This window comes from Janthinobacterium sp. GMG1, from assembly GCF_034427795.1.
Classification (GTDB): Bacteria; Pseudomonadota; Gammaproteobacteria; order Burkholderiales; family Burkholderiaceae_D; genus Janthinobacterium.
The window spans coordinates 397,180-450,960 of the sequence record NZ_JAXQNT010000004.1; the positions used below are offsets into that span (position 1 = coordinate 397,180).

Below are 53,781 nucleotides of genomic sequence, written 5' to 3' on the forward strand. Positions count from 1 at the left end.
GGTCGCCGCGCTGCGGGCGACCCGCGCACCGATCTGCACCGTGGAAGCGGAGGTCGCGCTCGGCCGGCTCAGCAGCGCACCGGCCATCGTCATCGTGCTCAGCGGGCTGCGCAGATCGTGGCTGAGTATGGCGAGAAAGGTATTGCGGGTGCGGTCGCTCTGCTGCGAGTAGCGTATGGCCGACTCCTGCAGCGCCTGGTCTATCGCTTCATTGAAGCGCAAGATGTCGTCCGTTGCCGTTTTCGTCGTCACCGACACCTGTGCCATCCACAGTCGCAGAACGCTGGCCCGCATGGCGCGAAATTCCGCCGTCAGTTGCGGCAGCGTGAAGCCGATCTGCTGGCGCAGGGAGCCATGCGTGGCGGCGGCCGTTTCCTTGCCCGTAATTTCCGATACGCCCGTGGTCGATTTCTTTTTTCGCTGCGCCGCGTTCTCGATGACGTCCATGTCGCGCACGATGGTTTCGAGCATCTGCTTCGCATGATCGCGCAATTCCGCTTTTGAGATGGCGGCGCCAGGAATGGGGAGCGACCTGGCGAAGAGTTCCCACTCTTGCAGGATCGGCTCCAGATGGCCGCTAATAAAGCGCGATAGTTTCACGGAGGACCAATGCGTTGATGGAAGAGGAGCCAGTGTACGCTGTTGAGGCGGGGATGGGGGATTGCTTCCCTGTGCTGGGTGTTATCTACGTGTGACCCGGAGCCATGGCGTCAGACATGTCCTTGCCAACGGCCCCTTGACCCTGAAAGAAATCTTGCGTTCATGCGGTGTAGGTGGCTGGAATTGCGGTATCGCAAACAATAGCGAGTTGGAACCGGATTCATCGATGCCATGGCGGTAACTTTTTTATATCGTGTTTGTGACGATGTGTGAGTATGTCGCCACCTATTTGGCGCACACTCTGCGGCATATCAATTCGGGAGTGCCTCCATGCTCAGGTCACGCAGCTTGCCGCCACGATTGCTGGGAGCTGGCTTCCGTGGCTTTTCCCTGCTGCCGCTGGCCATCTCATTTGTCGTGCTGGTGTGCCTGTCGCTGCTGGCGATCCAGTTATGGATGACCTTGCGGGCACGGGAAGTGCAGCTGAATGAAGCGGGCCGTGAAAGCGCCAATCTGGCGCAATCCGTTGCGCAGCATGCCTATGACACCATCAAGGAGGCCGATACGGTGCTGGTCGGACTGGTGGAGCGGGTGGAAACAGACGGTGTTTCCGATCTTGAATTGGCCCGCATGCACAAATTGCTGGTCACCCGTGTCACCGAGCTGCGCCAGTTGCACGGCATTTTCATCTATGCCAGGGATGGCAGCTGGCTCGTGAACTCGCAGAAAACGCTGTTGAGCAATCTGAATAATTCTGATCGGGATTATTTCAACTACCATCGAACGCATGAGGACCGGGGGCCGTATGTCGGACCTCCCGTGCGCAGCAAATCAACGGGGCACTGGATAGTCACTGTGTCGCGGCGAATCAACATGCCTGACGGAAGTTTTGGTGGCGTGGCTCTGGCGACCATCGACATGAATTATTTCCGGCAGTTTTACGAACGCTTTTCGATAGGAAAAAAAGGCGCCATTTTCATTGCGAATGGAAAAGGGATTCTTTTATTGAGACGGCCCTTCGATGAAAGTTTACTGGGGCGCGATCTTTCGCAATTTCCCGTGTTTCATGATTATTTGCCCAAAAGTCCCGTTGGCACGGCAGTGATCAAGTCGCGAGTCGATGGCGTGACGCGTATCAATAGCTATCGAAGAATCGAGGAATACCCACTGGTGGTCTCTGCCGCATTGTCACAGGATGAAGTGCTCGCCGAGTGGCGTCTCGACATGATTTTACAGAACGCGGTGGGGGGCGTGTTGGTACTGCTGATTGCCTTCATCGGATACCGCGTGGTGCGGCAAATCGATTTGCGTGTCAAGAGCGAAGCGGGTTTGCTTGAAGCGCGCAATGAACTGGAATTGATTAATGAAACCCTGGCCCGCCTTGCCAACCAGGATGGCTTGACGGGGCTGGCGAACAGGCGCCACTTCGACCAGTCGCTGCTTGCCGAGTTCAGCCGTGCGCAGCGTGAAAATAGTGCTCTGGCACTCGTGTTGATCGATGTCGATTTCTTCAAGCAATACAACGATATCTATGGCCATGTGGCTGGCGACGAGTGCTTGAGAAAAATCGGCAAAGTGGTCGGCTACAGCATGCGCAGGCCGGGCGACCTTGCGGCGCGCTACGGTGGCGAGGAAATGGTCATTTTATTGCCCGGAACGGATCTGCCGGGTGCCTTGGCGGTGGCGGAAGGCGTCCGCCAGGCCGTGCAATCGCTGGGCGTCGAGCATAGTGGCAATCCCCTTGGCGTAGTGACGGTCAGCGTCGGCGTGGCGGCTTTCATGCCGACGCACCTGGAAAATCAGGCGGTCGAGTTGGTTGAACTCGCTGACAAGGCACTCTACAGGGCAAAGGCATCGGGAAGAAATCAGGTCTGTTATGAATCGTCTTGCGAGCCTGCCGAGCAGGCCGCGACTGCTTTTGCATTTCGATAGCCATTTTTGAAGGTGGAGGAGCGGGCCGTACTCGTCGCTACTGCGCGCCGGCGCACTGAGACATGCCTTCGTTTTATCCGCGGCAGGCAGAGCCCGGTTTAGCAGATCGCTCCATACATCCCTTTTCCCGTACGCAGGTCGAGTCCGAAATAGCATTCGTATGCTGTCCCTTTTGTATGAACGCAGGTAATATCTCCCCTGCGCCGCTCCCGGTAATCCGCTGAGGAGCTGCAGGCCTGTTCCTGCTTCACATCTGGTCCGATCTGAGCAAACAGTTCCCTTGCCAATTCCCCTTTGACCATGATTGCCACTTTCCGGTCGTTTCGCGTGGGCGGTAGCATGTCGGACAGCGTTCCGCCATAGATCTGATAGTCACCACGCAAGGGGCGTGGTTCGCCAGTCCATGCCGGCGGCTTGTCCGCGGCTTGCGACGGCGAGAATAGAGCGAGCGCCATGGTGCAGCATGCAAGCCGAGTATTCATCCATGCTCCCTGATTTCAATATGAAGATGGTCGTCGTGCCCTTGCAGAGAGCGGACGCGCCCACCGGCAATTATTTTTTGCACCTCGCCATCGTTAAAGAAGACCTTGGTGATCATAGGATGCTGCAAAAACAGTCGTATCAATTTGATGGTGGCGTTTCGGTCATACACGTCATCAAAGCGTGACACGCGTGCGGACTGGCCTTCCAGCCTGTCCTTGCGTATGGGGCGTATATCCATTTCAAGGCCTTTCCGATGGCTCACATGTTTGTCGTACCCTAACCCTTCCGCGATACTGATATTCCCGATGCCAAATTTCCGATCATCAATTGCCTGCCATTCACGTTCGATGTAAAAGATCAGGGATAGCAAGCTGGGGTGCGCATATTGGGCCATATGGCCGGAATGCGGCATCCGGTGTAGATTGCCATAGACGTAATACCCGGCACCTTCCGGAGCCTGGGGCAGGATGAAAAACCCGCGCTTGTCTCTGGGCTGAACTTCAAGCATGGTCGACTCCGCCAAGTGCAACGGTTGGGGGAGTTGGCATTGTTTCGTATTCCTTTCCACCGGGAATTGCGGTATCGCAAGCAATGGCGAGCTGGAGCGGGGTTTGCCCGTTGCTCTCGGCGGCGCGTGCGCCAGTCTAATCCATGTACAATCGGCAACATACGGATCGACGTATCCGCCCCTTCACTGCAGAGTACGCTTGAGCGTGACACAAATATTGCAAACCTGGCTGCAGGCTTGGCGGGAAGCCTTTACGTGCGTCGGCCTGGGACTGCGCGATGCGCGTCATGCGGGGCTGTGGTGGCGCTCTGCGCTGTGGTGCATGGCGGTCGTGGCGCTGTGGCTGGGACTGTATAGCTGCTTCGGCCGTTTTTTTGTCGAGCTGAGCGCCATGCTGGCGCTGGTGTCCGTCACCGGCTTGCTGGGCCTGGGCGTGATGGATGGCATCGGGACACTGGCCAACGGGCCTGCCACGCTTTCGCAGATGGGCAATATCGCCGGCGGCTTGGGCAGTGCCGCCAAAGCTCTGTTGTCGATAGGCCAGATCGCCCTGGCCTTGCTGGCGCTGGCTGGCTTTTTCTATGTGATGGTTTTTAGCGTCGGCGCCATCGGCACGGCGCGCTTGCCGTTGCGCTGGCTGTTGCTGGAGCGCGCCAAGGCTGTGGCAGCGCGCCGCTATGCCGCTTGGCAGCCGCCGGCCGGCCTGGATGCATCCTCCGCGCGCCCTGTCTGGCGGCGGCGCCTGTTGCTGCTGTTTTCCCTGCTGATTCCGGTGTGGGCCATGTGCGTGCTGATTTCGTACTTGCTGGCCTGGAATGTCCAGATGGTCTACGGCGCGGCGGCCGACAAGGTGCTCGGCGCGGAACAGCAAGCGGCGTTGCGCCGCGAACAGCGTCCGGCGATTTTTGCCCTCGGATTGCTGTTGTGTTTGCTGATGCTCGTACCAGTCCTCAATTTACTGGTGCCAGCCTTGCTGTGCAGCAGTGTTTGCCATTTGCAGCGCCGCGGCTGGCGCGCAACGGGGTCACCAATCAAGGTGGAGTGAACAAGGAGTGAACAATGAGTGAACACGCAAGACGCGGCACCCTGGAGCGCGCGATTGAAATTGCCGCCGCCATCCATGCGGGCCAGACGGACAAGGGTGGTGCGCCGTACATACTCCACCCCTTGCGCGTCATGCTGCGCGTCGCGCCCGGTGCTCAGCAGATCGTTGCCGTGCTGCATGATGTAGTGGAAGACAGCGATGGAAAAATCACCTTCGACGACCTGGCGCGCGAAGGATTTCCCCGGGAAGTCATCGACGGCGTGCGCGCCGTGACCAAGATCGACGGCGAGTCCTACGAAGCGTTCATCGCCCGCGCGGCCTTGGACCCGGTCGGCAAGGCCGTCAAGCTGGCGGATCTGGCCGAGAATAGCGATTTGTCGAGGATAGATAGGCCGACGCAGAAGGATCTGGAGCGGCTGGAGAAGTATCGGCGGGCGATGGAATATTTAAGGGGTGATGTTTTTTAACTTCGAAATGGCGCAACGCCATCGCTTCAACTGGCAACAAGTCCACCAACGTACGGATCTTTGATCCTTCGCAATGCTCAGAAAATGTATAGCGGTAAGAATTGTCGAGCGCACAGATTTCTTTGCGAGCGTGCAAGGAGTCCTGCCAAGGGGGGCATCCTGCCATTGGTTTGAGCTGAGTTCGGGATTTTACATTCAGGAGTACGCATGCTGGAATTGCAGCCAAAGGATGCACGCGGCTATTTCAATCTTCCGCAACGACCTGAAGGCGCGGGATATTACACCTACGGGACGCCGCCGAATGGCGCCGGCCAATATGCGCATCCCAAGCTGCTTTCGCTCCTGTTTTTGGTTGAGCATCAATGGCAAGGTATCGATAACCGGAAAATTGGTTTTGGAAATATCAGCCTGGCTGATGGCGCTCCCTACAGTGAACATAAAAGTCATCGAAGCGGAAAAGACGTCGACGTCCGATTGCTTCGCAAAGACAAAATGGATAGCCCTGTAACAAGGTTTGACTCTCAGTACGACCGCGATGCCACGGCCCAGTTAATCCGCATATTTTTTGAATTCAGCTTTGTCCACGTTATTTTTTTTAATGATCCCACTATTCCCCGGGTAAGACCCCTCATACGGCACGACGACCATTTTCATGTCACGATCAAGTAGCAAGGCTGATGATATGAAACGCCTTCTCGCTGTTTTTCTTCTTCTTGTTTTGGCTATGGCCATGGCCCAATCCGCTCCCAAATGGCTATTTTCTTACCAGTCATTCAAAGGCCGCTATGCGATTTATGGCGGAAGCCTGAGCGATCCGCAGCCGCCAACCAGGAAAGACAAGCGCATCGCGTTCTGGGTCGACGGCAAGGCGGCGAAACAGCTATTTGATGCGATGGGGCCCGACTTGCGCAACGCGTGCGACGTGGATGGCGAGTATCGATTGCGCCAGCGGGCGGAAGTGAGCTGCTCCTACCATCCCCGTGATGGCCATCATTGCGACTTTGGCTTTGATCTGCTGACGGGGCGCAGCATCGGCGGCTCCATATGCTGAGGCGCGCCAGCCTGCTAGGCATCACGCTACTGTGCCTGCTGTTGGCGCACCAGGCTCGGGCCGTATGGGCGTTTGCAGAGAGGAATTTTTCAGCTTCGTACGCGATCTATGGCGGATATCTTGACGAAGCCGTAGCCCCGATTGCGGGCGATACCAAAGTCGCGTTTCGTTTGACGGGAGCCGTTGCCAGAGATATGTTCGATGCCATGGGGCCGGATTTACCCAATGGCTGTCCCGATGCACAAATACGCGTTCGCCATCGTGACATGCTGCTGTGCCGATATCGGCCAAAGGATGGCCATCACTGCGATTTTGGCTTTGATTTGTCGACGGGGTTGAGTATCGGAGGAGCGGTTGGTGGGGCGGTGTGTGGCGAGTAGTGGGGGCGGCGGTGAACCTTCAAGGGTCACCGGGTACGAGCAAGCGCTTTGCGGATGGCCTGCTCGACGGGGCGGTCTATCAGCGCCAGGACGATCACCACGGCAGCGGTAACAATCAGTCCCTCCAGTAAAGCAGGATCCGGAAAAAGTTGCTGATTGGCGATGGCAGCGGGCACTGTTACACGCTTCCAGAGAAGCAGCAGCAGGGCGGCGCCAGCGGCGAGCAGCATGGCTGGACGACGATGGTGCAAGCGGGCGATTTGCCCCATCAGCAGCAATGCGATACCCCACGCAAAAGGATAGACGCCGTGGTCGAACAGGATCATGCGCTCGTCATAGTAGACGCCGGTGTGCCACGTAAAACGGGAGAAGCCGAAAAGACCATAGACGACGAGGGCCACAGCTAGCACGAGGAAACTGGAGGAAAGCAGGCGCGCAATTTTCATGGTTGGGATTTCTTTGCCAATGCGTGAGATCGCTCCCGGCCAGGTGGCGCTTCTGCGTGGTTACCTTGATGATCTTGCCTTTGCTTGCAACTGGCCAGCCGGCCAAGGCGCCTGTGGCCGATTCTTCCGGTTGCTTCTGTCGCAGTGGAAACTACTGCACTGGACCGCGTGGCGGACAGTACTGTCTGAGCGACAGCGGCGCCAAGAGCTACCGCAGCTAATTCTTGTCTGGCCGGACCGCGTACTGGCTGAGGCATGACAGATGCGAGGATGGCGAGCGAGGCTAATTACGAGGTAATGGACGCGTGATGAGGAAGCGTGTTATTGGAAAGATGGCAGACCATTACCATCATTCCAATTTCTGCCATGTCCGTTTTGAAGGAGATTTCACCGCGTTCTTGAAAACCAAGGCTTGCGTAGAAGCGCCGAGCACTTGAATTGGTCTTGAGTACATCGAGCCATACCAAGCTCTCCCCGCGCTTTATCGCCAGGTCGTAAATGTAGCTTAAAAGCTGTTTTCCATAGCCACGCCCGGCCTCGGATTTGAGGAAGTATATCTTTTGGAGCTCTAATCCCACCTCACCGATTATTGGCACCGGCTTCGACAAGTTGACCTTGGAAAATCCTACGACTTTTCCGCCTTCGTCGGAAGCAACAAGCCAGACTTGGTTTAATGAATTCAGCGAACTTTCAAGCGCGCTGGGCGAAAAATCTTGGTCTAAGAAATCTGATATTCCATCAGAGGACCAAATTTCCGAAAAATGCTCTCGATAGGTCTGACAGCCAATTTCACGTAGAGTACTCAGGTCAGCGGTTCTGGCTTCACGAATATTAATCATATTATTTCGATCTAGTGAGAGGGGATGCAATGTAGGACGACATTGTAAATTCCTTCATTCCATCTATCGACGAAAATCAATTGCTTACTTGCAAATCTTCGTGAGTGAAGGGACATTCCCCTAAGATTTAAATCGTGGCATATACCCGATGATCCGCAATAGTGGCCAACATCCGCTATGGGGACGAAAGCGGACGGAGCCGATTAGCGCTCTGAATCGCCACCAGTAGCTTAAGGCCGCGATTCTCCGCGTGGGAATTTATACCGTACCAGCAGCGTAGGTCCTTTGCCGCCGGGTGGCGTCAGCAGTATCTCGTCACCGGGCTGCATCTCTTCATACATTACCGTGCAACAGGTCGGCATGGAGTGGCCGCGCGCCGGATAAATGCCAACGTCGGTGTGCAGGGTCGCAGCGCGTACGTCCACGCTGGTCTTGCCGGCCTTTCCTTCTTCTTGCAGCAGCTTGCGCAGTGCGGTGACGAAGTCCCCTTTGCTGAGTCTGGCAGGTGCCTGGGTGGCTTGCGGGCGAACGGTTGCGTCGTTTTTCATGGCAGTTTCTTTCAGTGAATACATTCCCGCCACTATATCATTGGCCCCTGATGTTGCATGACAGTCAGCCGGTAGATTTCATCGTTAGAGACCGAACACAATTTCCGCTTTTGATCTGGTCGCCGGATCTGCATCCGCAAGGAGTAAGAGGCAGGTTGAGCTAGTCCGGCATTCGTACACGGCCTGAGCGGCTGATGTTGTTGCTAGGAAAAACCGCCTGCGGCGCAAGAGCCAGCCAGACGAATCGGAGAGGGTTGCGCTTGCAAGCGCAACCCGGTTTTGCGGCGCCGAGCTGCGCTCGCCGAAGTCCCGCAAAACCCCCGCCTCCGTACCGGACGCGACGCCCGCGTTCTGCATGCATGGAATAAATAAAAAGGGCCTCCCCGCCAAAACGGGGAAGCCCTTTTTATTTATTCGGTGGTGGAGACGGCGGGAATCGAACCTACCGTAATGTAAGCACTAGCGCCTTTTTGGTAAGTAAGGCTGTCAAAATTATGTCATTATTGCTTACTAGCTTAATTTTATTAGTGTCATTCATACGGAAATATTTAAAACATGAAATGTCCTCACTGTCAAGTGGAAATCCATGAGAATTTTTTCTCATTACCGATTCGACCACCAAATTCTAATATTGGCTATGTCGGCAAGCATGATGGTGACTTTGCATATTGGGTTGTAGAGGGTATGGCCTGCCCAGCCTGCGGCGAAGCAATACTCAAATTGCGGAGAGGTTTGGGCGCCCTATTTGGCAGTGAAAAGGAATATTTAGTTTATCCAAAGAAAGCAACCCGTGCGAATGCGCCGAAGGAAGTGCCTCAGCTGATTGCAAACGATTTTAATGAAAGTTGCTTAGTGCTTGAAGATAGCCCAAAGGCATCTGCGGCACTCAGCAGGCGCTGCCTTCAGGCGACTTTGAGAGACAAGGGTTACAAACAGCATGATCTGGTAAAGGCAATTCAAGCTGCGATTGACAGTAATCAGCTTCCTACTTCAGTATCTGAGAATCTTGACGCTGTTCGAAATATCGGAAATTTTGCTGCTCATCCGCTTAAAGATACATTGTCGGCGTCCATAGAGGCGGTTGAGCCGCATGAGGCGGAATGGAATTTGGACGTATTAGAAGAGTTGTTTGATTTCTTTTATGTTCAACCAGAGCGATCTAAGCAGAAAAGAGCTTCGCTTGATGCGAAGCTCGCAACAATGGGGAAACCACCAATGCAATAAGCAGGAGGGGGCTGAGCTATTTTACTTTTATTCCAAATATAGCCTCAGCTTTCATTCCTGACATTAAGTCAGCATCTGGCATCCACCGCCCATACACCCGGGCAATCATTGTCCAGTCGGCATGCCCCATCTGCTTCGCCACCCACATGGGGTGTTCACCGGACGACAGCATCATGCTGGCATAGGTGTGTCGTGTCTGATAGGGATTGCGATACCGGACGCCCGCGCTTTGCAGGATGCTCGTCCATAACGTTTTGCGGATCGGCTGGTCACCCTCCCAACGCCGTTCCAGACGCGGATTCTGAAAGACTTCCTCCCCCTTCGCCCAGGTGTATGCTTTTTGCTCCTGCAGCGCATGCATGGCGCGCTCCAGCAGCTTGACTTCTCGGCGGCCGGCGTTTGTCTTGGTGCTCTCCGCCACCCTTGAATGCTGAGTGAGGGCTCGCGTCACCATCACAACGCCCCGCACGAAGTCCACATCGGCCCAGTCCAGGGCCACTAATTCGGAGGTGCGCAAGCCGGTCCAGAAGGCAAACTGCAACAGGTTGCGCCCTTGGCCGGTTGCCTGTGCCAGAATTGCAGCTTGCTCCTCTTTCGTGAACGGGTCGATATCGTCCTTCGACTGTGGCGCCTCGACCTTGGAATAGCACCAGCGCGCCAGCGGATTGACCTCGATCAGCTCGTCCTCAATTGCATCGTCTAGCGCCTTGCGCAGCACGCTCTGGATGTTGGCCATGGTCTTGTTGGTCGCGTTCATGGGTTCCAGCTTTGCCCGCACGTCTTTCTTGCGCAGCGCCGACAGCATGATAGTGCCGAACCAAGGGATTAGCTGGCCAACGACGATCTTGCGATAGCCATTGTACGTGCTGGCCTTGAGGTGCTTTTTCTGCCTGTCCAGCCACTTGTCCAGGAACGCCTCGATGGTCTGCACGTCGCCCACTTGGTCAGCGAATTTGACGGCATTGGACGATTGCGGAAAGGTGGCCGTGTAGTCAAAGCTGTTGGTGGCAATCGCGTGCAGGATCGCCGCTCGATGGTTCTCGGCCCGTTTCAGGTTAGCGGAGGTGGGCTTGAGCGCGATCCTTTCCCGGCACCTGGTGCCGCGATACATGAAGGTGATTTCGATGCTGCTTTCCGATGCAGCTTTAACACCTCGCCCGTCTCTACCCATGATTCATACCCTTTCACGTCAATTAAAATTCGATTGTCTGGCGCTTTGATCCAGACGGCGTCCTTCGGCCAGATCCCGTCCCGGATCTTTGTTCTGATCGCGTCGGGCGTGTAACCCGACTCGGTGGAGAACTTCGGTATGGTCATGTAGCGAAGCATTTCTTTTTCCTATTCTTGGAATTGGTTTGTACCGCCAAAGCAAACGCTTCGGCCTCCGTGTATTGCGGCACCTCAGCGCCTGGCTTGCGGTAATCGCGCAGTCGACAAAATTCCTTGTAATCCGCTTCCTCGGCTGGGGAGGTCAGCGCTGGAGAATTGTTCCTCATACGGGCACTCTGCAGCGTTGAGCCAGGGCCACTAGCCAATGGGCCAGCTCGGGCGGCGTGTGCTCGCGTTCTGCCTTGCCGCATTCCGGCCGCCAGCCCGGATCACCTTTCCGGCGCCGCTCGCCGGCGCGGTTGCGGCCGGATTGGGCGATCACATGCGAGGCGTCGCCCAGGACGATGGGCATGGCCGGTATTTGAGCCGGCGCACAGCCGACGATGTACAGCAAGGTGGCTTTTTCGGCGCGGTGACCAAAGGAGCTTTGGAAAATGGGCAGCGTCCAACCGCCAAATTTGTCCCGCTCGCCGATCACTGGCAATCCGCAGTGTGGCCAGAGGGTCGAGCGCTTGGGGTGCTCGAGCACGCCGTCGAACTTGCGCACCTGGGCGACGGCCCACACCGCGAGTTCCTTTTCACCTGGGCGCGGCTTGGCCAGGGCGCGCAATGTGCCCCAGGAGCGGCACGGTGGATGCGCCACCACCGGCACGCCACCTGGCCAGGCGCGGGCGTCGCGCACCGCATCCCATGCGTCGACAGTCGGCATGGTCTTGTAGATGGAATTGGCGCGCACGAACAAGGCCGCCACGGCAGGTAATGAGCGTTCCGCTGTCATGCTGGGCACCCGACAGGCGCGGTTGCCTTCTTGATCGCCTCGATGGCGGCCAGCGGCACGGCCCGGAACATGCCCGGCCACTGGTGGTCCAGCTCCACCCACGCATGCAGCTCCCCATTACCCACGTCGCGGCGCAGGTCGTTGACGGTGCCGGCCTGGTAGCCTTCATCGGTATCGAATGTCACGCGGTCGCCCAGGGCGATTTGCCGCGGTGAATTGGTCGAGGTGGTCAGCATTGCGGTGCTCCTTTCAGTTTGGCAGAAACGCCGCATACGCCGTAGCGGTCAATGGCGTCTAGGATCACGTCGCCGCAGCAAGCGGCAATCGCGGCATAGTCAAAGCGTTCGGTTTGCGTGCGAACGATCACGGCATAGGTGCTCATGTGCCATTTCCTTCATGGGGTGGGGTGTCGGGGACGATCAGCCGGGGATAGGGGCAGGCGTTGACGGCCGCCCAGGCTGCAATCAGTGCTGTTTTTGCTTCGTCGGGCAGGTCAGGCACGGGCGCCGCTGGCGGCGTGGCCGGGGCAGGGCGGTCGGGGTGCGTACAGTTATTTACACGAGTCCGAGGAACGGCAACCCCAACAGCCACCCCGCGCCCGCCTGTGGCCTGTACCGGCGTCCACGTATGGCGCACGGACTTGAAGACCACGCCTATCAGGTCGCTGCAGCGCACGCCGTAGGGCGTGGTGCGCAGCGTTTCGCCGTAGCGGCCGATGACGGTCTTTTCGTCCTTGGCCAGCGTGACGACGAGCTCCTTGCGCGGCACCAGGGCGCCGCCCTGGGCGCGCAGATACTCGGCCCAGCAGGCGCGCTTTTCGCCGTCGATCTTTTGCACGGCATTCCAGGCGCGGCGCATGGCGGCCGGCGCCTCGTTGACCATGCTTTCTTCGATCCGGCGCAGCTCGCGCCATACGGTGACGGGCGCGCCGCCCCATTGCTGGAATTGACGGATACCCCAGCACGCAGCCCAGGACTCGACCCGCGCCGATGGCGTCAGCTCGACATCGCCTTCGGAGTCGGCCGTAACGACGTAGCCTTCTTTCGTCTTGTGCTCGGCCACGCCATCGATGTTCTTGGCCACGTACTTGGCGATGTAGCCGGCGGCACTACCCTTGGCCCAGTCGATGCGTTTCACGTCCAGGCGCCGCGCGAAGGCGCCCGGTTCGCCACGGTCCACGCGCCAGGCGTAGCGCTTCATGATGCGGATGGCGCGGCCGGCCACGTCCTGCAGGTGGACCGTCTTGTATTTCGCAGTCGGGCGCACGAATAGCAGCAGATGCCAATGCGGGCAGCCGTCGTGGTGCGGCTCGGCGATGCGAAAGCCGTACAGGCCGATGCCACGGCGCGCCAGCGCGGAGCGGCACAGCGATGTCATCTTGCCCAGGTAGGCGTTCGCCTCGCGCGGCGTGGAGCCGTCGAATTTGTCGTTTGGCTTGCCGCTGTGCTGCATGGCGTGAAAGCGCGATGGGCACGTCCAAGTGATGAAAATGCCTTGGTCGCCGCACTCGCGGGCGATCTGTTCAAAGCCGTTGATGCGCAACATCAGCTCGCCGCGCCGGATGGCTTTATTCGCGGTCGTTTTCTCGGCCAGCTCGGCGATACTGAATTGCTGGCCGTTCTCGTTTTGCACCAGGGTGGCCGCCAGCGCTGCCGCGTTGCGGCGGTTTTGCGCCAGGCGCGACAGCACGGCGTCGTTGCTGGCGTAGGGTTCGCCGCGATAGTTCACATAGCCCAGGCGGATATTGCCGGCTTCAAAGGCGCGCTTGACACGCTTGCGCAGTTGGCGGCGCCACCAGCGGGCGTCCACCAGGCGGGCGATGGTGTCGGCCAGCGCGTCGAACTCGGGCAGTTCGATGCCATACGAGGCGCATTCGTCTTCCATGATCTGCAGGGCGTGCGTGTCGGATACGGCCATCCACAGCATTTTGGTGACGCCGGCCGCCGCGCGCTCGGCGGTGGCCACGATGTCCGCATCGCTTTGCGACAGGTCGACGCCGGCCGGTACGTACTGCTCGGCGAACTCGCGCACAAAGCTGGTCGCGACGGACTCATAAATTTTGTACCAGGATGACCAGGCCATCTTGGCCATGGCGGCCGTGATGACGCGGTTGCGCCATTTGAACGGAATGCGGGCCAGCTCGGGCGCGAACTGCGCGGATCGCAAAAAGGCTTCGTGACGCTGCGGGGTAGGCAGCAGGATTTGTTTAGATTGCATTCAACAGTCTTTCGTACACACGGATAGCGGCGGAGGTGGCGGCGCGCAGCTCGATGCGCTCTTCTTCGGTAAATGAGTGGATGGGCGATTCCCAGCGGTCGGCGTCCAGGCCGGCGGCGATCAGCACGGAACGCCGCGCGCCACGCGGCGACAATCCCCAGGCCTGGGCCATGAAGGGCGCCAGGTTGCGCGGCTTGATGCTGCGTAGCTGGGCCTTGGCCTCGGCGATGGCGGCCAGCGCATGCCCGGCGCCCGGTGGCGTCGGCATGTCCTTGTCGCGCGCGGCCAGAATCTCGGCGGCAGGCTGGAAGGACAGGTGATTGTCGATAAGGGACGCCGGCATGGTTCAGTCCTTGATGGCGCCGATAGCCCGCAGCACGCTGGGGGTGATGAGGATCAAGAGCGACAGCAGCCAGATGCCGCATGTTTTGGCCAGGCGCAGCATCAGCGTGCCCCTGCCTTGAGAAAATGTTCTGCCCAGTAGGGGAGCGTGTGCGATGCGCCGCAGCAGTGCCGGGAACCCGCTTCAGTGGCGAAAAGGTAGTTCACCTCGATGGGCAGCTTGCCGACCAGGGCGCGTTGCTTGGCTGGCGCGAAAAAGCCGTCACGCTCCAGTGCCTGCCCATCGCTGACGATGAAGGTCAAATTGACAGCGCCGTAGGCGTGATAGGTCTTGGCGATCTCATGGATGTGGGCGGTCAACGCCGCGATGCCGATGCCCGCGCCAGCTCGCAGCAGAAAACACGTTGGCGCCACGGGGACAATACAATTTTGCAAGGTCGGGCGGGTCGTGCTTGATGCCATGGATTGGCCGGCATGACTGGCGGCGTGCAGCGTGGTTTCCATCAGTTTTCCTTATTTCAGGTTGAACGAATCCCGCACGCTCAAAAGGGAGCGCTGCAGGGCACAGCAAAGGAGGGGGGAGTTACGGCAGCCGGGCTACGGCGGCGCGAGGAGCGGGATAGTCATCAGCAGCCCGCAGTCAGGTCCAGGGCCAGCTGGCTGGTGGCTGCCGCGCGCGCATGCTGGGACATCGGGATGCGGATATCCGGCTTGGGCATGGCAGACAGCGAGAGGGTGCGCAGTACTTCCAGGCCTGCCACGAAGGAGTGCCCGCAGTCGGGGTTCTGGCACATGTAGGTGATTTCCTTGAACATGGCGGACATCGTGCGGCTTTTGACGGCGCGGACGGTGTATTCGCAATGCGGGCAGGGCAGGCCGATGACTCTCATTTCAGCTTTCTTTCCACTTGGTACAGGGCGCGACCGCGACCTGTCATGTTTTTTGACTGCTTGCGTAAGCGCGACTTGACGAGCCATTCAGCCGCCTGATCGATACTTGCCAGCCCCTGGCGTTGGCGCACGAGTTCCAGCACCGCGCGCTCTTCGTCATTGAGGTTAATTTGATGGTCTGGCATTTTTCGTAACTTTAGAGTTGCTCAAAAGTGACTCGGCTTAAACGGTGCGACGCTGTACGCTGTCGATGGTGGCGTCATCCAAGGCGATCACGGCCAGGGCTTCACGCATCACGATCTGGCGCACCAGCACCGCAAGCTCTTCGCCCTGGTAGTTGGCGATCGAGGAAACGAGCTGATGCTCATAGTCATCGAGGCGCAGCATGACGCGGTGGCTGCGGATACGTTTTGCATCGGGGTACATGACGTTGTCCTTAGTGGGTGGATTTGGAAGCGAGTTCACGCTTGTAATCGGCGAGGCCGCGCAGGATCAGGAGGCGAAGGAGCCATGCGCGTGACCGCTGTTGAGCTGCGGCAAGAGATTCGATTTCCTTCACCTCTTCAGGAGCCAGACGAACGCCAAGCGGCTGAGAGGTGACGCCTTTGGCAATGCGTCCGACTTTTGACAAATTATTCATAATGTTATGATCTGTAATCGCTACGGAATGGCGTAAATATATCACTCATTTGAGTGATTTTGAAAGGTATTTGTACTCAAATGAAGTATTTTTTTGATCGTCTCAAGGAAGAACGGAAGCGCCTCGGCCTCAATCAGGACGAGTTTGCTGCCCTTGGTGGGGTAAAAAAGGGGGCCCAGTTCAACTATGAAAACGGCTCCCGTACGCCAGATTCTGACTATTTGGCGGCCGTTGCTGCGGCTGGGGTAGATGTGTTGTATTTGCTGACAGGAGAACATGCACTGTCTGCGTTACCTGCGGACGAGCATGAACTGTTGACAGGCTATCGAAGTATGGACGTTCGCGGGAAAGCAGGCGTCCTTGGGATGATTAGCGGCATGCGCTCGCCAACGCCCCCAGCATCCCAAGCAGGAAATGCCTCACACGTTGAAACCCACGGCAAGATTGGGCAAAATTTCGTGGGCAATATCATTGGGCCGCAGACTTTTAACGTGGCCAGCAGCAGACGAAAAAAGGAAAAATAGTCTGCAAATGATTGATCTTCTTATGCTTATTGTAATTGCTGCTTGTTTGCTCTGCATAATTTCTGTTGAGATGACCCAGCGGAGGCGAGTAGCCGATGGAAGTGATTTTTCCGGCTCGGTTTGGCACCGTATATGTTCAAACATGGTGGGCGAATCGAGAGACGAATGCGTATACCATGGTCTGAATGGGATTTCGCGCAGCCCCCTAGAAAAGAAGACATGAGATTTTCGCTCGTCCGAAAACTGGCCATTACCGTACTTCTGCTGGTCAGTGCGCCATTGTTAGCGGCAAATACCCCATGCTCTGGTCGCAAGGGTGGCATTTCTCACTGCGATGGCGCCACTTTCGTATGCAATGATGGTTCGATCAGCGAGTCGAAGAAAATATGCTCCGCTAATGCCCCACCTCCCAAGCTGCCGATTGCTGGTTCTGATGGCTGTACCTGCCGGAGTGGGAATTACTGCACGGGGCCACGCGGCGGGCAGTATTGTCTAAGCGACAGCGGGGCCAAGAGTTACAGGCGGCGCTGATATAACCAGAACTTTTAACACCCACACTTCCATATGAAAAAAACAGTCGCAATCATCACATTATCTTTGCTTCCATCCTTTGCTTTTGCTGCTGCAAAGACAATAACGTCACCAATCGAAATTAAAAAAATCCTTGCGCAGATTCAAGTTACTGACAAAGACTTCGCCTACAAAAATGTAGGGGAGAGAATCGAGCGAATTGGCCTGAAAATTTCGTCTATCAGAATCGATAAGGTCGGAAAAGAAGATGCAGAACCACCTTTGTATCAGGCTGGTGATGAGTTGATTTATATTTCTACCAGTGAACCATCGGAAGTGGTAAAGGCCATCTGTCCGATTATGGGTTCCCCAATGTTTACTAAACGTCGTGGCAAGTATATTGCTTCTGGAAGGACCGCATACTGGCTTATGCACAATAAATGCGAGACTGGCGAAAAACGCTAATTACACCTCGCTGTAGTCCGGACTATCGCTATTTGCAGGAATCCCAGAGGCCTCGCTGTTTTCCCTGATGTTGTCTCGCACTTCGTTGATGTGCTTCCATGCTATTTTTTGCCGGCCCCTTAGCGCCACTTTTGCTTTAGTTAAGATGCTCCAGCGTTTTGAGCTTGGGCTTTGTGGCTGCTATCTCTTGTCCTGTTTTTTTTCCTCTTCACAGTAACATCCCTCCACCTGTCCAGCACGCCTGTAATACGCTCGTCGGGGTCGGTTGCCACCTGCCGCACGGCCTCGATCGGTTCCGTTTTCGTTTCACGGTTGCGGCGGCAGGTCTGCGATTTGGACACGATCTTAGCCTTGGCTTCTAGACTTACAATAAGTTATGTTGCACTAATTGTAATTTTATCGCACAGAATTTCTCTACATTTCTACACAGCTTGGGCCTAGATGGGGCATTCGTGGGTGCGTGACAATGTGTGAGTCTTTCTGCTTGGCAATCCGCTATGCTCCAGTACCACTATCGGCGTTAGCGGATTGTGTATCCCTTTCCATGCCTAAAATTAACAATATAATAACGGTTAATATGAATGATAAATTAGAAAATCTAAAATTGCATTTTTTTTACTGCGCAGTTATATTAAATCTTATAATAATAGCAATTGCCACTGATCGATGGACACTTCAACCTAAATTTACAGAATTTCTTAGTAATGCAGCTACTATGACGTCCTTGGTTTTGGGGTTGGTTGCGATATTTTACTCATTCATTGCAAATGATGGACTTTCGAAAAGTCTCGGGAGTATTGGCATTGTTTCAGAGGAAATAAAGAGTTCAAAAGAAAAAATAACGCAACAGGTCGCTGCCGGCGCTGAAACAACGAAGGCGGCGGAACGGAGTGCAGTTTTGATCGATGCTGCATCTACATCCATAGGATTAAGCCTCACGTCACTTTCAGCAACACTCGCAGCAATTCAGACGCATACAGAGGTTTTACATGGCTCTTTAGTAGGTTTGCCTACGCGCCTCGATCAACTCGAGACAAAGGTTATAGATGCAACACGCTCTTTGGGACAAAAGCCTGTGCAGCTTCCCATTATCAATGAAGAAAAAGTTATCGATTCGAGTATAGTGGAAAGCTTTTTGAGAAAATCTGCACTCTCTATAAACATACTAACATACGCATGTGTTTTAGCGAAAGAAAACAAAAAAGAATTGAAATTTTCTGAATTTTGTATTGCCATAAATTCAAAATTAGAAAATTATTATTTTGGTGCTTTTTCTTGCATGGATTCAATTAATCTTCTAAATTCTACTATAAATGCAGAGGAGGAGCGAACATATACTATTGATAAAATTCATCCGTATCTGGTTGAAAATACAAAAAGCTACATTATCGGATTCTTGGATCGAAATTTTAAAGAGAAACATGCGAAAACTTATGAGCGATGGATTGGTGCAATGGAGAACGTCGAAAATCTATTAAAATAATCAATGGTGAACTCTCACTAATGAATGTGTCGCATATTAATTCAAGAAAAAAGTTAATAGGACGGTCTGTAAGTGGGGCGTAAGCAATCATTGAGCCGAAGTAAAGGGAAAAAGTTTATGCTCCTTCTGCGCCAGCTACTGCTTGCGAAGGTTTCCAGGTATCCTCGCTATTCTCTTGGATGATGTCCCGCACCTCTTCGATACGCTTCCACACATGCAGCGCCGCCCGCTTCGCGGCCTGCTTGCTCTTGTAAACATGCTCCAACGTCTTGAGCGTGCCTGTGGCCCCGGCCATTTCCTGTCCCGCCTTTTTCTTCTTCGCCGCCACGTCCTTCCACTTGGCCACCACGCCCGTGATGCCCTCGTCCGGGTCTTTCTCTTCCTCGCGCTCCGCCTCGACTGCTTCCGTTTTCGTTTCAAACTCTATGCGCGTGGTAAAGCCATTCCCGCCCAGGGTGTGTGTGACCTTGACCGATAGCCATTCGGTGGCGTCGATCTCGGGCTTGAAGCCTGTCACGGTCACGGGCGATTGCGGGAACACGGCCGGGTTGCCCAGGGCCAGGCTCATTTCGAAGGTGGCCAGGCCGCGCAGGATGCGCTGCCATTCGGCCACGGCCGCCGCGCGTGCGTCGGTTTCGTTGGCGAACGTGGTGCGCAGGCGCTTGCTGTTGCCGGGCACGCCGGCCACCACGCTGCGGCGGCGCGCGTAGCGTTCGTCGTGCCAGAAGGCGCGCACGCCCGTGTAGGCGTCGCTTTCGGCGCTGTGGTAGCGGTGGCCGTCGCCCAGGGCGCGCGTGATGGGGATGACCGGTAGCGCCTTGCCGCTGGCGGTGCGGCTCTGGTTGATGGGGATGAACAGCAAGGTGTCGTTCTTGACGGTGGCCACCGCATCGTATTTCCTGCCCAGCCGACGCAGGAAGGCCGCATCGCTTTCGTGCGTCTGGTCGATGTGCTCGATGGCGGTATCGCGTAGGCGCGCCGACACGCCCGACGCCAGCTCGTTGCGGAAGGCGATGGCCTCGATGATGGCGCCCAGGGTGGTCTTGTGAAAGCTGTGTTCCTGTTGCTGTCTAAATGTGTCGATCAGGTTGGCCGACCTGGCGCGCAGGGTGATGGTGTCGGGCGCGCCGCTGTGCTCCACCTCGTCGACGGTGAACTTGCCCATGTCCACCAGTCCGGACGCTTGCCAGCCCAGCGCCAGGGCGATCTGCGCGCCGCGCGGCGGCAGGGCCAGCTTGCCGTCGCTGTCATCCAGGGAAATGTCGAGCTGGTCGCTCTCGTCGCCACGGCACAGCGTCAAGGTCAGATTGATTAGCCGCGGCGAAACGATGGCCGTCAAATCCTTGTCCTCGATGCTGACCTTGAAGGCGGGGATATGCTCGCTCATTTGAACTTGTCCGCCGCGCTGCCGATGGCGCCGCTGATGCTGCCGCCGATCTTGTCTTTCATCTCGCTGACCACGCCGCCATATTTCGACGTGATGCCGCCCACGACATTGCCGACTACGCTGCCCACGGCATCCTTGGCCGCGCCCGCGATGCTGCTGGTCATGCCATCGATGCTGAGCATGTTTTTCAGATCGCCGATGTCGCCCAGGCCGACCATGGCCAGCACGCCGTCGTCGTCGCGCTTGAGCGCAATCGAGAACTCGACGCGCCGCGCGCCGCCGCTGCCGTCCAGGATGGTGCGCCCTTCCGTCATGCTCGTGATGCGATACGAGCCGAGAATACGGCCCGTGCCCTGGATCAGAATCCACGATTTACCCGTGTCGGCCATCATGCGCAGCGCATCGAGCGAATACAGGGAGCCGGTCAGTTCCGGCGCCACCCAGCCCGACAAGGTAATCGTGTCGTCGCCGGGCCCCACATACTGGTGCGCGTCGCGCAGGCCCACGCGGGCCGTGCTGGCGTGCTTCCACTCCGTTTGCCGCTGCAGCTCGTGATAGGCCAGGGTCGGCAGACTGAACACGAACATTCCTAAAATCATCATCATGGTGGTTGTTCCTTCTTAATCGTGGTCGCGCAGGGAAGAGCGGATGCGTGCCGCCTTTTCGCGGTCGCGCTGATCGAGCGCCGCGCTTACCGCGCGCGCGATGGCCTGGGGATCGGTGCCGGCCTGCACGTGGAAGGTGATTTCGATCTTGTCGCCTTGAATGGTCATGCCGGCGCCGAACCCGCCTTGTGACAGCGGTGCGCGCATGTCAAAGGCGCTGGCCGGCAGGGCGGTTGCCGTGCCGATGGCGATGCCGGCGCCCAGTTGCGTCAGGCGCTGCGCCAGTCCGGAAACCTTGGCAATGGGCGCGCCCTCGCTGCGGTCCAGGCCCACGGCCAGGCCCTGCATGGTGTAGTCGCCGAGCTGGGCAAACACGCGGCTTGGGCTGTGGATGCCCAGCTTTTCCTTGAACCAGGCAATGGTGCTGGAACCGGCATTGCTGATGGCGTCCTTGACGGCGCCCATGGAACCCGTGATGCCGTTGACCAGGCCGCGCAGGATATTGGCGCCGAACTCGGTGAACTGGGCCGGCAGCTTGATGCCGAACCAGCTCAAGACGCCGGCGAATGCGTGGTAAAACACGCCGACGGGAGACCAGTTGATAATCAGGGCAGTGATACCGGCCATGCCGCCGCTGAAGGTGGTTTTCAGCTGCGACCACAGACTGGCAATGAAGCCTGTCAGCGGCGCCAGTCCTTCGACAATGCTGTGCCGGATATTAGCGGCAAAGTCGGTGAACTTCGCCGGCAGCGCGATGCCGAACCAGCCCAGCACGCCTGCGAAGGCGCGATAGAACAGGCCCAGCGGTGACCAGTTGGCGATCAGGCTATTGATGCCGGTAAAGCCGCCGGCAAACGCCGTCTTGACGTCCGACCACAGGCCGCGAAAGAAACCCTTGATCGGCTCCCAGTATTTGTAGATCAGGAAGGCGGCGCCGGCGATGACCGTGATGGCAATGCCAATTGGGTTCATCAGAAGAGCGCGGCCCAGCCATAGCACGGCGCGGCCCGCCCACATGAAGGCGCCACCCAGGCCGCGCAGGATGGGCGTGAGTACGCCGCCCGTCACGCCAATTTTGGCGAACATGACGTGCAGCATGGCATACGGGCCAATCATGGCGGCAATGCCCAGCATCAGCGGACCGAGCACCAGCAGCAGGCCGGCCAGCACGGCAAAGGCGGTAATCATGATCTTGGCCACGGTCGGGTTGCGTTCCATGAAGCCGTTCAGGCGCTGCACGGCGCTGATGGCCATTTCCAGCCCCTGCGCGTAGAGCGGCAGGATTTTTTCGCCCATGGTCAGTTTCAAGTTGGCCAGCTTCGACTGCGCCTCCAGTTCCTTGCCGGCGGCCGAGTCGCGGCCCAGCTTTTCCAGCTTGCCGATATCGGCGGCGCCACGGTTGAGCTTTTCGTTCTTGTGGATCTGCACGCGCTGCAAATACATCTGGGAGTACAGGTTCGACGCGGTGCGGTTGGAAAAGATGCTGCCGATGGCATCGAGCACCTGTTTTTTTTCCGTGATGCCCTTCTTGGCCAGTTGCGGCAACAGCACCTTTTCCAGCCATTCGAACTGGTTTTCGCGGAACAGTTCCGCGCCCAGCAGCGCGCCGGGATCGAGGAACGAGACTTGCCCCGCCTTGTCGTGCTTGACCTTGCTCTTGTCGCCGATCAGGCCGAACTCTTCCAGCTTCCTGGCCGAGCGCTTCGTCGTGCGGCCTTGGTATAAATTCTGGTAGGCGCTCATCAGGGACGTACCGACGCGGTTGCCGCTCATCTCCTGCACCAGCGGTTCCATCTGGTAGTAAAACGCATCATCTTTCAAGCCCTTGGCCGCGATGCCGCCCGTCTTGATCATGTTCAGCCACTCATTCGGGCCGACGCGCCCGCCCGTGGCGGTGATGACCTGCTGCACGATATTGGCCTGGGCTTCGAACTTTTCCTTGCTCTCCAGGCCGCCGCGCAGCTCGATGACCTTGAGCATGTCCATGAACTTGCGTTCGTTGTCGGCGCCCTCGGCCTCGCCAAAGAAGGCGTGATTGGCAAACTTCATCTTGGCCAGGGTAGGGGCGACCATTTCCGCGTGGTGCACATCGGCAAAGGCGCTCATGCCGTCGCGCATGAGCTGCAGGTTGTCGAGCTGGCTGGTGCCGTAGGTCTTCATGTTGCGCGCGAAGGCGACGGCCTCGGCTGACACCTTGTCGCCCAGGCCCAGCGCGTTGACCCTGCCCACTTCCGTTTGATAGTGCTTGGCCTCGTTCAGCCCCTTGACAACAGGCGCGCCAAGCACGGCGCCCGTGGCGGTGGCGCCAGCGCCGGCCATGGCCAGATTGCCCGCCTTGTTGCGCAGCTTGTCGGCATGCTGGGTGGCGTTGGTGACGCGCTGCTGCTTGGCGGCTGACGCGGCCAGGCGCTTTTGTTGCGACGCCAGTTCAACGTTGGTCAACTGGATACTGTTCTTAAGCCACTCCTGGGCCTTGCCTAGTTGGCGCGTGTCGATGCCGGCCTCCTTGAGGCTGGCGCGCAGGGCGCGGAATTGCTGGCTCTGTTCTCGGCCTTTCAGCGTCAAGGCCTGCGTGACCTTCGTCGCCGCCTTCAAATCACGCGTCATGGCGCGTGTGGGAGACTCGGTCTGCTTTATGCTTGCGGCCAGCTCTTTTACTTTTTTTTGAGCTTCTTTCAGCTCAACCCCCGTTGTTCGAATACCGCTATGCAGTTCGCGGAATTTCCCCAGGTTTCTCTGTTGGGTGTTCAGCTCGCGCAAACGGTCGCTGGTCGCTTTCAACGCCTTGGCCGTGTCGCTGGAACCGCCCATGATCTTTTTCAGCGGGCCGGTGATTTTGTCCAGCGCTGCAAACACTACCTGTAACCTCAAATCCCGACCAGCCATCTATTCCGCTCCGCTTCGCTGCCGGGCGCGTTCGCGCCAGGCCATCAGTTCATCAATCGTAAAACCGTCCATCGCTGCCGGCGTCCAGTGAAAGACGCCGGCAATGTCGGCCATGGCGTCTTCTACTTCGCCGGGGATACCGAAAGGCGATCGGCTTTGTTCGCCAAAAAACCGGCAACCTCGACGCCCACGGCCAGCAGGTCGGCCGGGTCCATGTTGGCCACGTCGTGCGCGGTCAAGGTTGGCTCGGTGATGCGCGGCAGCACGATCTGCAAGGCCGACACGTTCAGGTTGGCCAGTTCGATCAGGGAAATGCCGCGCAGGGCGCCCGCCTTGGGCTTGCGCACGGTCAGCGAGGTGATGAAGGTGTCGCCGCGCTTGATCGGCTCGTCCAGTTCGATGACGGCTTGATTGTTGTTTTCGGTGTTCATGGTGTTGTCCTTGTGTGTAGGTGGTGACTAAAAAGGGGATTACAGGCCGCTGGCCTTGCGGATGGCCGCATTGGTATCGACGCCGCCGATGTTCTCGATGCCACTCATGAAGTCCAGTTCGATGACCGTGGCGCCGTCGATCATCAGCTTGTAGTAGCTGCAAGCCATCGTGTATTTATGGGTGGTGTCGTCGCCCATCTTGGCGCCGCCCATGTCGATTTCCTTGTAGCGGCCGCGCACGACAACCTCGACGGCTGCGACGTTGCCGTCCTCGTCGTTCTGGTAAGCACCGGCGAAGCGCAGCATCACGGCACCGTGCGCATGCGCGCCGTATTGCTTCAAGGCTTCGGCGATCAGGCCGCCGCCGCTCCATTCCAGCGACAGTGCCTCGTTGCCGAAGTCCACGGAGACGGGGCCGCTCATGCCGCCGGCGCGGTACTCTTCCATCTTGCGGCTGAGTTTCGGCAAGGTGACTTCGGGCACCATGCCCATGAACAGCACGCCGTTTTGAAATACGTTGAATTGCTTGAGTTTGTGGGGCATGCCCATAGCGTTCTCCAGTGGTCAGTTGCGCCCGCACACGGCGGGCACGGGGTCGGTTAAGCGGCGATGCGCGAGGCGAAGTCGGCCAGGTAGCGGTCGGTAATGCGTTGCTGGAAGCGCAGGTTTTCCAGCGGCGGCACGGGCGTGTAGTCGTAATCGATGGCCAGCTTGCCGTCTTTCAAGCCTGTCTTGTCGTTGTACTGCTCGTCATACCAGGCATGGCCGTCGATGATGTAGCCCTGCAGTTTCAAGTCGCGGAACTTGGCGTTGATGCTTTCCAGCAGATCGCGCACCAGGGAGGGATGCAAGGGCACATCGACATAGGCGAAGTGCGCCTCGGCGATGGTGTCGGCCAGCACCTGGGCCGTGCGCGTGTAGCTTTCGAAATAGAAGAAGCCGCCCGGCGCCTCGCAGGTGCGCGAACCCCAAAAGCGGTAACCGCCCATGTTAATCAGGGTGGTGACTTCCTTGGCATTGAGCACGCCGGCGTCGGTAGCCGGGTCTTGCAGGTCGAAAAACACGTCCTTGCTGATGCCGGTCGGGCCGTTGACGACCACGTTGGAGAGGGTTTTGTGCCAGCCCGTCTCCTCATCGATCTTTGCGCGCAGGCCCATGGCGTAGGCGACGGCCGAAATGCTGGCCTCCGCGTCGATGGTCTTGTCCCAGTTGACAAAATCCGGCCAGATAATCATGACCTCGCGCTGGCCGAACTGGCCGCGATAGGTGGTGGCGGCCACCACGTTGCTGCAGCCATACGCGGAGGCGTACACGAAGCTGCGCAGTTGCTGCGCCACGCTGGCCAGGGCGTTGGTGACGGCCTTGGTGTCCAGGCCCGGCGCGCCCAGGATGCGCGGTTTCACGCCCAGCTTGCTTTGCGCGGCCAACAGCGCCTTGGCGCCCAGGTATTTGCCGTCCGGTGACACGCCGCCCACCACATTGGTGGTGGTTTCCGCTTCCGTTTCGCCTTCTTCCACGCGCACCACGACGGTCAGGGGCTTGGTCTGCGCGGCAATCGCTTCCAGCGCGCGGTACAAGGTGCCCGTCTTGCCGGCCTTGCCCATGGCGGCCAGCACGTTGGTAACGAGCACGGGCGTGTCGAGCGGGAAGGCCGCCGGGTCGGCATCGTCGGCCGTGGCGATCAGGCCCAGCACGGCCGTGGATACGGTGCGGATCGGGCGCGATCCCTCGTTGATTTCAATGACGCGCACGCCATGGTGGTAGTCGGTGGCCATGTGGCTCTCCTGGTGAGTAGGTGAATGGGGCGTTACTGGGCAATGGGTGGCACGAGGGCAATGCCGGCGTCGTCGAAGGCGCGGCGGGCCTCGTCCGGCAAGCTGGCGGCGATGCGGTCGTATTCGCCCTTGATGGCCGCTTGCAGCGCTTGTATATCCTGCGCGGCAACGACTGACGGGCAGATGGTGATGTCGAGCAGCGCCTGGCGCGCATCAATGGCGCCTTCCACGATGTCCGTTTCGCCGTTCATCATCGCCGCGAAGCCGATACCGGCCAGGCGGTTCAAGACGGCTTCACGCGCCGCGCGCACCGCGTTGAGGTAGGCGGCGGCCAATTGCACATACGGCGTGGGCGCGCGTGCCGTCACGATCCACTGGCCATGGGAATCGAGCGAGACGGTGGCGCCTTCGGCCACCGCCGCCTGTATGCTGGCAAGCCGCTCGGCAGGAATCAGCACGGCGTCAGCGGGCCATGAGCCGGCGGCGTCATAGGCCGCGCGCAGGCGTTCGGGGTAGAAGCCTGCCGTTTGCAGGGAGTAGAAAACGGCATCGAGGTTGTCGGGGGCAAGCATATCCATGGGGGGCTTTCTCTTGTTAATAGCCGCGTGCGGTATAGGTGATGGGGTAGGCCAGGTAATCACTGGCGCTGGAATTGACCACCGCCACCGGCACGCCGCTGCGCGTTTTTGCATCCATGTTGAAGTTGACGGAACCGGCCCCCAGGGAACCATGGATGACGTTGGCTTGAATGGACAGCAACCCATTCGGAAAGGCGGACGGAAAGGTCAGGATGCTGTAGCCGGTTTTACTGGCGACAAAGCTTCCTGTCTGGCACATGATGCCGCCGGGCGATGCCTGGCAGGAACTCACGCCCGCGCTGGCAATGGACGTGAGGAAATCAGCGTTACGCCACATTTCTGCAGTCGTGTCGATGACCTGCCATACGCTGTCGGCAATGGCGGCGAGGGTGATGTACTGGCCGGATTTGACATCCATGCCGGTCACGCTGGACACATCGGCATTGAGCGAGGCGCCGGGGCCGGGGGCAAGTCGTCCCGTTTTTCCGGCCAGGCCGAAGAAGTGAATACAGCGGCCGGAATTGGTCGTGATGCCCAGGTCGCTCGGCTTGGGAAGCGTGAACACCACATTGTCGGCAGAAAAATACAGGCATTTGCCGATGTCCTCGCCGGTCAAGCTGCGCGACGCCGATACTGCGCCAGATGCCACGATATTGCCCTGTTCCTGCTGCACAAAAGCAGCATTGACCAACTTTTTTGATGCGTCGAACATTGGCCGTGTCGCCACTTCCTTCATGCTGTACTGGGGATGCGGGTCCAGCGCAGCCAGGTGCAGGGCCAGTTGCTTGTCGGCATAGGCGCGCACTTCGATATCCTGCTGATCGGCATACTGGCGCGTGGCCAGCACCACGGATGGATCAATTTTCAGCTCGATGGCGGCCGTGCTGGCGACGATCAGCACCACGCGCACCACCTGCGTGCGCCCGCTGCCCTCGACCATCAGGGGCTTGTAGCTGGGCGGGCAGTTGGCCACGGCGCACAGGTCGCCCGCCTCGTCGTAGATGCCGATTTCGCGCAGCCACCAGCCGCCCACGTCCTCGGGCAAGACTTGCTCGACGATGATCTGGCTGGCGTTGGCCGGGTCGATGGCTAACTGGTTCAGGTCTGCCCGGCGCACTTCATGCACGAGCGTCTTTTGCAAGCGGTCCGGGATCGGCAGGGCGCCGTTGCCGTCGCCCACGCCCATTTTTTTCAGTTTCAGGGTTTGGCCCAGGGCGATGGCGTTGGCCAGCTTGGCCTCGCCCACCTGCGTCAGAATGGCAAAGTATGTGCTCATGGATAGATGGTCATGGTGTCAATGGTATGGGGGGCGCCGGCCTGCAACAGCGTGCCGCGCACTTCGATTTCTTCGGCGATCCACGGATAGACCGTCATCGCATCGCCGTGATAGGCGGCCAGGCCGATCCGCACCTGGCCACGGGTTTCCAGATACAGCGCCAGGCCCGTCAAATGCCGGCTGACGGGCTTGGCGTCGGCAATCAGGCGTTCCATTTCCTGAAACATGGTGTCCGTGATGCCCGTGTCGAGTACGCCGACGTCGAGGCGGAAGGTGCCAGGCACGCCCGGTGGCGTGGTCTGCCACCATTCGGTGATGCGGATCAAATAGCCCAGGGACTCCACCACGCGGCGCACGGCGGCAATCGTGCCCTTGTGCTTGTGGATGAAATAGGCCGCCTTGATGGCGCCGCGCTTGATCGACTCGGGCCAGGTGTCGTCCCAGCGGTCGACGGAGCAGGCCCAGGCCAGGAACGGCAGCAGATTGACCGGGCAGCGGTCGGCGTTCCACAGGTCGCGCAGCGGCACGGGCACGTTGACCAGCTCGGCGCAGGCCACGGCAATGGCGCGCTCCAGCGCCGTGGTATTGGGCGGCAGGGTGGCCACGAGCTTATTCATCGCGCACCACCACATTGAGCTTGATAGCCGTGCAGCGCGCGGCCTGGGTGGCGTCCAGCTCGATGTCGGCCGCCGGGCTGGTGAGCACGACCTTGCGCACGCCTTCGACGTGCACGGCGGCGCTGCAGGCGGAGCGGTAAATGCTGTGGCCCAGCGGGCGGCGCGGCTGCGACACGCGCGCGGCGTTGGCTTGTGCGGCGGCCAGCAGAATCGGCACTTCCGGCCCGACGCCGATAAACAAGGTGGCCTCGATCTGGTAATCGATGACCTGGGCGGCTTGCACCGTCAGGCGGTCGCCCAGGGGGCGCACTTCCTCGGCGTTGAGCGCTCGCGCCACGGTGGCCAGCAGCTCGGCGCTGGCAATGCCGGTGTCGTTGTTGGCCAGCACGGTGACGGTGACGTGCGCAGGCGCGGGGCTGGTGGCGCTTGCATCCTTGACGCGGCCGTCGCTGCTGCGGGCGTGGAATTCATACGATGCTTTCGGGCCGGCCACGGACAGGCCGTCCGGCGCTTCCTGGATGCGCAGGCGGTAGGCGTCGTTGTCTTCCATGACGGCCGCCACGGGCGGCAGGGCGTTGGGATTGGCCGGCGTGATGGTCAGGCGTTCCACGTTGACGTTGGCGCCCAGCTGGTCCAGGTCGCCATCGAGGGCAAACGCCAGCATGACGGCCTTGCCCGCCTCGTTGACGCGGTTGCGCAGGATGGTTTCCTGATACGCGTTTTCTTCCAGCAGCTTGGTGGCCGGTTCCGATTCCAGCTCCAGCAGGGCCGTGACGGCAGCGCGCTCGGCTTCCGGCAGCAGGCTGACCAGGTGGGCTTTGCGGCTGGCGAGGATGGCTTCGAAGTCCAGCACTTCCACCACACTGGGCGCCGGCAACTGAGTCAGGTCGATAGGCGTGCTCATACGGCGCCCGCTTGCTTGACGGGCACGGACAGCGTGATGCCCTGGCCATTGGCCGTGCCATCGAGTAGCAGGGCGATGGCGCCGTCCGTGTCGCGCGTGAGCTGGACGCTGGCGAGCTGCAGGCGCGGCTCCCAGCGGCGCAGGGCAAAGGCGGTGGCGGCGTAGATGCGCAACTGCGTCGCGCTGTTCAGGGGCTGGTCGATCAGCTCGGGCACTTCGGAGCCATAGCGGCGGCGCCGGATGCGCGAACCGATGGGCGTAGTGAGAATGTCGGTCACGGACTGGCGCAGGTGGCCCAGGCCCGTCAGGCTGCGTCCGGTGGCGACGTGCATGCCCATCATGGTTGCGGCCCGCCCGACCGGTCGCTGCCTGCCTTGACGCCGCCGTGCGCATGCTTGGCCAGGCTGATGGCGCCGGCCAGCACGTCCTCGCTGGCTTTGATCGTGCCTTGCACGGCCATGGCCACGCCGCCATCGGCGCCGGCCTTGGCGTTCACGCCGCCGTTCAGGGTGGTTACGCCTTCCACGGTGGTGGATTGCTTGACGATCAGGTTTTTCATGATGGTCAGGTCGCCCGTGCAGATGGTGCTGGGCGCGTTCGACGTTACCGTGTCGGCCGTGATGGTGGCGGTGCCGCCTGGCAGGGTGGCCGTCAGGGCATGGGCCGCATGGTCGTACTGCACCACAGCGCCATCGGGGTAGTGCGTGGTGTGGATGCTGTCGCTGGTGTCGGGCGCATCAAATTCCTGCGAGTACAGCGCGGGCAGGATGATGCCGCGCGTCAGGTCGCCGCCAGGGGAAAAGACGATCACCTGTTCGCCGACTGTGGGCGCCGACCATGTGCGCGTGCTGCCGGCGCGCGGCGTGGCCCATTTCAGCCACTCGGTGGTGAGCGTCGGCCCGAGCCGCACGCGCGCCTTGGCTCCTTTGACCTCGGCAATGGTGCCCAGGCGGATCAGGTTTTGCAGCAAGCGGGTGAGGTCGGACAGGTCGGCGTTCATGCAGTGCATGTTGCCGAAGTCCGCGCGCGGATGCACGCGGGGGCGGGTTGATAAGCGGCTTAGCGACTATGGCAGTCCGTGAGGCATAAAGTTATATTTGCCAAGTCGGGGGCGATGTGGCGGGCGGCCGCTTTCGCACTCTATGGCGGACCATGGAGCAGCTGAAGTTTGACTTAACGTTGACGTCTAGCGAGGTTGAAAATCATGGGTGTTGTTGCTTGTAGAGAAACCAAGTTAATACTGCCATGATAACTAAAGAGAATAGCGCACTGGTGAGCAATATTCGTTTTGCGTGATGCTCTCCAATCACGATCCCCAAGAGCCCGCCCCATGCCATTGGCAAGATCGCATAGATGACGATTGACACGACTTTTAGTAAGTTGGAGCATGATTCGCGACAAACGTTGGTCTTTGCGACGACCTCAAACGCATGAGGCACCATATCGAAGGCGATGCCAACCAAGAACCCGAGGACAATAAAAGCAATCTTTTTCACCATCATTTGACCTCGAAGAAAAGGATTAATTTCGAGTTCCGAAGATCGGAGTAAACCGGTATCCAAGGGTTATTGATTCCCAGGGTGAACCGTGCAAATGTCTCCAGCGTTCCGGTTAGGCCGTTATTCGTGAGCCGTGACCCGTTCCATAGATCGATGTGCCCACCGCTTGCGCTTGCAGGTGCTTCCCCGCTGCGAGTCCAGTAAGCATGAAACATTATGATGCCAGTGCGCCCCTTGACCTTCGATTCCCAATCCTTGCCGGTGATGTTTTCGGGCTTTTTGGGCAAGCCACAAAACGGCTGTAGCTTGAGCCATTCGCTAAGTTCGTATGCCCGCGCGGCAGCGGGGGAGCCGTTCAACATGACGCGCCCCAATACTTTCGTGCCTGGCATCGGCTTTACGGTTTTTTGCGAGAAGGAAAGCATCTTGATTCCCGCCTTGTGAAAAGTCGCGCTCATGCGTAGGGCGCACTGATTACTATAGTCCCCCTTGTCGCCTTCCCCTGGCTTGTATGGTGCACCACTAACATAGTTTTCCCAAAGGTCGGCGAATTTGACGACGGGCACGTCAATCTTGCACACGGAGTCCTTCGTGGTGTTGGTCTTAATCTTTGCTTGTTGTTTGAGCTCCGCTGCCATCAGCCGACCTCTTCCATTTTAGCCAGGGCAACGTCACCCCAGTAAACGGTGTATTCCTCTTCGTTATATGTTTCCACGCGCGGGAGTATGCCTTCCATCGTTGCGCGGCCAGAGAAGCGACGTCCGTCCTTGGTCTCGACAAAATACGGAATGCCACCGATTTCGCTGGCATGAAGCTGTGGTTGTTCGTCATAGCTTTCGGCGATCTCCGAGGCCGCGGCAGACGAACGTGGAGGCAAAGCCCCCGGCGCCAATTGCGCGGCGGCCGCCGCAGTCGCATTCGAATGCTCAGCGGCTTGCCATGTGCCTGTACTCCATTCCACTGTATCGGTGAATTGGGAAGCGATAAGAACTGCGCCGCACGAGGTTTTCATTCCCGCAACCGCCACACCTCGGCCATAGAACGACGTTGTTGTCACCCCTTCGGCGATTGGAAATATGCCTTTGCACTTTGGACAGTGTACCTTGTGGCCCAAATATGAGATCGGCTTGCCCATGCACAGGTCACGCGGGGATCCTTCCAATACTGTGCCGCCATGACTCGTGGTGTCGCCCTGTCGGATTATCTCAGGCATGTAATGCTTTCTAGAGAGAATGATGTTTATTTCATTATATTAATTTTAACACCAGATTGCCTCTCGTTAAGAATATCCGTATCGCCGCCTGGAATAGCGGGGAGGCCGGAACCGCCAAGAATTTCTTCGGGAAACGTCATAAGTGAGGTTTACGGTTGCATCAGCAATCCGACGTGGTTTGCCTTGCGTATTTCCACTGTCTACACATGCCCGATTGGCTTTTGCCACTATGGCATCGGAAAACCTCTGTTTTCCGAGAGACCGCTCTTGGCTGGTTGCGGTGGGTATCATGCGACTCTAACTCATTTGATAACTAATGTCAGGTGAAGTTTGCATTGATGCATCTTAGTTTTTTCCCATGTGACGCAGCAGCGATTCGCGTATCAACGTCCGATCCGGTTCACTTAACCCCAGCAGGGGCCGCTCCGGGTACTTGTAGACCGGCCCTTTCTTGGTAACTCGCTCTTGCCGGCCAAACTGATGCACATGCGCCACGCGCGCCACCCAGCCAAAGAACCCGACCTCGATCTGGTTGCCGGTCGCCTTCACCTTCAAGTGTTTTGCAGTGCGAATCTTGGCGAACATGGCCGCCTTTTGCCGCTTGATGCGCCCGTTCTTCCCCTTAAATTCCTTGCGCCGCTTGCGTGCCGGATAGGCCGCGCCATCCGGCCCTTGCTGCGCCTTGATCCGCTGTGCCTGGCTTCGGCGCAGGTCGATGGCCACCTTGTGGTTGATGGCGCGGCGCTGGGCCGGCGCCAGCTTGGCCAGCAGGGCACCGACCCACGCTTCCAGCGCGTGCAGGTCGTCGCTCATGGCGTGGCCTCGGGCGTGCGCCATTCGGCCAGCAGGGTGTCGCCGGCGTACAGCTTCCAGAACTCGTCCGCATAGGCGGGCATGTGCTGTATCTCGGCCAGGTGCTTGATGTCGAGGCGTCCCGCCTCGCCGGTCTTGACCGCCACGCGCTCGGTGAGGTCCAGCTTGATGGAAATATCGACCGTTTCATGGTTGTTAAAATCCACCTCGAAGCTGATGCCGCGCTTGCGCTGTTCCTCATTGGCCATCAGTTCGGCCTGGTGGACTTTCAGCCACGCGATCATGGCTACCATGATGGCGTCGGCGTCGCCCGCGTAGTCGGTCACGATCAGGTTCAATTTAAAACGGTATTCGAAGGAGAGGGAGGCGGTGGCGGTGGCCACCACATTGCCTTCGTCGACGAAGACGACGAGGCGGTCGGGATCACGCTGCAGCTCGGGGATGGCGGCGGCCAGGTGCTGGCGCAGGCTATTCGGTTTGTACATGGTAGGTGTCTCGCACTAGGTTGTAGGCATCGATGCAGGCGTTGAGCTGGCGGGTGGCGGCGTCGCCGTCGCTGGCGATGGCGTCAAGAGCTGCCGCAGTCGCGCGGTCAAGTTCGGCACGCGCTTGGTGGCGATCAACGGGGGCAGCGGCGGAATTTGCGGGGCCGGCGCCAGCGCTGGGGCAATTGCCTGCGACGGGGATTGACAGGCGGATAGCGCCGCTGCGCACGTCAGCCATAAAGCGGTCGCGGTCAGTTTGTGCATGGTGGTTGTCCTCGGTGAGTTGATCGGTGCGCGCGGCGAGCTGGCCAGCGGCCGCGCGTTCCAGCTGCAGCACGCGGCCGGTGGCCTGGACCAGTGCGGTAGCGGCCGTTTCCTGGGCGGTGGCCGCGGTGCGGCGCAAGTTGGCCAGGGCGGTGTCCTTGCGCCAGCCCTGCACCGTCCAGCCGAGCACGGCGCCCGCCAGCAGGCCCATGGCCAGCGCGCGCCAGGGCGGCGCCGCGATCACGGGGCCACCCGCGTGCGCAGCCAGCCGAACAGGAAGCGGCGCTGCGTCTTGTTCGCTTCCGTGATGTCCAGGTAGCGCGCCGCCTGCAGGCCGTTCAGGGCGCGCAGCATGACGGTGGCGCCTTCCTGGCCGCGCCAGGCGAGAAAGGCGGCCAGTGCGCCCAGCGACTGTTTGCCCAGGCTGCCATCGACGGTGAGCACGGGATAGCGCGCGCCCGTATCATTAAAACCGTTCAGCCAGCGCTGCAGGAATTCGGCCGCCACGCGCGGCCCCATGTTCACGCCCGTGTCGATCAGTTCCGCGCCAATACCGACGTGCATCGCCAGCACCTGGTCGAATTTCGGGCCCGTGATGTAGCGCGCCAGGTAGATGGCGCGCGCCAGCGCCACGGGCAAGTCGCGCATGGCGCCCTGGTAACCGTTGGCGCGCGCCACGGCCACGGTGATGCCGAAATTGGTTTCGCCGCCCTTGTCGTGCGGGTCGTTCACATAGCCGCCTTCGGTGCGCAGCACGTCATCGATGGCGCGCGCGATCAGCGGATCCTCGGTGGCAGCCATCAGTGTTCCTTTGCGTCTTTGACCAGCTCGGCGATGTCCTTGTCGCTGCGGCGCTGGAACCACAGGGCCACGGCGCGCGATACCCACCAGCCGGGCGCGCCCACGATCAAATCGACGGCGGAGGCGTTGACCATGGCGCCAATGGCGGGCAGTTGCGCGCACAGCAGCTGGTACGCGGTGCCGCCCAGCAGGCACGAGAACACGCCGGCGCAGGCCAGGCGGGCGACGAATTCGCCCTTGTTGAAGGTGCCGTCGCTGTTCAAGGGCGGCAGCACGATATACAGCATGGCGGCGCCGATCATACCCAGCGCAGCCTTGAAGCCGTACAGTTTGACCAAGGCGGCGAAACCACCAAACGATTCTGCGGACATAGCTTGTTTCTCCATGATGAGGATAAGTGAAGGTTGTTAAAAAAGTCAGTCCCATAGCTGCACAACGTCCGCCATGGCGGCCACGCTGGCGGCAGGGTCCGGCAAGGTGACGACCAGACCGGCCGGCAGCACGGCGCCGTGGCGTGCCAGCGCGGGATTCATTTCCAGGGTCTGCTCGACATAGCCGGCGCCGTCGCCCAGGTAGCGCCACACCAGCGCGTCTACCGTGTCGTGCTGCTGCGTGCGCACCTGCATCAGATCAATTCCACCGTCAGGTGCGTGCGCCCGACCATATCGGCGATGGCCCATTGCGCATTTCTCCGCTGCGCGCCGGGCGCTTCGTCCAGCCATTCCATGCTTTTCTTGTCGCTGGCCGACGACGCCGTGGTGTCGTAGTCGCGGTAACGCTCGATCAAGTCGGCCTTGGCCGTGCTGTAGACGGCGCGCCGGTACTGCGCCAGCAAGCGGCTTTCACGGTTGATGCGCGCGGCCGGCACGTCCGCCAGCGCGACGATGCCGGCGGCCGCATGCACGCTTTGCCAGCCGGCCAGCTCGCGGTTGACCTGCAGAATGGCATCGACCACGGCTTGCACCAGGCGCGCATCGGTGACAGTGCCGTCCAGGCGCATGGCGTCGCGCATTTCTGTGAGCAGGATGTCGGGAAACCAGCCATCGTTTTCCACGATGCCGGGCGTGGAGCTGGGTGCCGGCGGCGTGCTAATGCCACCTGGTGCGCGGGGAGGAAGGGCGATAAAGGACATGGTGTCTGCGATGGAGGTGAAAGGGGAGGCGGTGGACGGGGTTCATCAGGCAGGTAAATTCGCCGGAATCCCCCCGTGCCGCCTGTGCGCCGGGGGCTGCTCTTTAGCTGGAATCAGCCGCGCGCTTGATGCGCCGCTCCAGTCGTTCCATGTCTTTCTTGACGCCGACGGACTCGGACAAAGCCCGTGCGCGCTGTAACTGCGCCATGGCCACGCCAGCTTGTTCCAGCAGGGCCGGGGCGATGTCCGTCGCGTCCCGCTGGTCCAACACGGCCACCATGGCCAGGCCGATGGCCTTGTGCAGCTTGGCGCGCGCCTGGTCAGGTGCGTCGCTGGCGGCCGTCATCGCTTCGACGGCGCCCAGCACGACCACGGCATGCTGCGGGTCGCCGCCCAGCTTGCCCTGCAGGTAGGCGGCGGCAAACTCGTCCAGCATCATGGTCGGAATGTCGCGGCTATAGGTTTCCGGCAGGGTGAACTTGTGTTCCATGCAGTAGGCGGCAATCACCAGGGCGCGGTCATATTCTCCCGTGTCGATGTGCCATACGAGCATGGTGGCTACGACATCGTCTTGCGCGCCCTTGCCGCCGGCCAGCACGCCGTCGATCCATTGCGCATAGGTCGCCAGCATGGTGGCCTTGACCTCGATCTTGCGCTCGACTGACTGAATGGATTTCAGGCGGCGGCGGTCGTCGGACAGTTTATAAAGCATCAGTTCATACGCGCTGCCGGTGGTCACGCCCAGCGGCTCGGCGGCGCCGGCCGTGCGCTCGGCCAGCATGCGCGCGCGGTGGCGCAGGGCAGGAGACAGATTGCCCATGGCTTAGCCTTTCAGCTCGATGTGTTCCACCAGGGCGGCGAGGCCCAGGTCTTCGATCACATACGCGTCGTTGGACGACTCGTAGTTTTCGATGCGGTCACGCTTGGCCTCGTCCACCACGCGGCGGCGGCGCGCACCGTCCTGGAAGTAGATCGACAGATTGTCAAAGCGAGTAATCAGGATGGCGTTGTCCGGGAAGTAGGGAACGCGCACGGCTGGCAGGCCGCCAATGCGTTTCTGGCTGATGATAATGTCGGCCGCCAAGGTTTCCGTGGGCGCCTGCTTGGTGTTCACCAGCGGGAAGTATTTATCGCTCAAGAGCTTGCGGCCCACGATGGCGACCAGGCCCGTGTCTTCCTGATACCACGGGTCCAGCAGGTTGACGGCATCGAGCACGGCGGCGTCCAGATTGGCATAGTCATCATCCGCGCCAGCGCCGATGACGACCTTGCCCGGCAGGCCGGCGCCGACCAGGCCCAGCACGCGTTCGGGCGCCTGTTCGCGCAAGTGCTGCAGCCAGCCCTTGTTCACGTCCTGCAGCAGCGGATTGGCGGCCAGGTCGGTATTGGCCATGACTTTCACGCCATTGAAACCGATGACGATGCGGTCCAGCGCCTGGCGAATCACGATGGCATTGGCTACGCGCGATTGAAAATCGGGGAACTTGGCCCAGGCGTCCAGCTTGGCATACGTCAGGTGCGTGTCGAAGTTGGTTTGCTCGCAGCGGTATTTGGTGCTGTCCAGGGTGGACAGGTCGCGTGTCTCGCGTTCCTTGTCCTTGGTGTTGGTGCGGCCGGCAATCGGGCCGGAGACGCCCAGGCCCAGCTTTTCGCCTTCCTGTTCGCCCACGCCCATGATGTTGATCTTCGACAGGAACTCGCTCGATTCCTGCATCTTGTTTTCCAGCTTTTGCTGCACGCTGGGCGCCACGCTGAAGGTCTTGGCCACCGTATCGGTGTCGTTCAACTGGCCCAGGCGAGTTTCATACTGGCTGTAGACCTGGCGGGTTTGCTTTTTCATTGTTTGGTGCTCCGTTGTTGGATGAATGTGGGGGGGAGGGCGCGGGCGCTTAAAACTCGGTCTGCACGGCGCCGTCGTTGCCGGTGGCCGGCGGGCGGCGCGGCGCGTTGCCGGGCGCCGCGTCCATCTGCGCCTTGAAGGCGTCCAGGTCGGCCTGCGTGGCCGTCAAGGCCGTTTCCGCTTTGTCCAGGCGCATCAGGGCGCTGGCGTAGTTGTCATTCGCCGTGACGACGTGGCCGGCCAGGGTTTCCACGGCTTCGCTGATGTCGGCGAATTGGGCCGCGTCGGCGCCGGATTTATTCGAAAAGCGCGACAGCAGGTTTTTGACGGCGTCGGCCAGCTTGACGCCTGCCGGTTCATCGAAGACCAGTTCGACCTCGACGCCAGCGCTAAACAGGTTGCCGCTTTGTTGCTTGCGATTCGCTGAGAATTTCAGGGCATCGGTGCCCAGGCTGGCGGGGCTGTCGGTGACGCCCAGGCCGACCAGATAGGGTTGCGCCGTATCGGCAAAGTCAGGCTGGATTTCCAGACTCGTGTACAGCTTCTGTTTCGCTTTGTTGATGGCGACCAGTTCCGGCGTGGGTTCGATCTGCGCGAACAGGGCCAGTTTCTTGCCGTTGTCCGTGTCCACTTCCTCGGCTTTCACCGCGATCACGTCGCCGTAGGCCTTGAATTGGCTGTCGGGCAGGATGCCGCGAATATGTTCGAGCCAGATGCGCGCGCCGTAGGTTTTCGGGTTGTAGCTGGCGGCAAGCTGCTCGATGGTGGCGCGGTCAATGTTGCGGCCGTCCGTGGTGGCGCCTTCGGTGGCGACGCGGAAGAATTGGGATTTAGGCATGGTGGCGTGTCTCGGTTGATCGGATAACGCCATGGTCAACGTCTTGGCCCGGCGATTCAATGCGGGGCGGGTTGCTATGGCCCATAGCGACTTTTGCCTTTCCCCGTTCCGCGCGCGCGCGGCCTACGCTGGCGGCATGCTGACAATCGAGAAAACAAGCGAACAAACGGCGGACGAAAAAATCGCCGAACTGGCCGTGCCCGAATCCGAGCCGCGCCGTGCCGCGCGCGCCCTGTACTGGAAGGGCTGGCGCATTTCGTCCATCGCCCGCCACCTGGGACTCAAGCGCAGCACGATCAACAGCTGGAAGGCGCGCGACGAGTGGGACAAGGCGCAGGCCATCGAACACGTCGAGGCAGCGGCCGAGCTGCGCCTGGTGAAACTGATCGAAAAAGAGGTCAAGAGCGGCAGCGACTACAAGGAAATCGATCTGTTGATGCGCGCCGTTGTGCAGGCGGCGCGCGTGCGCCGCTACGAGCAACCGGGTGGCAATGAGGTGGACCTCAATCCCAAGCTGGCGAACCGCAATGCCGGGCCGAAGAAGAAACCGACGCGCAACGACTTCAGCGACGAGCAGCGCATTCAATTGCTCGATGCCTTCCAGGATTCGCTGTTCGACTATCAAAAGGTCTGGTATCGCAACGGCGACCAGCGCACGCGCGCCATCCTCAAGTCTCGCCAGATCGGCGCCACCTGGTACTTCGCGCGCGAGGCGCTGGCCGACGCCATGGCCACGGGCCGCAATCAAATCTTCCTGTCCGCTTCAAAAAGCCAGGCCCACGTCTTCAAGCAATACATCGTGCAATTCGCGCGCGAGGCGGCCGGCATCGACCTGACGGGAGATCCCATTGTGCTGCCGAACGGCGCGCACCTGTATTTCCTGGGCACGAACGCGCGCACGGCGCAGGGCTATCACGGCAATTTTTATTTTGACGAATTTTTCTGGACGCAGAATTTCCAGGAGTTGAACAAGGTGGCCTCGGGCATGGCCATCCACAAGAAATGGCGCAAGACGTATTTCTCGACGCCATCCTCGACCACGCATCAGGCCTATCCGTTCTGGACGGGCGAGCTGTTCAACAAGCGCCGCGCCAAGGCCGAGCAATTCAACATCGACGTGAGCCACCAGCGTCTGGCGTCCGGCTACACGGGCGAAGACAAAATCTGGCGCCAGATCGTCACCATTCTGGACGCCGAGCGCGGCGGCTGCAACCTGTTCGACATCGACGAGCTGCGCAACTTCGAATACAGCCCGGACCAGTTCGAAAACCTGTTGATGTGCAATTTCATTGACGATTCGGACAGCGTTTTCCCCTTGAACGAGCTGCAGCGCTGCATGGTCGATTCCTGGGTTGAATGGGACGACTACAAACCCCTGTTGGGCCTGCGCCCCTTCGGCAACCGCGCCGTGTGGATCGGCTATGACCCGGCCTTGAACGGTGACAGCGCCGGTTGCGTGGTGCTGGCGCCGCCCATGACGGCCGGCGGCAAGTTCCGCGTGCTCGAACGCCACCAGTGGCGCGGGCAGAGCTTTGAGGACCACGCTGAAGCCATCCGCCAGATGACCCAGCGCTACAACGTCGAATACATCGGCATCGACACGACCGGCATGGGCATCGGCGTGCTGCCCATCGTGCGCGGCTTCTTCCCGGCCGTCACGCCGCTGAACTACTCGCCCGAAGTCAAAACCCGCATGGTGCTAAAAGCCAAAAACATCATCAGCAAGGGCCGGCTGGAGTTTGACGCCGGCTGGATCGACATCGCGCAATCGTTCATGGCGATCCGCAAGACCCTCACGCCCAGCGGGCGGCACGTCACCTATGTGGCCGGGCGCAGCGACGAGACAGGCCACGCCGACCTGGCGTGGGCCTGCATGCACGCGCTCGACCACGAACCCTTCGAAGGCAGTACCGACAACAACCAATCTTTCATGGAGATTTATTCTTGAGCAAAGCACGACATCAGCGCGCCCGCGCGCGCTCCGCACCTGGCGCAGATACGGCCACAGCCCCGGCGCCGGCCGCCGCCGGCATCCAGGCGTTTTCCTTCGGCGACCCCACGCCCGTGCTCGAGCACGGCGACATTCTCGACTGCTTCGAATGCTGGAAGAACGGCGAATGGTACGAGCCGCCCATCAACCTGGCCGGCCTGGCCAAGTCCTTCAATGCCGGCGTGCATCACTCCAGCGCGATCCACTTCAAGGCCAACGTGCTGGCGTCCACGCTGATGCCCAGTAAATACCTGTCGCGCGACGCTTTTAAACGCCTGGCGCTCGACTTCCTGACGTTTGGCAACTGCTATCTGGAAGACCGGCCCAGCCGCAGCGGGCGCCCGCTGACGTTCGCGCACGCGCTGGCCAAGTACATGCGGCGCGGCATCGACTGGGACACGTATTTTTTCGTGACCAATCACGGCACGGCGCACCAGTTCGAAACGGGCCGTGTGTTCCACCTGATGGAACCGGACGTCAATCAGGAGCTGTACGGTGTGCCGCAGTACCTGAGCGCGCTGCAATCGGCCTGGCTCAACGAGGCGGCCACCCTGTTCCGCCGCAAGTATTACAAGAACGGCTCGCACGCCGGTTTCGTGTTCTACATGACGGACGCCGCCGCCAACACCCAGGACGTGGACAACTTGCGCCAGGCCATGCGCGACAGCAAGGGGCCGGGCAACTTCCGCAACCTGTTCATGTACGCGCCGAACGGCAAGAAGGACGGCATCCAGATTCTGCCCGTGTCCGACGTGGCCGCCAAGGACGAGTTTTTCAACATCAAGAGCGTGACGCGCGACGACCAGCTGGCCGCCCACCGCGTGCCGCCGCAGCTCATGGGCATCCTGCCGAACAATGCCGGCGGCTTCGGCGCCGTCGAGCCTGCCGCGCGCGTCTTCGCGCGCAACGAGCTGGTGCCGCTGCAGTCGCAGTTCATGGCCATCAACGAGTGGGCCGGGGTGGAAGTGGTGAGGTTCGCCCCGTATGACCTGGCCACAGGCGGGGAGGGCGCGGCATGAGCGACCATATCGACAACACCGACAAGATCATCTTTGCCGAGGTGGCGCGCGGCCTGGCCGCCGTGCGCGGACGGCCCGCCCTGGTGGCGCACGGCGCCTGCCACTACTGCGACGAGCCGCTGGCGCCCGGCCTGCCGTTTTGCAACGTCGATTGCCGCGACGACTACGAGAGGGAGCAGGCGGCGAAGGCGCGCGCCGGCCGTCCAGCATGACCGCCACGCCGCGCTGACCGGCAGGGCCGGGCCGCGACAGCCCAGTCGCGCCAGAGCGCCCCAGCCACCGCACAGGCCGCCCATGAGGCGGCTTTTTCACGTCCCGACGATTGGCATTGTCATGGAAGCAAGAAAAAGCCCCATTTTGGCCCGGCGCGCGCAGTTGTCCCCCCTCCACACCTGCCCGCTATATAGGGGTCTTTTGACTCAAATTTGCGCCATGGCCGAAGGCGCATGAGGACTGGCGCGGCGGGCGAAGAGGGGAGCATGCGTTTTGACGCATTTTGACGCACTTTGAGCGGTTTTTGGTGCGGGTGGTGTGCGAACGTGGGAGCGGCGCTATTTTCGCGCTACGCCGCACCCAGGCGCGGTTCTGGCCGCTGTACTGGCGTCCTTGTTCTCAGCATCATTCATCTTCATGCCCCTGCATCATTGCCGGGTATTGCGGCCTCAAGAACTCTTGATATACTGTATGCATGTACAGTATTTTACTCAGGTGTCACAGTGATTGTTAAAATGTTAAAGATGCGCCTTGCTGGCGTAGAGGTGCCCAAGCGACGGCTGAATGATCGTTACAACTTAGCACGGCCCGGAACGTTGGAAGTCGTCGAAACGACAGACCAGGGCTTGCACCGTCTGGTGAGGCTGGCCCGCTTCACTTACGGAGAGAGCGGGAAGTATGTTGACACACTTTTCGATGTGAATTTGCTCTGGTATCGGGACGGGCGCATGGTGTTGTCAGGGTTTGAGCGCAGCAAAGTGGATATGCAATTTTGCGACTATGCGCAGTCCTGGCTGTGTTTTGTCGGGACGGAGCCGCCGCCAATGCCGGAAGGCAGGTAGAATAAATTGCATGTGCGCCGACTATACCCCCAGCCGTAGCGATCAAATCGAACAGCATTTTGCTGTTCGCTCCCCTCAGTTTGACCTGCCGCCGGAAGCTTGGCCAGGCTACATGGCGCCGATTATTCGCGCCTCTCACGAGGTGCCCGGAGAACTGGAAGTCGCGCCGGCATGTTTCGGGATGGTTCCGCATTGGGCCGATATGAAGCTGGCGCGCCAGACCTACAACGCCCGCACCGAAACCGTGGCGCAGAAACCGTCCTTCCGCAATGCCTGGAAGCGCAAACAGTTCTGCATTATCCCCGCGGATAATTTCTTCGAACCTTGCTATGAGACTGGAAAGCCGATCCGCTGGCGCATCGAGCGCGCCGATGGTAAGCCGGCCGCCATCGCCGGGATATGGGAGTTCCGGCCGCAAGACTTGCTGTTGTCGTTCTCGATGCTGACGATAAACGCCGATGACCACCCGCTCATGCAGCGTTTTCACAAGCCGGATGATGAAAAACGGATGGTGATGATCCTCGACCCGGACCAGTATCACGGCTGGCTCGATGGTTCTCTTGTGACTGAAGAGGATTTGTTTCAGCAGTATCCGGCAGAACGCCTCTTTGCAGTAGCTGATCCGCTTCCGTCGCGTGGGAAAAAATGAACACAAGCCCGGATGCTTGGGCGCCAAGTGGCTTAGATGCTAGATACCTTTTCTACGGTTCTGACCTTGGAAGTAGCAGCCTGTTGCCAGGGATTTTATCGGATATTTTCTTGGGTGTTTCAGGGGACAGCAGGGGTAGTGTTAGGCCTTACCATCTTAGGATGGATTGCTCCTATGCCTCTGTTTGTCCAATTAGTTGTCAAAGGCGCCTTCCCGGAATGGGGGCGATTTTTTTCTTATGAAAGAGGCTTCCAATCCTCATAGTTTCTATCATAAATTTTAAGCTATTAAGGGTGAAAATAAATCGACTATTGAAGCTTATTTTTTTTGGTTTGATCGCTATGAGTGCTATTTACTTGGAGTAATAATAAAACCGATGGAGAAATATTTCACATGAAAGTATAAAATGAAAAAAGAAATTAATTTGCGAAAATATTTAAAATCAAATTATCCTGTTGAAAATTATGGGGCTAATAGACATATTTCAATAAAAAAATTTCACGACTTGGGGCAAGGAATTAAACTTGATTCTAATGATGTAGTGAGGTATGTCTATTTAAATGAATTGTGGCATGCCAACGCTTGGATAGAAGGCGGTAGAATCCCAATCGGGATGGCATCTTCTTATATAAGCGATGTGCGTGATGGGACTTTTACTCCTGATGAAAATCTAATACACAATTCCCCAATCGCTCTTGATGGACCTGAGCTTCACGGTGTTTTTAAAGGTGAAATTCGCGGACTTACAATGTTGGGATGCACAAATAATGGAAAAAAAATTCTTGATTTGCATGAAGTAGATAGATACGTTGAGGATGGGGCTATTCTTTCTTTTTGTAAGAAATTTGATGTTGAATTGGGTCGGAGATTTAAAGGTAAAGTTATTTGTTTGAAGATAAAAGACATAAGGGATTTATTTCAAGCTATTGATGATCAGTTGCCAGTTATTGGTAGATTGGAAGACTGTTTGTACACAGAAGACCATCAAAGGAATCACTTTCTTAAATCGATTGATGATTCATGGCAAGAGGAAACAAGAATGTTTTGGAAGATTGCCGAAAAAGTGGAGGTCGAATTACCTCCCGGTTTGGCCGAAGTGGCTGGAATTATAAATTAGCTTATCAAGCGCGATAATGTCTGAACGCGCGCTGTTTGAGAAAGTGACCTGCTGGAACATATCTTTGACCACTTGGAAATGCTATCGCCGTACAGAAGATCGTGATCGACATCAACTTATTCCAGGACGGGTCATGAAAAACAAAAAAAGGCCACGCGAGGATGGCCTTTTTGTTTTCATGCACCTGAGACAAAACGGCGCAACTTTTGGCGTAGCTTTTATAAACTACCGCGCATCGTTCATAGGAGAAATACTCTCTTGGATCAATGGTACCTATGCCAGTTATCAATTAAAAATTGTTTAACTTGTTTCCGACTTCGGATTGTAGGTGGCAAGTAGTCGTGAATAATACGCTCTGCCTTCAACGCATATTGCTTGTTTCCAACTTCAAATTCCAGTGAAAACTCATTGCAAAAATACAAGACCTCATACCATTCATGACGATTAAGTTCGTCGCTGTCTGGGGTTCCTCTCATGGACGGGTCATCACCCTGAGTCGTGCTATTCGGGTATTGGAATTGTAAATCGCCCTTTTTTAGCGGACCGGAAGCGGCGTTGCGGCAAATTGCGGATGACTCTTGAATCTTTTTCATTGAGTGCTCCTTAGGCAGTAGCCTTGAGAAATTACAATGGATCAACTAATAGAGACGAAGGGACCTGACCAGGGAGGGGCGACCAAGGGTAAAAAAAAGGCTGTCATTTTGTTGTCATTTTCAGGCTAAAACAGCCCAAAAACAACCCAAATAATGACAGCCTTCTTCTTGCTAACTACTTGATTCTAAAGAATTCAGTGGTGGAGACGGCGGGAATCGAACCCGCGTCCGCAAGCACTCTACAGACAGTTCTACATACTTAGCACTATCATTTAATTTAACTCAGCCAGCACGGATGTGCACGTTATGGGCAAGCGAGTTACCTATTATTTAGTCGGACGCTAAGTAACCCAGCATACGACGAGTCCCTGTAAATGACTCTAGAGCTTTTGACGGCCCACCCCAGGGACGAGGTGTTCTAGAGCTAACAGCGATTAAGCTGCCAGTGCGTACGAGTTATCGTTTGCAGTTAAGTTTTTTCAGGTTGTATTTACGAGGTAGCCCGCCCTCGGTATGCCCTGCGCTGCTTTGCAACCCACGTCGAAACCAGGTCGTCCCCACAGAACCTTCATTGTAGCGCAATCTGCCCACTCTTGCATGATGCATTCGCTTGCTTGCGTGCCATATCAAGCGGAGGCCGATTTATGCCGCCAACTGCCGCTCCTGCGCTGCCTTCACCACGGCGCTGACCAGTTCGAGCAACGCCAGCGGGGTATCCAGCAGATGGTCCGCGTTCCAGTGCTGCGGTTCGATGGGGCCGCAGTAGCCCCAGGCGCAGGCGACCGTGCGCATGCCGGCGGCGCGGCCGGCCTGGATGTCGCGCAGGTCGTCGCCCACGTACCAGCAGTCTTTCGGCGCCAGGTCCAGGCGGCGCGCCGCTTCCAGTAGCGGGGCGGGGTGCGGCTTCGGGTGCGCCATGGTGTCGCCCGAGATCACGCAGCCGGCGGCGCCCAGGCCGATCTGGCCGACCAGCGGGTCGGTGAAGCGGGCGGCCTTGTTGGTGACCACGCCCCAGGCCAGGCCCAGGGCTTGCAGGCCTTCCAGCATGGCGGGGATGCCGTCGAATAAACGGCTTTCCACGGCCAGGGCCGCTTCGTAATTGTTCAGGAAACCGTCTTTCAGGGCTTCGTAGCCGCTTTCGCCTGGGCCGATGCCATATGACGCGCCTATCATGCCGCGCGCGCCGGCCGATGCCGTGGGGCGCAGGATGTCATACGGGGTCGGTGCCAGGCCGGCGCGTGCGCGCAGCAGGTTGATGGCCGCCGCCAGGTCGGGCGCGGTGTCGGCCAGGGTGCCGTCGAGGTCGAACAGGATGGCGCGCGGGGCTGGCAGAGGGTCAGTGATCATGGCGGGCAAAGTGTGTCAAGTAGGAATGAAAAATGGCGGCCGCAGCCGCCTTGTAATGTGCGTGATGGTTACAGCGGCCGGGTGCAGGCCACCAGATAATTGACGCTGGTATCGCTATTAAGTGAGTAAATCTTGGTCAGCGGATTGTAGCCCATGCCGCGCATGCTGTTGACGTCCAGGCTGGCGCTGCGCAGGTATTGCGACAGTTCGGCCGGGGTGATGAATTTGTCATAGTCGTGCGTGCCTTTCGGCAGCAGGCGCAGCAGGTATTCGGCGCCCAGGATGGCGAACAGATACGCTTTCGGGTTGCGGTTCAGGGTCGACAGGAACACGTGGCCGCCCGGTTTCACCAGGGTGGCGCAAGCCTTGACGATGGCGGCAGGGTCCGGCACGTGCTCGAGCATTTCCATGCAGGTCACGACGTCGTACTGGCCCGGCTCTTCCTCGGCCATGGTTTCGGCGGCGATCAGCTTGTAGCGTACCTTGGCACCCGATTCCAGGCTGTGCAGGTCGGCAACTTTTAGCGCCTTCTCGGACAGGTCGATGCCCGTCACGTCGGCGCCCTTGCGGGCCATCGATTCGGCCAGGATACCGCCGCCGCAGCCGATGTCGATCACGCGCTTGCCGGCCAGCGGCACTTTCGCGTTGATCCATTCCAGGCGCAGGGGGTTAATTTCGTGCAGAGGACGAAACTCGGAAGTGGGGTCCCACCAGCGGTGGGCCAGCTCACTGAATTTTTGGATTTCGAGAGGGTCGGCGTTCATAGGTCGAATAATAGCGGCAATTTTACAATTGGGCAGCCACGGACGAAAAAAAACCCCGCCGTGGCGGGGTTTTTCATGCTGTTCTTGACTTGCGCGATGACTTGCGGCAAGTCCAGGAGTTCAGCTATTACTTGTTGCGGGTACCAACAACTTCGATTTCCACGCGACGGTTTTTCGCACGGCCTTCGGCAGTTTTGTTATCAGCAACAGGTTGTTTCTCGCCTTTGCCTTCGGTGTACACGCGGTTGCTTTCAACGCCTTTGGTGACCAGGTAGGCTTTGACAGCATCAGCACGACGTACCGACAGTTTTTGGTTGTAAGCATCGGTGCCGACGGAGTCGGTGTGACCCACAGCGATGATGACTTCCAGGTTGATGCCGCCCAGTTGTGCGGACAGTTCGTCCAGCTTGGCTTTGCCTTCTGGCTTCAGCGTAGCTTTGTCGAAATCGAAGAATGCATCAGCAGCGAAGCTGACTTTTTCCGAGGTAGGAGCAACAACAACTGGTACTGGTACGACAACGACTGGTGCCGGTGCTGGTACGACTGGTGCTGGAGGAGCCACGCATTTGCCGTCTTGCAGGGTTTCTGGCTCTACGCACAGTGGCACGTCGCAACCTGGCACTGCGTCAGCAGGTGTCCAGTAGCCGGTACGCCAGCACAGGCCGAATGGGTCACGCACGATTACGCCGCGGGCATCTTGCACGTAAGCGCTTTTTGGGCTTGGTGCTTTGATGTCAGTGGTAACTGGCGCGAATGGTGGGGAGGTTGGGGTTTGGGCCGAAGCCGAGCCAGCAATCACTGCGGATGCAGCGAAAAACAGCGTTACAAATTTATTCATTCTTTTTTCCTTTCGGGGGGTGATATCCGCAGAACAACACTGCGCTACTGGTGCTACGTGCCAAGATTTTATCATGTAGACCATATGCGCTCGTTTCAGATTGCGAAACTAGCAATTAACTTCCCAGTCATTTTGCCACACGCATCAGGGGCGCACGACCGTGGTTAAATCAAAGCTTGCCCGATTTTAGACCGTGCGTTGTTTTTGCGCAACGAAAATGCCCATTTGTAACGCGTCTGTAACAATTGATCGCTTTTTTTGCCTCTTTTAAGGGCAGGTGTCTTGAACTGATATTGCCATTGTGCATTATCGACAGGTCAACTTGCACGGCTCCGGTGCAAACTGCCAATCTTGTTGGTATGGCCAATTTGTACAGGTAGCTGGGCGCGCATGCTAAAATCGTGCGCTTGACTGTTAAGAGTGTCGGGCAAATGCCCACGGCGGCACTGCATGGCCAGCACGTACCACTGCGGTACCCGTACTGGCCGCGCCGCCAGCCCGCCGATTTGTTCTGGCACTCTGCGACATGGAAGCCGGGCCGCGCCAGCAGCGCGCGGTGCGGCGTCCACGACGACAGCCACCCAGGATATGCAGTATTGCGTCATACATTGCGTAACAGATAAGTTAACCACAGCCTGAGATCAGTCGAACCGCCAATGGATCAATTCGCAAAAGAAACAATTCCTATTTCCCTCGAAGAAGAGATGCGCAAGAGCTACCTCGATTACGCCATGAGCGTGATCGTCGGTCGCGCCTTGCCCGATGCGCGCGATGGCTTGAAGCCAGTGCACCGCCGCGTCTTGTTCGCGATGCATGAAATGAATAACGTGTGGAACCGCCCTTACGTCAAGTGCGCCCGCGTGGTCGGCGAAACCATGGGTAAATACCATCCCCACGGCGATGCCTCGATCTACGACACACTGGTGCGCATGGCGCAAGATTTCTCGCTGCGCTACATGCTCGTCGATGGCCAGGGCAACTTCGGTTCCGTCGACGGCGATGGCGCCGCGGCGATGCGTTACACCGAGTGTCGCCTGGACAAGATCGCCGGCGAGCTGCTGGCCGATATCGACAAGGATACCGTCGACTTCCAGCCCAACTATGATGGCAAGGAAAAGGAACCGACGGTCTTGCCGACGCGTATCCCGAACCTGCTGATCAATGGCTCGTCCGGTATCGCCGTCGGCATGGCGACGAACATTCCGCCACACAACATCACCGAAGTCATCGACGGCGCGCTGCACGTGCTGCGCAACCCGGAATGCACGATCGATGAATTGATCGAGATCATTCCTGCGCCCGATTTCCCGACGGCCGGCATCATCTACGGCGTATCCGGCGTGCGCGACGGCTACCGCACGGGCCGTGGCCGAGTCGTCATGCGCGCCAAGACCCACTTCGAAGAATACGGCAAGGATGGCGGCCGCATCGCCATCATCGTCGACGAGCTGCCATTCCAGGTCAACAAGAAATCCTTGCTGGAACGCATCGCTGAAAACGTGCGCGACAAGAAGCTCGATGGCATTTCCGACATCCGCGACGAATCCGATAAATCGGGCATGCGCGTGGTGATCGAGCTGAAACGGGGCGAAGTGCCGGAAGTGGTGCTGAACAACCTGTACAAGCAGACCCAGTTGCAAGACACCTTCGGCATGAACATGGTGGCTCTGGTTGATGGCCAGCCGAAGCTGCTGAACCTCAAGCAGATGCTGCAATGCTTCCTGTCGCACCGCCGCGAAGTGGTGACGCGCCGCACCGTGTTCGAACTGCGCAAGGCGCGCGAACGGGGCCACGTGCTCGAAGGCCTGGCTGTCGCGCTGGCCAACATCGATGACTTCATCGCCATCATCAAGGCCGCGCCGACGCCGCCGATCGCCAAGGTCGAGCTGATGGCCAAGGCATGGGATTCGTCCGTCGTGCGCGAAATGCTGGCCCGCACGGGTGACGGCACGACGCCAGGCGGCATCGATGCCTACCGTCCGGAAAACCTGCCGAAGCACTATGGCATGCAAATGGATGGCCTGTACAAGCTGTCGGACGACCAGGCACAGGAAATTCTGCAGATGCGCCTGCAGCGCCTGACCGGTCTGGAGCAGGACAAGATCGTCAACGAGTACAAGGACGTGATGGAACATATCGCCGACTTGCTCGACATCCTGGCCAAGCCGGAACGCGTCACCATCATCATCACCGATGAAATGACGGCGGCGAAGAACGAATACGGCGCTGGCAACAAGGACGTGCGCCGCTCGCAGATCGAGTTGAACGCGACCGACCTGGAAACGGAAGATCTGATCACGCCGCAGGACATGGTCGTGACCCTGTCGCACACCGGCTACATGAAGGCGCAGCCGATCACCGAATACCGCGCGCAAAAACGCGGTGGCCGTGGCAAGCAGGCGATGGCGACGAAAGAGGAAGACTGGATCGACCAGCTGTTCATCGCCAACACGCACGACTACATCCTGTGCTTCTCGGATCGTGGCCGCATGTACTGGCTGAAGGTGTGGGAAGTGCCGCAAGGCTCGCGCAATTCGCGCGGCAAGCCGATCGTCAACATGTTCCCGCTGCAGGACAACGAAAAGATCACAGTGATCCTGCCGCTGTCGGGCGAGAACCGCACGTTCCCGGAAGACCATTACGTGTTCATGTCGACCAGCCTCGGTACCGTCAAGAAGACGCCGCTGAAGGACTTCAGCAATCCACGCAAGGCCGGCATCATCGCGGTCGACCTGGACGACGGCGACTTCCTGATCGGCGCGGCGCTGACCGACGGCCAGCACGACGTGATGCTGTTCTCCGATTCGGGCAAGGCGGTGCGCTTCGACGAAAACGACGTGCGTCCGATGGGCCGTACGGCGCGCGGCGTGCGCGGCATGAACCTGGAAGAAGGCCAGCACGTGATCGCCCTGCTGGTGGCCGAGAACGAGCAGCAGTCGGTGCTGACGGCAACCGAAAACGGTTACGGCAAGCGTACGCCGATCACCGAGTACACGCGCCATGGCCGTGGCACGAAAGGCATGATCGCCATCCAGACCAGCGAGCGCAACGGTAGAGTGGTTGCCGCGACCCTGGTCGATACCAGCGATGAAATCATGCTGATCACCACCGGTGGCGTATTGATCCGCACCCGCGTGTCGGAAATCCGCGAGATGGGCCGCGCGACGCAGGGCGTGACCCTGATCGCCGTGGAAGACGGCACCAAGCTGTCCGGCCTGCAGCGCGTGGTGGAAACGGATATCGACGAAGTCGAGCTGACGACGGAGGCGGGTACGGATGCCGCAGCCGCGCCGGCAGCGGCTGAACCGGCCGATCCGGCAGATCCGGCCCAGCCGGAGTAAGATGATTGGGGCTCTTTCGGGAGCCCCAATTGCTATTGGCGCGCCAGTTGCGGCGCCAGCCTGCGTACCCCAGATAGTTCCCCGCTTTTATAGAGTCCTGTATGCCATGAGAAAAATCGTCGCCACCTTCTTCGCCGCGTTTTCGCTGGCTTTTCTTGCGACCCTGCCGGCCCTGGCCCAGAGCACGCAAGCCACGCCCGCGCGCCAGGCGGCGCCCAGCCCCGCCATGAAAGTGGCCGTGCGGCGCATGCTCGACGCGATGCAATTCCCACAACTGACGCGCAGCATCTTCGACCAGATGCTGCAATCGGTGCCCGCCATGATCCGCCAATCGGCGCAGCAGCAAATCAGCGGCAACCCGAACCTGGACGAGCAGCGCAAGGCGCGCGCGCTGGCCAGCGCCGAGGAAGAAATTCCCCTGGCCATCGGCACCCTGACGCAGGTGCTGGCCGACCCGACCCTGATCGACGAGCTGGCCGCCGAAATGGTGCCCCTGTACGCGCGCTTTTACACGGTGCCCGAAGTCGAGCAGCTGACGGCCTTCTACAAGACGCCGCTGGGCCGCAAGATGCTGGCCACCATGCCGCAACTGTCGGCCGAATCGATGGCCATCAGCCAGCGCGTGCTGATCCCGCGCGTGAATGCGGTGCTTGACCAGGTCATGCGGGCGGCTACGCAGTCGCCCCAATAAGATTCCCATTTTGCCAAGGACCGTATCGTGACCCATATCTACAATTTTTCAGCCGGCCCTGCCGTCCTGCCCAAGGAAGTGCTGGCGCAAGCGGCCTTTGAAATGCAGGACTGGCATGGCAGTGGCATGTCGGTGATGGAAATGAGCCACCGTGGTCCCGAATTCATTTCCATCTACAAGCAGGCAGTAGCCGACCTGCGCGAACTGCTGGCCGTGCCCGACAACTACAAGATCCTGTTCCTGCAGGGCGGTGGTTTGGGCGAGAACGCCATCATTCCGATGAACCTGGTGGGCCTGGCGGCGCAGCAGCCGGCCACCGTGGACTTCGTGCACACAGGCTCGTGGTCCGGCAAGTCGATCCAGGAAGCGGCCAAGTACGCCAACGTCAACGTGGCCGCGTCGTCGAAGGCTGCCCGTTTCACGGGCGTGCCGCCGGTCTCCGAGTGGAAGCTGACGCCAGGCGCCGCCTACCTGCACATCTGCACCAATGAAACCATCGACGGCGTCGAATTCCAGCAGGCGCCGGACGTGCCGGCGGGGACCACCATCGTGGCCGACATGTCGTCGCACATTCTGTCGCGCGTGATCGACGTGTCGCAATATGGCGTCATCTTCGGCGGCGCGCAGAAAAATATCGGCCCGGCCGGCCTGACCCTGGTCATCGTGCGCGAAGACTTGCTGGGCAAGGCGCTGCCGATCTGCCCATCGGCCTTCGACTGGACCATCGTGGCCGAACATGAGTCGATGTACAACACGCCGCCCACCTACGGCATCTATATCGCCGGCCTGGTTTTCCAGTGGCTCAAACGCCAGGGTGGCGTGGCAGCCATGGAACAGCGTAATATTGAGAAAGCGGCGCTGCTGTACGCGGCGCTCGATGCGGACGACTTTTACCAGAATCGGGTCGACCCCGCATACCGCTCGCGCATGACCATCCCGTTCTATCTGCGCGATGAAAGCTTGAACGACGCATTCCTGGCCGGCGCCAAGCAGCGCGGCCTGCTGCAATTGAAGGGCCACAAGTCCGTCGGCGGCATGCGTGCATCGATCTATAACGCGATGCCGATCGAGGGCGTGCAAGCCTTGGTGAATTATCTGAACGAGTTTGCCGGACGCTAGAATGCCTGCCAAAAAGTCCAGGGCGTTGTTGCATTGCCTTGTCGTACATTCGTACTGCCAGCGGCAACGCGCCTAGCCCTGATCATTTTGTCCGGCATTCTCATGAATAAGCGCGCCGGCCCGCCGCCGGCGCAGGCCGCGCGGCCATGATTGAAGTACAGCTGACGAAACAAACCAACCATGACCGATAAATTGAAACCGCTGCGCGAACAGATCGATGCGATCGACGCGCAAATCCTCGAACTGCTGAACCGCCGCGCGCAAATCGCCCAGCAAGTGGGCCACGTGAAAGCGGAAACCCAGGCGCCCGTGTTCCGCCCCGAGCGCGAAGCGCAGGTGCTGCGCGGCGTGGCCGAACGCAATCCTGGCCCCATGGGCGACCGCGAAGTGCAGACCATCTTCCGCGAAATCATGTCGTCCTGCCGCTCGCTGGAAAAGCGTGTCACCGTGGCCTACCTTGGCCCGGCCGGCACCTTCAGTGAACAGGCCGTGTATCAGCAGTTCGGCAGCGCCGTCGAAGGCTTGCCGTGCGCCTCCATCGATGAAGTGTTCCGTTCCGCCGAGGCGGGAACGGCGGACTTCGGCGTGGTGCCGATCGAGAATTCCTCGGAAGGCGCCGTCAACCGCACCCTGGACATGATGCTGCAGACTAGCCTCATCATCAGTGGCGAGGTGGCGATCGCCGTGCACCACAGCCTGATGACGAAGAGCGGCAACATGGATGGCGTCACCGCCATCTGCGCCCATTCGCAGGCGCTGGCGCAGTGCCAGGTGTGGCTGAATCAGAACTACCCGCACATCGCGCGCCATGCCGTCGCATCGAACGCCGAAGCTGCCCGCATGGCAGGCGAAGATGGCACGGTGGCCGCGATTGCCAGCGAACTGGCAGGCGCGCAGTACAAGCTGGGCGTGGTCAAGGGCCATATCCAGGACGACCCGCACAACCGCACGCGCTTTGCCGTCGTGGGCACCTTGCAGACGGCGCCGTCGGGCAAGGACCAGACGTCGCTGGTGCTGGCCGTGCCGAACAAGGCGGGCGCCGTGTACCAGTTGCTGGCGCCCCTGGCCAAGCACGGCGTGTCGATGACGCGCTTCGAGTCGCGCCCGGCGCGCATGGGCAGCTGGGAGTATTATTTCTATGTCGACGTGGAAGGTCATGTGCACGACGCTGCCGTCGCCCAGGCGTTGGCCGAGCTGCAGAGCAACGCGGCAT

66 protein-coding genes and 1 other RNA gene (2 of these 67 cut by a window edge) are annotated in these 53,781 nt (G+C 59.2%); 20 read left to right on the plus strand and 47 right to left on the minus strand.

Annotation, left to right across the window (positions count from 1 at the left end; all coding sequences use genetic code 11):
* On the minus strand, positions 1-600 hold the 5' portion of the coding sequence (locus tag SJI03_RS13675; protein WP_099400910.1) for a sensor histidine kinase. The gene continues 555 nt to the left of window position 1, outside the view; the window shows 600 of its 1,155 coding nt (coding positions 1-600); its start codon is at positions 598-600; its stop codon lies beyond the left edge, outside the window.
* Positions 601-930: 330 nt separating this feature from the next.
* On the opposite strand from SJI03_RS13675, the gene SJI03_RS13680 reads away from it, so the two are divergent.
* Positions 931-2,532, plus strand: coding sequence for a sensor domain-containing diguanylate cyclase (locus tag SJI03_RS13680; protein WP_322427527.1), 1,602 nt, complete (start codon positions 931-933; stop codon positions 2,530-2,532).
* Between the two features lie 478 nt (positions 2,533-3,010).
* On the opposite strand, the gene SJI03_RS13685 is transcribed toward SJI03_RS13680, so the two are convergent.
* A complete protein-coding gene (locus SJI03_RS13685; RefSeq protein ID WP_322427528.1) occupies positions 3,011-3,523 on the minus strand; it encodes a hypothetical protein in 513 nt (170 codons plus the stop codon).
* A 199-nt stretch (positions 3,524-3,722) separates the two neighbouring features.
* On the opposite strand from SJI03_RS13685, the gene SJI03_RS13690 reads away from it, so the two are divergent.
* From SJI03_RS13690 to SJI03_RS13705, 4 genes are all read left to right on the plus strand, one after another.
* Positions 3,723-4,568, plus strand: a complete 846-nt coding sequence (locus SJI03_RS13690) for a hypothetical protein (RefSeq protein WP_322427529.1) — start codon at positions 3,723-3,725, stop codon at positions 4,566-4,568.
* Positions 4,569-4,582: 14 nt separating this feature from the next.
* Positions 4,583-5,035 (plus strand): hypothetical protein, encoded by a 453-nt coding sequence (locus SJI03_RS13695; RefSeq protein WP_322427530.1) that lies wholly within the window; start codon positions 4,583-4,585, stop codon positions 5,033-5,035.
* Between the two features lie 207 nt (positions 5,036-5,242).
* Positions 5,243-5,704, plus strand: a complete 462-nt coding sequence (locus SJI03_RS13700) for a penicillin-insensitive murein endopeptidase (RefSeq protein WP_099378882.1) — start codon at positions 5,243-5,245, stop codon at positions 5,702-5,704.
* 13 nt (positions 5,705-5,717) lie between these two features.
* Positions 5,718-6,086 (plus strand): hypothetical protein, encoded by a 369-nt coding sequence (locus SJI03_RS13705; RefSeq protein ID WP_322427531.1) that lies wholly within the window; start codon positions 5,718-5,720, stop codon positions 6,084-6,086.
* 406 nt (positions 6,087-6,492) lie between these two features.
* Here SJI03_RS13705 and SJI03_RS13710 read toward each other — a convergent pair whose 3' ends face one another.
* The 3 genes from SJI03_RS13710 to SJI03_RS13720 form a co-directional block, all read right to left on the minus strand.
* Positions 6,493-6,912 (minus strand): hypothetical protein, encoded by a 420-nt coding sequence (locus SJI03_RS13710; RefSeq protein ID WP_099378885.1) that lies wholly within the window; start codon positions 6,910-6,912, stop codon positions 6,493-6,495.
* Between the two features lie 287 nt (positions 6,913-7,199).
* Entirely contained in the window at positions 7,200-7,751 is a 552-nt protein-coding gene (locus SJI03_RS13715) for a GNAT family N-acetyltransferase (RefSeq protein ID WP_322427532.1), read from the minus strand.
* Positions 7,752-7,981: 230 nt separating this feature from the next.
* Positions 7,982-8,299, minus strand: coding sequence for an HNH endonuclease (locus tag SJI03_RS13720; protein WP_322427533.1), 318 nt, complete (start codon positions 8,297-8,299; stop codon positions 7,982-7,984).
* Positions 8,300-8,854: 555 nt separating this feature from the next.
* Here SJI03_RS13720 and SJI03_RS13725 point away from each other — a divergent pair.
* Positions 8,855-9,523, plus strand: coding sequence for a DUF4145 domain-containing protein (locus tag SJI03_RS13725; protein WP_322427534.1), 669 nt, complete (start codon positions 8,855-8,857; stop codon positions 9,521-9,523).
* Positions 9,524-9,539: 16 nt separating this feature from the next.
* Here the strand turns inward: SJI03_RS13725 and SJI03_RS13730 are convergent, their stop codons facing one another.
* The 11 genes from SJI03_RS13730 to SJI03_RS13780 form a co-directional block, all read right to left on the minus strand.
* Entirely contained in the window at positions 9,540-10,694 is a 1,155-nt protein-coding gene (locus tag SJI03_RS13730; RefSeq protein WP_322427535.1) for an Arm DNA-binding domain-containing protein, read from the minus strand.
* A 321-nt stretch (positions 10,695-11,015) separates the two neighbouring features.
* Positions 11,016-11,630, minus strand: a complete 615-nt coding sequence (locus tag SJI03_RS13735) for a hypothetical protein (protein WP_322427536.1) — start codon at positions 11,628-11,630, stop codon at positions 11,016-11,018.
* The gene (locus tag SJI03_RS13740) at positions 11,627-11,866 is read right to left on the minus strand and encodes a hypothetical protein (protein ID WP_322427537.1); all 240 of its coding nucleotides are present in this window, start codon (positions 11,864-11,866) and stop codon (positions 11,627-11,629) included. The genes SJI03_RS13735 and SJI03_RS13740 overlap by 4 nt, the downstream gene beginning before the upstream one ends.
* Entirely contained in the window at positions 11,860-12,012 is a 153-nt protein-coding gene (locus tag SJI03_RS13745) for a hypothetical protein (RefSeq protein ID WP_322427538.1), read from the minus strand. The genes SJI03_RS13740 and SJI03_RS13745 overlap by 7 nt, the downstream gene beginning before the upstream one ends.
* The gene (locus tag SJI03_RS13750; protein ID WP_322427539.1) at positions 12,009-13,847 is read right to left on the minus strand and encodes a replication endonuclease; all 1,839 of its coding nucleotides are present in this window, start codon (positions 13,845-13,847) and stop codon (positions 12,009-12,011) included. Before SJI03_RS13750 ends, SJI03_RS13745 begins: the two co-directional genes overlap by 4 nt.
* Positions 13,837-14,190 (minus strand): hypothetical protein, encoded by a 354-nt coding sequence (locus SJI03_RS13755; protein WP_035820917.1) that lies wholly within the window; start codon positions 14,188-14,190, stop codon positions 13,837-13,839. Before SJI03_RS13755 ends, SJI03_RS13750 begins: the two co-directional genes overlap by 11 nt.
* A 101-nt stretch (positions 14,191-14,291) precedes the next feature.
* The gene (locus SJI03_RS13760; RefSeq protein WP_322427540.1) at positions 14,292-14,693 is read right to left on the minus strand and encodes a hypothetical protein; all 402 of its coding nucleotides are present in this window, start codon (positions 14,691-14,693) and stop codon (positions 14,292-14,294) included.
* A gap of 122 nt (positions 14,694-14,815) precedes the next feature.
* On the minus strand, positions 14,816-15,079 hold the full coding sequence (locus SJI03_RS13765) for an ogr/Delta-like zinc finger family protein (RefSeq protein ID WP_046682346.1): 264 nt from the start codon (positions 15,077-15,079) through the stop codon (positions 14,816-14,818).
* Positions 15,076-15,264, minus strand: a complete 189-nt coding sequence (locus SJI03_RS13770) for a hypothetical protein (RefSeq protein ID WP_035820911.1) — start codon at positions 15,262-15,264, stop codon at positions 15,076-15,078. The genes SJI03_RS13765 and SJI03_RS13770 overlap by 4 nt, the downstream gene beginning before the upstream one ends.
* Positions 15,265-15,301: 37 nt before the next feature.
* Positions 15,302-15,505 carry a hypothetical protein gene (locus SJI03_RS13775; protein WP_322427541.1) on the minus strand — a complete coding sequence of 68 codons (204 nt, stop codon included), beginning with the start codon at positions 15,503-15,505 and terminating at the stop codon, positions 15,302-15,304.
* A 10-nt stretch (positions 15,506-15,515) separates the two neighbouring features.
* Positions 15,516-15,719 carry a ribbon-helix-helix protein, CopG family gene (locus SJI03_RS13780; RefSeq protein WP_322427542.1) on the minus strand — a complete coding sequence of 68 codons (204 nt, stop codon included), beginning with the start codon at positions 15,717-15,719 and terminating at the stop codon, positions 15,516-15,518.
* An 80-nt stretch (positions 15,720-15,799) separates the two neighbouring features.
* Here SJI03_RS13780 and SJI03_RS13785 point away from each other — a divergent pair, with 80 nt between their 5' ends.
* The 4 genes from SJI03_RS13785 (at position 15,800) to SJI03_RS13795 (ending at position 18,701) form a co-directional block, all read left to right on the plus strand.
* Positions 15,800-16,243 (plus strand): helix-turn-helix transcriptional regulator, encoded by a 444-nt coding sequence (locus SJI03_RS13785; protein WP_322427543.1) that lies wholly within the window; start codon positions 15,800-15,802, stop codon positions 16,241-16,243.
* Positions 16,244-16,462: 219 nt separating this feature from the next.
* Positions 16,463-16,774, plus strand: a complete 312-nt coding sequence (locus tag SJI03_RS28950) for a hypothetical protein (protein ID WP_416208746.1) — start codon at positions 16,463-16,465, stop codon at positions 16,772-16,774.
* 33 nt (positions 16,775-16,807) lie between these two features.
* Positions 16,808-17,218 (plus strand): hypothetical protein, encoded by a 411-nt coding sequence (locus SJI03_RS13790; protein WP_322427544.1) that lies wholly within the window; start codon positions 16,808-16,810, stop codon positions 17,216-17,218.
* A gap of 544 nt (positions 17,219-17,762) precedes the next feature.
* Positions 17,763-18,701 (plus strand): hypothetical protein, encoded by a 939-nt coding sequence (locus SJI03_RS13795; RefSeq protein WP_322427545.1) that lies wholly within the window; start codon positions 17,763-17,765, stop codon positions 18,699-18,701.
* 115 nt (positions 18,702-18,816) lie between these two features.
* Here SJI03_RS13795 and SJI03_RS13800 read toward each other — a convergent pair whose 3' ends face one another.
* The 26 genes from SJI03_RS13800 to SJI03_RS13925 all read right to left on the minus strand — a co-directional run bounded on the left by SJI03_RS13800 (position 18,817) and on the right by SJI03_RS13925 (position 38,045).
* Complete coding sequence (locus SJI03_RS13800; RefSeq protein ID WP_322427546.1) at positions 18,817-20,088, minus strand: phage late control D family protein; 1,272 nt, start codon at positions 20,086-20,088, stop codon at positions 18,817-18,819.
* Positions 20,085-20,693, minus strand: coding sequence for a phage tail protein (locus tag SJI03_RS13805; RefSeq protein ID WP_322427547.1), 609 nt, complete (start codon positions 20,691-20,693; stop codon positions 20,085-20,087). The genes SJI03_RS13800 and SJI03_RS13805 overlap by 4 nt, the downstream gene beginning before the upstream one ends.
* Positions 20,694-20,708: 15 nt before the next feature.
* A complete protein-coding gene (locus SJI03_RS13810; protein ID WP_416208747.1) occupies positions 20,709-23,579 on the minus strand; it encodes a phage tail tape measure protein in 2,871 nt (956 codons plus the stop codon).
* The gene (locus tag SJI03_RS13815) at positions 23,580-23,693 is read right to left on the minus strand and encodes a GpE family phage tail protein (RefSeq protein ID WP_071650284.1); all 114 of its coding nucleotides are present in this window, start codon (positions 23,691-23,693) and stop codon (positions 23,580-23,582) included. It lies immediately after the preceding gene.
* An 8-nt stretch (positions 23,694-23,701) separates the two neighbouring features.
* The gene (locus tag SJI03_RS13820; protein WP_322427549.1) at positions 23,702-24,010 is read right to left on the minus strand and encodes a phage tail assembly protein; all 309 of its coding nucleotides are present in this window, start codon (positions 24,008-24,010) and stop codon (positions 23,702-23,704) included.
* Between the two features lie 39 nt (positions 24,011-24,049).
* Positions 24,050-24,559, minus strand: a complete 510-nt coding sequence (locus SJI03_RS13825; protein WP_071325087.1) for a phage major tail tube protein — start codon at positions 24,557-24,559, stop codon at positions 24,050-24,052.
* Between the two features lie 50 nt (positions 24,560-24,609).
* Positions 24,610-25,785, minus strand: coding sequence for a phage tail sheath protein (locus SJI03_RS13830; RefSeq protein WP_322427550.1), 1,176 nt, complete (start codon positions 25,783-25,785; stop codon positions 24,610-24,612).
* A 32-nt stretch (positions 25,786-25,817) separates the two neighbouring features.
* Positions 25,818-26,363 carry a hypothetical protein gene (locus SJI03_RS13835; RefSeq protein ID WP_322427551.1) on the minus strand — a complete coding sequence of 182 codons (546 nt, stop codon included), beginning with the start codon at positions 26,361-26,363 and terminating at the stop codon, positions 25,818-25,820.
* Positions 26,364-26,379: 16 nt separating this feature from the next.
* Positions 26,380-27,639, minus strand: coding sequence for a phage tail protein (locus SJI03_RS13840; RefSeq protein ID WP_322427552.1), 1,260 nt, complete (start codon positions 27,637-27,639; stop codon positions 26,380-26,382).
* Positions 27,636-28,256, minus strand: coding sequence for a phage tail protein I (locus SJI03_RS13845; protein ID WP_322427553.1), 621 nt, complete (start codon positions 28,254-28,256; stop codon positions 27,636-27,638). The genes SJI03_RS13840 and SJI03_RS13845 overlap by 4 nt, the downstream gene beginning before the upstream one ends.
* Positions 28,249-29,160 (minus strand): baseplate assembly protein, encoded by a 912-nt coding sequence (locus SJI03_RS13850; RefSeq protein WP_322427554.1) that lies wholly within the window; start codon positions 29,158-29,160, stop codon positions 28,249-28,251. The genes SJI03_RS13845 and SJI03_RS13850 overlap by 8 nt, the downstream gene beginning before the upstream one ends.
* Positions 29,157-29,501: a GPW/gp25 family protein gene (locus SJI03_RS13855; protein WP_322427555.1), complete on the minus strand. Its 345-nt coding sequence runs from the start codon at positions 29,499-29,501 to the stop codon at positions 29,157-29,159. Before SJI03_RS13855 ends, SJI03_RS13850 begins: the two co-directional genes overlap by 4 nt.
* A complete protein-coding gene (locus SJI03_RS13860) occupies positions 29,498-30,169 on the minus strand; it encodes a phage baseplate assembly protein V (protein ID WP_322427556.1) in 672 nt (223 codons plus the stop codon). Before SJI03_RS13860 ends, SJI03_RS13855 begins: the two co-directional genes overlap by 4 nt.
* Before the next feature lie 193 nt (positions 30,170-30,362).
* Positions 30,363-30,662, minus strand: a complete 300-nt coding sequence (locus SJI03_RS13865; RefSeq protein WP_322427557.1) for a hypothetical protein — start codon at positions 30,660-30,662, stop codon at positions 30,363-30,365.
* Positions 30,659-31,297: a T6SS effector amidase Tae4 family protein gene (locus SJI03_RS13870; protein ID WP_322427558.1), complete on the minus strand. Its 639-nt coding sequence runs from the start codon at positions 31,295-31,297 to the stop codon at positions 30,659-30,661. Before SJI03_RS13870 ends, SJI03_RS13865 begins: the two co-directional genes overlap by 4 nt.
* Positions 31,297-31,872: a PAAR domain-containing protein gene (locus SJI03_RS13875; RefSeq protein WP_322427559.1), complete on the minus strand. Its 576-nt coding sequence runs from the start codon at positions 31,870-31,872 to the stop codon at positions 31,297-31,299. The genes SJI03_RS13870 and SJI03_RS13875 overlap by 1 nt, the downstream gene beginning before the upstream one ends.
* 345 nt (positions 31,873-32,217) lie before the next feature.
* Positions 32,218-32,685: a phage virion morphogenesis protein gene (locus SJI03_RS13880; RefSeq protein WP_322427560.1), complete on the minus strand. Its 468-nt coding sequence runs from the start codon at positions 32,683-32,685 to the stop codon at positions 32,218-32,220.
* Positions 32,682-33,170, minus strand: a complete 489-nt coding sequence (locus SJI03_RS13885) for a phage tail protein (protein ID WP_322427561.1) — start codon at positions 33,168-33,170, stop codon at positions 32,682-32,684. The genes SJI03_RS13880 and SJI03_RS13885 overlap by 4 nt, the downstream gene beginning before the upstream one ends.
* A complete protein-coding gene (locus SJI03_RS13890) occupies positions 33,154-33,678 on the minus strand; it encodes a lysis system i-spanin subunit Rz (protein WP_322427562.1) in 525 nt (174 codons plus the stop codon). Before SJI03_RS13890 ends, SJI03_RS13885 begins: the two co-directional genes overlap by 17 nt.
* Positions 33,675-34,235, minus strand: coding sequence for a glycoside hydrolase family 108 protein (locus SJI03_RS13895; RefSeq protein ID WP_322427563.1), 561 nt, complete (start codon positions 34,233-34,235; stop codon positions 33,675-33,677). Before SJI03_RS13895 ends, SJI03_RS13890 begins: the two co-directional genes overlap by 4 nt.
* A complete protein-coding gene (locus tag SJI03_RS13900) occupies positions 34,235-34,606 on the minus strand; it encodes a hypothetical protein (RefSeq protein WP_322427564.1) in 372 nt (123 codons plus the stop codon). The genes SJI03_RS13895 and SJI03_RS13900 overlap by 1 nt, the downstream gene beginning before the upstream one ends.
* Before the next feature lie 45 nt (positions 34,607-34,651).
* Positions 34,652-34,861, minus strand: coding sequence for a tail protein X (locus SJI03_RS13905; RefSeq protein WP_322427565.1), 210 nt, complete (start codon positions 34,859-34,861; stop codon positions 34,652-34,654).
* Positions 34,861-35,367 (minus strand): head completion/stabilization protein, encoded by a 507-nt coding sequence (locus tag SJI03_RS13910; RefSeq protein WP_322427566.1) that lies wholly within the window; start codon positions 35,365-35,367, stop codon positions 34,861-34,863. Before SJI03_RS13910 ends, SJI03_RS13905 begins: the two co-directional genes overlap by 1 nt.
* Positions 35,368-35,470: 103 nt before the next feature.
* Complete coding sequence (gene gpM, locus SJI03_RS13915; protein ID WP_322427567.1) at positions 35,471-36,187, minus strand: phage terminase small subunit; 717 nt, start codon at positions 36,185-36,187, stop codon at positions 35,471-35,473.
* A gap of 3 nt (positions 36,188-36,190) precedes the next feature.
* Positions 36,191-37,207, minus strand: coding sequence for a phage major capsid protein, P2 family (locus SJI03_RS13920; protein ID WP_322427568.1), 1,017 nt, complete (start codon positions 37,205-37,207; stop codon positions 36,191-36,193).
* A 49-nt stretch (positions 37,208-37,256) separates the two neighbouring features.
* Positions 37,257-38,045, minus strand: coding sequence for a GPO family capsid scaffolding protein (locus tag SJI03_RS13925; protein ID WP_322427569.1), 789 nt, complete (start codon positions 38,043-38,045; stop codon positions 37,257-37,259).
* A gap of 136 nt (positions 38,046-38,181) precedes the next feature.
* Between SJI03_RS13925 and SJI03_RS13930 the strand changes: the two genes are divergently transcribed.
* The 6 genes from SJI03_RS13930 to SJI03_RS13955 all read left to right on the plus strand — a co-directional run bounded on the left by SJI03_RS13930 (position 38,182) and on the right by SJI03_RS13955 (position 43,875).
* Positions 38,182-39,993, plus strand: coding sequence for a terminase ATPase subunit family protein (locus SJI03_RS13930; protein ID WP_322427570.1), 1,812 nt, complete (start codon positions 38,182-38,184; stop codon positions 39,991-39,993).
* Positions 39,990-41,054, plus strand: coding sequence for a phage portal protein (locus SJI03_RS13935; protein WP_322427571.1), 1,065 nt, complete (start codon positions 39,990-39,992; stop codon positions 41,052-41,054). The genes SJI03_RS13930 and SJI03_RS13935 overlap by 4 nt, the downstream gene beginning before the upstream one ends.
* Positions 41,051-41,266, plus strand: a complete 216-nt coding sequence (locus SJI03_RS13940) for a hypothetical protein (RefSeq protein WP_322427572.1) — start codon at positions 41,051-41,053, stop codon at positions 41,264-41,266. The genes SJI03_RS13935 and SJI03_RS13940 overlap by 4 nt, the downstream gene beginning before the upstream one ends.
* A 516-nt stretch (positions 41,267-41,782) precedes the next feature.
* Complete coding sequence (locus SJI03_RS13945; RefSeq protein ID WP_322427573.1) at positions 41,783-42,109, plus strand: hypothetical protein; 327 nt, start codon at positions 41,783-41,785, stop codon at positions 42,107-42,109.
* A 10-nt stretch (positions 42,110-42,119) separates the two neighbouring features.
* Complete coding sequence (locus tag SJI03_RS13950) at positions 42,120-42,758, plus strand: SOS response-associated peptidase (protein WP_322427574.1); 639 nt, start codon at positions 42,120-42,122, stop codon at positions 42,756-42,758.
* A gap of 406 nt (positions 42,759-43,164) precedes the next feature.
* The gene (locus SJI03_RS13955) at positions 43,165-43,875 is read left to right on the plus strand and encodes a hypothetical protein (protein ID WP_322427576.1); all 711 of its coding nucleotides are present in this window, start codon (positions 43,165-43,167) and stop codon (positions 43,873-43,875) included.
* Between the two features lie 263 nt (positions 43,876-44,138).
* Here SJI03_RS13955 and SJI03_RS13960 read toward each other — a convergent pair whose 3' ends face one another.
* The 5 genes from SJI03_RS13960 to ompA all read right to left on the minus strand — a co-directional run bounded on the left by SJI03_RS13960 (position 44,139) and on the right by ompA (position 47,417).
* A complete protein-coding gene (locus SJI03_RS13960) occupies positions 44,139-44,468 on the minus strand; it encodes a hypothetical protein (protein WP_322427577.1) in 330 nt (109 codons plus the stop codon).
* A 198-nt stretch (positions 44,469-44,666) separates the two neighbouring features.
* Positions 44,667-45,027, minus strand: a transfer-messenger RNA (tmRNA) gene (gene ssrA, locus SJI03_RS13965).
* Between the two features lie 83 nt (positions 45,028-45,110).
* Positions 45,111-45,815: an HAD-IA family hydrolase gene (locus tag SJI03_RS13970; RefSeq protein WP_322427578.1), complete on the minus strand. Its 705-nt coding sequence runs from the start codon at positions 45,813-45,815 to the stop codon at positions 45,111-45,113.
* A gap of 68 nt (positions 45,816-45,883) precedes the next feature.
* Positions 45,884-46,579, minus strand: coding sequence for a bifunctional 2-polyprenyl-6-hydroxyphenol methylase/3-demethylubiquinol 3-O-methyltransferase UbiG (gene ubiG, locus SJI03_RS13975; RefSeq protein ID WP_322427579.1), 696 nt, complete (start codon positions 46,577-46,579; stop codon positions 45,884-45,886).
* Between the two features lie 127 nt (positions 46,580-46,706).
* Positions 46,707-47,417, minus strand: a complete 711-nt coding sequence (ompA, locus tag SJI03_RS13980; protein WP_034782001.1) for an outer membrane protein OmpA — start codon at positions 47,415-47,417, stop codon at positions 46,707-46,709.
* Positions 47,418-48,073: 656 nt separating this feature from the next.
* Here ompA and gyrA point away from each other — a divergent pair.
* The 4 genes from gyrA to pheA form a co-directional block, all read left to right on the plus strand.
* A complete protein-coding gene (gene gyrA / locus SJI03_RS13985; protein WP_099378888.1) occupies positions 48,074-50,758 on the plus strand; it encodes a DNA gyrase subunit A in 2,685 nt (894 codons plus the stop codon).
* A gap of 106 nt (positions 50,759-50,864) precedes the next feature.
* Positions 50,865-51,449, plus strand: a complete 585-nt coding sequence (locus SJI03_RS13990; protein WP_322427580.1) for a DUF2059 domain-containing protein — start codon at positions 50,865-50,867, stop codon at positions 51,447-51,449.
* A 27-nt stretch (positions 51,450-51,476) separates the two neighbouring features.
* Positions 51,477-52,568, plus strand: a complete 1,092-nt coding sequence (gene serC / locus SJI03_RS13995) for a 3-phosphoserine/phosphohydroxythreonine transaminase (protein ID WP_099378890.1) — start codon at positions 51,477-51,479, stop codon at positions 52,566-52,568.
* Between the two features lie 180 nt (positions 52,569-52,748).
* A protein-coding gene (pheA, locus tag SJI03_RS14000) for a prephenate dehydratase (RefSeq protein ID WP_077400751.1) crosses the window boundary here: on the plus strand, positions 52,749-53,781 show its 5' portion. 38 nt of this gene lie beyond the right edge of the window; the window shows 1,033 of its 1,071 coding nt (coding positions 1-1,033); the start codon lies at positions 52,749-52,751; its stop codon lies beyond the right edge, outside the window.

Coding starts and splice junctions, on each gene's coding strand:
- SJI03_RS28950 (WP_416208746.1), top strand. CDS start 16,463: ATGAGATTTTCGCTCGTCCGAAAACTGGCCATTACCGTACTTCTGCTG.
- SJI03_RS13800 (WP_322427546.1), bottom strand. CDS start 20,088: ATGAGCGAGCATATCCCCGCCTTCAAGGTCAGCATCGAGGACAAGGAT.
- SJI03_RS13855 (WP_322427555.1), bottom strand. CDS start 29,501: ATGATGGGCATGCACGTCGCCACCGGACGCAGCCTGACGGGCCTGGGC.
- SJI03_RS13705 (WP_322427531.1), top strand. CDS start 5,718: ATGAAACGCCTTCTCGCTGTTTTTCTTCTTCTTGTTTTGGCTATGGCC.
- SJI03_RS13685 (WP_322427528.1), bottom strand. CDS start 3,523: ATGCTTGAAGTTCAGCCCAGAGACAAGCGCGGGTTTTTCATCCTGCCC.
- SJI03_RS13725 (WP_322427534.1), top strand. CDS start 8,855: ATGAAATGTCCTCACTGTCAAGTGGAAATCCATGAGAATTTTTTCTCA.
- SJI03_RS13755 (WP_035820917.1), bottom strand. CDS start 14,190: ATGCCGGCGTCCCTTATCGACAATCACCTGTCCTTCCAGCCTGCCGCC.
- SJI03_RS13805 (WP_322427547.1), bottom strand. CDS start 20,693: ATGATGATGATTTTAGGAATGTTCGTGTTCAGTCTGCCGACCCTGGCC.
- SJI03_RS13955 (WP_322427576.1), top strand. CDS start 43,165: ATGAAAAAAGAAATTAATTTGCGAAAATATTTAAAATCAAATTATCCT.
- SJI03_RS13870 (WP_322427558.1), bottom strand. CDS start 31,297: ATGGCAGCGGAGCTCAAACAACAAGCAAAGATTAAGACCAACACCACG.
- SJI03_RS13700 (WP_099378882.1), top strand. CDS start 5,243: ATGCTGGAATTGCAGCCAAAGGATGCACGCGGCTATTTCAATCTTCCG.
- SJI03_RS13920 (WP_322427568.1), bottom strand. CDS start 37,207: ATGAAAAAGCAAACCCGCCAGGTCTACAGCCAGTATGAAACTCGCCTG.
- SJI03_RS13850 (WP_322427554.1), bottom strand. CDS start 29,160: ATGAGCACGCCTATCGACCTGACTCAGTTGCCGGCGCCCAGTGTGGTG.
- SJI03_RS13885 (WP_322427561.1), bottom strand. CDS start 33,170: ATGTACAAACCGAATAGCCTGCGCCAGCACCTGGCCGCCGCCATCCCC.
- SJI03_RS13900 (WP_322427564.1), bottom strand. CDS start 34,606: ATGTCCGCAGAATCGTTTGGTGGTTTCGCCGCCTTGGTCAAACTGTAC.
- SJI03_RS13910 (WP_322427566.1), bottom strand. CDS start 35,367: ATGTCCTTTATCGCCCTTCCTCCCCGCGCACCAGGTGGCATTAGCACG.
- SJI03_RS13840 (WP_322427552.1), bottom strand. CDS start 27,639: ATGAGCACATACTTTGCCATTCTGACGCAGGTGGGCGAGGCCAAGCTG.
- SJI03_RS13745 (WP_322427538.1), bottom strand. CDS start 12,012: ATGAGCACCTATGCCGTGATCGTTCGCACGCAAACCGAACGCTTTGAC.
- SJI03_RS13845 (WP_322427553.1), bottom strand. CDS start 28,256: ATGAATAAGCTCGTGGCCACCCTGCCGCCCAATACCACGGCGCTGGAG.
- SJI03_RS13940 (WP_322427572.1), top strand. CDS start 41,051: ATGAGCGACCATATCGACAACACCGACAAGATCATCTTTGCCGAGGTG.
- SJI03_RS13760 (WP_322427540.1), bottom strand. CDS start 14,693: ATGGAAACCACGCTGCACGCCGCCAGTCATGCCGGCCAATCCATGGCA.
- SJI03_RS13815 (WP_071650284.1), bottom strand. CDS start 23,693: ATGGCCGACATTGCCGGCGTCTTTCACTGGACGCCGGCAGCGATGGAC.
- SJI03_RS13775 (WP_322427541.1), bottom strand. CDS start 15,505: ATGTACCCCGATGCAAAACGTATCCGCAGCCACCGCGTCATGCTGCGC.
- SJI03_RS13925 (WP_322427569.1), bottom strand. CDS start 38,045: ATGCCTAAATCCCAATTCTTCCGCGTCGCCACCGAAGGCGCCACCACG.
- SJI03_RS13715 (WP_322427532.1), bottom strand. CDS start 7,751: ATGATTAATATTCGTGAAGCCAGAACCGCTGACCTGAGTACTCTACGT.
- SJI03_RS13895 (WP_322427563.1), bottom strand. CDS start 34,235: ATGGCTGCCACCGAGGATCCGCTGATCGCGCGCGCCATCGATGACGTG.
- SJI03_RS13790 (WP_322427544.1), top strand. CDS start 16,808: ATGAAAAAAACAGTCGCAATCATCACATTATCTTTGCTTCCATCCTTT.
- SJI03_RS13795 (WP_322427545.1), top strand. CDS start 17,763: ATGCCTAAAATTAACAATATAATAACGGTTAATATGAATGATAAATTA.
- SJI03_RS13765 (WP_046682346.1), bottom strand. CDS start 15,079: ATGAGAGTCATCGGCCTGCCCTGCCCGCATTGCGAATACACCGTCCGC.
- SJI03_RS13680 (WP_322427527.1), top strand. CDS start 931: ATGCTCAGGTCACGCAGCTTGCCGCCACGATTGCTGGGAGCTGGCTTC.
- ubiG (WP_322427579.1), bottom strand. CDS start 46,579: ATGAACGCCGACCCTCTCGAAATCCAAAAATTCAGTGAGCTGGCCCAC.
- SJI03_RS13730 (WP_322427535.1), bottom strand. CDS start 10,694: ATGGGTAGAGACGGGCGAGGTGTTAAAGCTGCATCGGAAAGCAGCATC.
- SJI03_RS13820 (WP_322427549.1), bottom strand. CDS start 24,010: ATGAACACCGAAAACAACAATCAAGCCGTCATCGAACTGGACGAGCCG.
- SJI03_RS13950 (WP_322427574.1), top strand. CDS start 42,120: ATGTGCGCCGACTATACCCCCAGCCGTAGCGATCAAATCGAACAGCAT.
- SJI03_RS13825 (WP_071325087.1), bottom strand. CDS start 24,559: ATGGGCATGCCCCACAAACTCAAGCAATTCAACGTATTTCAAAACGGC.
- SJI03_RS13865 (WP_322427557.1), bottom strand. CDS start 30,662: ATGATGGTGAAAAAGATTGCTTTTATTGTCCTCGGGTTCTTGGTTGGC.
- SJI03_RS13780 (WP_322427542.1), bottom strand. CDS start 15,719: ATGAATAATTTGTCAAAAGTCGGACGCATTGCCAAAGGCGTCACCTCT.
- gpM (WP_322427567.1), bottom strand. CDS start 36,187: ATGGGCAATCTGTCTCCTGCCCTGCGCCACCGCGCGCGCATGCTGGCC.
- gyrA (WP_099378888.1), top strand. CDS start 48,074: ATGGATCAATTCGCAAAAGAAACAATTCCTATTTCCCTCGAAGAAGAG.
- SJI03_RS13860 (WP_322427556.1), bottom strand. CDS start 30,169: ATGCACTGCATGAACGCCGACCTGTCCGACCTCACCCGCTTGCTGCAA.
- SJI03_RS13905 (WP_322427565.1), bottom strand. CDS start 34,861: ATGCAGGTGCGCACGCAGCAGCACGACACGGTAGACGCGCTGGTGTGG.
- SJI03_RS13720 (WP_322427533.1), bottom strand. CDS start 8,299: ATGAAAAACGACGCAACCGTTCGCCCGCAAGCCACCCAGGCACCTGCC.
- SJI03_RS13810 (WP_416208747.1), bottom strand. CDS start 23,579: ATGGCTGGTCGGGATTTGAGGTTACAGGTAGTGTTTGCAGCGCTGGAC.
- SJI03_RS13945 (WP_322427573.1), top strand. CDS start 41,783: ATGTTAAAGATGCGCCTTGCTGGCGTAGAGGTGCCCAAGCGACGGCTG.
- SJI03_RS13785 (WP_322427543.1), top strand. CDS start 15,800: ATGAAGTATTTTTTTGATCGTCTCAAGGAAGAACGGAAGCGCCTCGGC.
- SJI03_RS13960 (WP_322427577.1), bottom strand. CDS start 44,468: ATGAAAAAGATTCAAGAGTCATCCGCAATTTGCCGCAACGCCGCTTCC.
- SJI03_RS13695 (WP_322427530.1), top strand. CDS start 4,583: ATGAGTGAACACGCAAGACGCGGCACCCTGGAGCGCGCGATTGAAATT.
- SJI03_RS13710 (WP_099378885.1), bottom strand. CDS start 6,912: ATGAAAATTGCGCGCCTGCTTTCCTCCAGTTTCCTCGTGCTAGCTGTG.
- ompA (WP_034782001.1), bottom strand. CDS start 47,417: ATGAATAAATTTGTAACGCTGTTTTTCGCTGCATCCGCAGTGATTGCT.
- SJI03_RS13750 (WP_322427539.1), bottom strand. CDS start 13,847: ATGCAATCTAAACAAATCCTGCTGCCTACCCCGCAGCGTCACGAAGCC.
- SJI03_RS13875 (WP_322427559.1), bottom strand. CDS start 31,872: ATGCCTGAGATAATCCGACAGGGCGACACCACGAGTCATGGCGGCACA.
- SJI03_RS13770 (WP_035820911.1), bottom strand. CDS start 15,264: ATGCCAGACCATCAAATTAACCTCAATGACGAAGAGCGCGCGGTGCTG.
- SJI03_RS13830 (WP_322427550.1), bottom strand. CDS start 25,785: ATGGCCACCGACTACCACCATGGCGTGCGCGTCATTGAAATCAACGAG.
- SJI03_RS13970 (WP_322427578.1), bottom strand. CDS start 45,815: ATGATCACTGACCCTCTGCCAGCCCCGCGCGCCATCCTGTTCGACCTC.
- SJI03_RS13880 (WP_322427560.1), bottom strand. CDS start 32,685: ATGAGCGACGACCTGCACGCGCTGGAAGCGTGGGTCGGTGCCCTGCTG.
- SJI03_RS13990 (WP_322427580.1), top strand. CDS start 50,865: ATGAGAAAAATCGTCGCCACCTTCTTCGCCGCGTTTTCGCTGGCTTTT.
- SJI03_RS13740 (WP_322427537.1), bottom strand. CDS start 11,866: ATGCTGACCACCTCGACCAATTCACCGCGGCAAATCGCCCTGGGCGAC.
- SJI03_RS13735 (WP_322427536.1), bottom strand. CDS start 11,630: ATGACAGCGGAACGCTCATTACCTGCCGTGGCGGCCTTGTTCGTGCGC.
- SJI03_RS13930 (WP_322427570.1), top strand. CDS start 38,182: ATGCTGACAATCGAGAAAACAAGCGAACAAACGGCGGACGAAAAAATC.
- SJI03_RS13835 (WP_322427551.1), bottom strand. CDS start 26,363: ATGGATATGCTTGCCCCCGACAACCTCGATGCCGTTTTCTACTCCCTG.